Genomic DNA, 55,811 nt, shown 5'->3' on the forward strand with positions numbered 1-55,811 from the left:
ACTGGCTGTGGCACGGGTTGAACGGGCTGATGCTGGGCTGGATGATCCTCGTGATGATGCGCCACGACACCGACAATCCCCGTCTCAAATAGAGACGATTTTATCGCTATTTTGGAATGGCTTGCACCCTTCGGTTGCATGCGTGCGCCTCAATTCCCTTGCTTTATTGACGTGTAAGCGCTTACATTGATTCCAGGGAAGGTAGCCTGCTGTGACGTCAGCGGACCCTTGTTGCATGCGCGAATGGAGGGAAGCGATGACACAGCCAAGACAGCCATTACCCGGACCCCACATCATTGCAGGTGATTGGCAAGTGGATACCAAAGCGTCGGCAACGCGTCGGAACTTCCTGAAGCTGGCCGGCTCTGGTGCGTTCACTGCAGCCGTCATGCTGGGGGCTAGTGGGATGCTGTGGTCGGACGCCGCGGTTGCACAGACCGCTCAGGAGGAAGAAGAGCTCAAGAACGCAGCAGATCACGTCATGGTCGTGGCAACGGCGTATGTTCTTGGCGCGAGCCGCTCCTACCCGATCATGCAGCTCGATTTCAAAGAGAACGTGCAAAACATGACCAACGGCAAGGTCTATGTTCAACTTGCCCCGGCCGGGCAGCTGGGCGCGGGCAGTACGCTGGCCGCAGCGGTGCAGTCGAACACCATTCAGGCGGCACAGCACTCCCTGTCAAATTTCGCGCCGTTCGCTCCGGTGATTGACCTGATCAATCTGCCCTATCTGTGCGGGTCAAATCAGCGCTTTACCAACCTCGTCAGTTCAAACCGTTGGAAGGATATTGTGCATCCCCGCGTTGCACAGCGCGGGTTCAAGCCGCTCTTCTACGTGGTGATTGATCCACGTGTCGTGGCGGTCAGGGCAGGGGGGCTTGGCCCTGTGATCACGCCGGAGGATCTGGAAGGCGTGAAGTTCCGTGTCCCCGGGTCTCAGATGCTTCAGCAGTACTACCGCATGGTTGGCGCGAACCCGACGCCCGTTGCGTGGGGGGAGACACCTTCCGCGATCCAGCAGGGCGTTGCAGATGCGCTCGATCCATCGGTCGGCGCGCTCTACGTCTTTGGCTTCAAGGATATGCTCAGCCACGTGACCTTCACGCGCGCGGTGCCGGATTCTCAGGTCTATTCCTGCAATCTCGACTGGTTTGTCGACCTGCCCTTTGATGTGCGGAACGGTATCGACTTTGCCTCTGAGGTTACGATGCAGCAAAACCTCGCAAAGGTTCCCGGCGCGCGCAACTACGCGATGTCAGAGCTGACCAAGGCGGGGGTGCAGTTCCATACGTTGAGCGATGATCAACTCGCCGTATGGGAGGAGCGTGGCGGATATCAACGCTCTGAATGGAATGACTTTAAGATCGAAATGGCCGGCTCCATGATCGAGTTTGAAATGCTCGTCGAAGCCGCCGATACGCCCGCTCCTTACTACGTCCACGACGCTTGACGGAGGGGGACTGCGCGATCCGGTTGTGGGGCCGGGTCGCGCAACTATTTTAGGTGTCGCCCTGTGCGACCCAGCAGGCGACCCTGCTCTCCCCAACTGTTTTGAGTGCCGGTCGTTCGGCAGAGCATTTCGCGACTGCCATCGGGCAGCGGGGGTGGAACGCACAACCAGATGGGGGATCGATCGGGTCTGGGATCTCCCCTTTAGGTGGCTCAACTTCCCGCCCAAACCCATCCATCCGTGGTGCGGCTTCCAACAGCATTTGCGTGTAGGGGTGTTGGGGTGCATCGAACAACGCGTCAGGCGATGCCTCTTCAACCAGTCGACCCAGATAGAGCACGCCAATCCGGTCGGCCATATGCTGAACGACCGTGAGGTCGTGACTGATGAAAAGGTAGGTCAGACCGAATTCATCCTTCAGATCGCTCATCAGGTTGAGCACCTGCGCCTGCACAGACACATCAAGGGCGGAGGTTGGTTCATCACAGACGATCAGCTTTGGCTCAGAGGCAAGGGCGCGCGCCACGCAGATGCGCTGCCGCTGACCACCAGAAAACTCGTGCGGGAACTTGTCTGCATCTGACGCCGTTAACCCGACCTGCTCCAGCAATCGCTCGGCCAATCCCGTGGCCTTGCCACCACGTGCCACGACAGGCTCCTGAATGATGTCTCTCACACGCCAGCGCGGATTGAGCGAGGCATAGGGATCCTGAAAGATCATCTGAATGTCTGAACGGACGCTTTCGATCTTGTCGTCATCGGTCTCGATCGCAAGATCAATGCCGTTGATCGTCACGCCGCCTTCAGATGGCGGCAGCAGGCCCACGACCATTTTGCCGATGGTCGATTTGCCAGACCCGGACTCGCCGACGAGCGCATAGGTCGTTTTGGCCGGGATGTCGAAGCTGACATCCGATACCGCGGTCAGGTAGCGCTTTGGCAGACGCTCAATCACGCGGTTCAGCCAGGGCTTTGATACGTCGAAGACACGCGTGAGGTTCTGGATGGAAACAAGGCTCATGCGGTTTCTCCCAGCGGGAACCAGCAGGCGGCGCGCGGGTCGGCGGGGCCGATGCGTGGCTCAGGGTTCTGACGGCACTTGTCCTGCGCTTTCGGGCAGCGCGGATTGAACGCGCACCCATCGGGCAGGGCGCCCAGACGCGGCATGGAGCCGGGGATCTGATGCAGGCGCGGCTGACCTTTTGAGGCGAGCGGCGTCGACCCCATCAGCCCAGACGTGTAGGGATGGTGCGGCTCCGTCAGAACCTCGCGCACGGGGCCGAGTTCCGCCAGTCGACCCGCATACATCACGGCCACGCGGTCCGCCGTCTCTGCGATTACGCCCATATCATGGGTTACGAGCATCACAGCGGTCCCACGTTCACGGCAGAGCCGCTTCAACAATGCAATGATCTGCGCCTGCACCGACACATCCAGCGCGGTTGTCGGTTCATCCGCAATCACGAGGCTCGGCTCTGCGCAGAGTGCAAGGGCAATCACGACGCGCTGACGCATGCCGCCGGAAAATTCGAACGGATAGCTGTCGATCCGCTCGGCCGCCGCGGGGATGCCAACTTCCTCAAGACTGCGGATCGCGCGCTGCCGCGCCTCGGCAGCTGTCACGGGCAGATGCTCCCGAATGGTTTCGGTCAGCTGCTGTCCGATGGGGATCAGCGGATTGAGGGAGGTCAGCGGGTCCTGGAAGACCATGCCGATCTGCTTGCCGCGCCGCTTGCGCAACTCACGCATGGATAGCTGGTCGATCCGTTCACCATTCAGCCAGATCTCGCCCGACGTGATGCGCGCCGGACGGTCGAGCAGGCCGATCACGGCATTGCCGGTCATGGATTTGCCAGCGCCGGACTCCCCCACGACCCCCAGGATTTCACCGGCGCCAATGTCATAGCTGACCCGATCCACGGGCCGCAGAAGACCGCCGCGGGTTGGGATTTCCACGACGAGATCGCGGACAGAGAGGACGGGTTCGGCACTCATGTCGAAGCCTTTCCAGATATGGCGAGGCCGGGGGCCAGCCCCCGGTCCCCCGGGATATTTTGACCAAGAAGAACGATCATCAGCGCAGCTTCGGGTTCAGTGCGTCCCGCAACCAGTCGCCCAGCAGGTTGACCGAGAGCGCGAGTGCAAGCAGCGTGATCGACGGGAAGAGCAGGATCCACCACTCGCCCGAGAACAGGAAGCCTTGCCCGATGCGGATCAGCGTGCCCAGGCTCGGCTGCGTGGGCGGTGCGCCGACGCCGAGAAAGCTGAGCGTCGCCTCCGCAATGATCGCAAGGGCCAGTGAGATCGTCGCGATGACAAGGACCGGCGAAAGCACGTTGGGCAGGATATGGCGCAGCATGATTGCGAAGGGCGTACGTCCAATCAGTTTGGCCGCCTGGACATATTCCTTTGATTTCTCGACCAGTGTGGCGCCACGCACAACACGGGCAAACTGCACCCAATCGCTGAGGCCGATGGCGAGGATCAGGACCCAGATCGCCATCTGATCGCGATATTCCGGGGGCGTGAACCCTTTCGCGATGCCGAAGATCAGCATGGCGACGAGGATCGCGGGAAAGGTCAGCTGAACATCTGCTACGCGCATGATGATCGTCTCGGTCCAACCGCCGACATAGCCTGCGATCAGGCCCAGTGTGATGCCGATGACCATGGCAAGCAGGACGGCGGCGAACCCGACAAAGAGAGAGATACGCATGCCGTAGAGGATAGTGGAGAACACATCGCGACCCTGATCGTCAGTGCCCAGAAAAAAAGTGTCCTGGGTGAACATGTTCGCCTCACCGGGCGGCGTGAAACCGTTCATCAGGTTCAGGGTGGCCGGATTGAACGGATCATGCGGGGCGATCAGGGGGGCGAAAACAGCGCTCAACACAAGCAGCATCACGACCGCGAAGGACACCATCGCGACAGGCGAACGTCGGAACTGCCACAGGAAATCCGAGGCCCAGATTTCTTGCAGGCGGCTTGGTTTCTTCACGGCAATGGGCGTGTCAGGGCTTTGGGGAAGATCAGTCATATCAATGCCTTCCGTCGATGCGCAGGCGCGGGTCGATGGCGAAATAGAGCAGGTCCACGATCAGGTTGATGCCGACAAACATCACAGAGATCAGCATCAAATATGCGGCCATAACCGGGATATCGACAAACTGGATCGCGTTGATGAACAAAAGGCCGACGCCGGGCCATTGGAACACGGTTTCGGTGATGATGGCGAAGGCGATGATCGAGCCGAGTTGCAAGCCCGTTACTGTAATCACGGGCACCAGCGTGTTCTTCAGGGCGTGCCGGAAATTCACCGATTTCTCGCGCAGGCCACGTGCGCGGGCGAAGCGGATATAGTCCTGGCGCAAAACCTCCAGCATTTCTGATCGGACGAGCCGCATGATCAGCGTCATCTGATAGAGGCCCAGCGTAATGGCCGGCAGGATCAGCGCCTTCAGCCCGCTTTCGGTCAGGAACGAGGTGGACCAGCCCCCGATCTGTGTGGTTTCCCCGCGCCCGAAACTTGGCAGCCAGCCAAGCTCAACGGAGAAGATGTAGATCAGCAATATGCCAATGAGGAAGGTGGGAAGGCTGACCCCCACCAGCGATAACGTCATGATAAGATTTGCAGAAAATCCGTTTCGTCGGATGGCAGTGAAGATGCCAAGTCCTATTCCGAAGCCGAGTGCCAGGATGCCTGAGACGGCTGCCAGTTCGAGCGTTGCAGGCGCGCGGTCAGCGATGATTTCAGCGACCGGACGGCCCTGTCGGTAGGAGATGCCGAAATTGCCCTGCACGGCTCCTTCAAGGAAATTCCAGTATTGAACGACGAAGGGATCGTCGAGCCCGAGCTGGTCGCGCAGGCGCTCAATATCGGCAACGGTTCGCTCCTGTCCAAGCATGTTGTCGATGGGATCGCCGACAAAGCGGAACATGGAAAACGCGACTAGACCGACGACGAGCAGCACCAGAAGGGACTGCAGGACGCGACGGATGATGTAGGCGAGCAACGCGGACCTCCTGCGGGAACGAGGCCCCGACTGTCTTGAACTTTGACCGGAAGGTCAAGCATTTGCCCCGGACCAACTAGCGCGAAAAACGGTGTGCACAAGGCGTGCACAAAGCGTACACCACGCGTGCACCGTTTTTCTGCACGAAACGGGGGCGATATCAGCTTTCCTGACGTTCGGCCCAGCCCGCAAAGATCTTTTCAAGCGCGACCACCGCGTAGTAGAGCACGATGCCCAACAGGGCCAGCGCGATCAAAACGGCAAACATCAGCGGATAGTTTGAGTTGGTTTGACCCGACAGGAACAACGCGCCGAGGCCGCGGCCATGGGGACTGACGATCTCCACCAGATTTGTGCCGATAAAGGCGAGCGTGACCGAGACTTTCAGGGCTCCGAAAAATTCCGGCAAGGTCTTGGGCAATGCGATCTTCATGAAGATCGTCATCCGGCTGGCGCCGAGCGCGCGCAGGATGTCGCGATATTCCGGCTCAAGCGTCGAGAGGCCGACGCTGATCGACACCGCAATCGGGAAGAAGGAAATCAGGAACGCCATCATAACGGTGTTGAAATCGTGCTGCCCGATGAAGAGCAGGGCGAGGACGGGAACAAGCGTCGCCTTCGGAATGGCATTGAAGCCGACGAGCAATGGGTAGAGCGCGTCGCGCATGGTGCGCGAAAAGCCCATCAACATGCCCAGGGCCAGTCCCGCAAAGACAGCGATCAGCAAGCCCAGAACAGTGCGCCAGAGCGTTTGCCATGCGCCGATCAGAAACAGATCGGCAAAGCGGGAATAGGCCGCCGGAAGGTCGGAGGGGGAGGCCATGACGTAGTTTGGCCAGCCGTTGATCCAGACGAGCGCTTCCCATCCGGCCAGAAAGATAAGAATGGCCAGAATAGGGACGATGATCTGTCTTACGCGCTCGCTCATGCTGCGCCCTCCACCGGACGGCCCTGGGCAATCTTGATCTGATCGCGCAAAACGTGAAGCATTTCGCCCACCTCTTGTGTGTAGAGAATGTCGAGGGGACGATCCGCGGGCAAGGTGACGTCGAGGACGTATTGCGTGCGGGCCGGGCGACCGGACAGGACGACGACCTGATCGCCCAGATAGACGCTTTCGCGCAGATCATGGGTGATCAGCAGTGCGGTGAAAGGTTCTGCCTGTCTGAGCGCGCGCATGGTCTGCCAGAGATCCTCGCGCGTGAAAGCGTCAAGCGCGCCGAACGGTTCATCCATGATCAGCACATCAGGCTTATGAACAATCGCGCGGCACAGGCTTGCCCGCTGGCGCATGCCGCCCGACAACTCGGACGGGCGCTTGTTCTCGAACCCCGAGAGGCCAACCATGTCCAGCAATTCCATGGCCCGTGCAACGCGATCCTTGCGCGGCATCGACGGAGCCACGATTTCGAGGGGCAGGATCACATTGTCGAGGATGGTGCGCCATTCGAGCAGGACGGGGTTTTGAAAGGCCATGCCTACCGTTTTGCGCGGGCCTTTGACCAACTCGCCGTGGAGCCAGACCTCCCCCTCATCCGGTTTCATCAAACCCGCAACCAGGCGGGTCAGCGTGCTTTTCCCGCAGCCTGAGGGACCGACAACGGCGCAGAAATCACCCTCTGGCACCGAGAGTTCCAATCCATCGAGCACGGGCAGTGGCCCGGCCTTTGTGGAGTAGGCGTGACGGACGTCGCGTATTTCAACCTGGGCCATGGGCATTCCGGACATGAAACAAAAAAGGGCGCGCCGTCATCCGGCGCGCCCATCTGATCGGCTTACTCGGCCGAGAGCATCAGAACATCACCTTCGGGCAGGTAGCTGCCGTCGAAGATGACGCTCGCATCCGGCTCAGACGCGAACTCGTAGACCGTTGCGGTCTGCTCAAGCGCTGCGGCGAAGCGGTCGGCATCAATGCCGCCCATGCCGTTTGCGGCGACATAGCCGGTGAGGACGTTGTCGTTGATCGCAAGTTGCAGGCGGCGCTCTTCCAGATCGGGATCGGCTGCCGGGTTCCGCTCCAACAAGCTGACGATGGCTGCTGCCGGATCATCGATGGCCGACTGCCAGCCCCGCGCGACACCGGTGAGGAAGCCAGTGATTTCCTCTGGGTTCTCAGAGGCATAGTCGGTGTTGACGATGATTGCGTTGCCGTAAAGCTCCACCCCGTAATCGGCCATCAGCAGGACGGAGAGGTCTTCTTCTTCCACGCCAAGACGGATCAGGTTGAGCGTCGAGGAGAAGGAGAAGCCGGTCACGGCGTCAACCTCACCCTGTGCGAGCATCGGCTCACGTGTCGGGAAGCCGACCGGCTCCACCGTGATTGCGCTGACGTCGAGATCGTTTTCAGCAGCGAAGATCGGGAACTGAGCCCATGCGCCATCTGGCGGCGGCGCGCCGAGGATGCGCCCTTCGAGGTCGGCAGGCGTGGTGATGCCTTGGCTTGCGCGGCCCACAACGGCGAAGGGTGGCTTGTCATAGACCATCATGATCGCAGCGACCGGCGCGCCGGGGTTCTGATCGAGGAAGCGGATCACCGAGTTGATGTCAGCAAAGCCCACTGGGAAAGCACCGGTGGCCACTTTCGGGATTGCGGCAAGCGAACCTGCGCCTTCCTCGATGGTGACGTCGAGCCCTTCTTCAGAGAAGTAGCCGTTGTCGATGGCCACGAAATAGGGCGCGGACGGGCCTTCGAATTTCCAGTCGAGCGCAAAGGGCATTGCGGTCTGCGCAAAAGCGGGGGCGGCAAGGCCGAGAACCGCCGCGGCGCAAAGGCTGCGAAGCATCATGTCAGTCTCCTCAAGTTCGTTCGGATGAAAGCGTATTCATCACTCGCCCGTCCGCAAATGATTCCATTTGTACATATCGGCGCTGGGTTTGTTTTCCCGGCATCTGCACTGTCTGAGAGCGGAGTGCCCAAGCTTTGGGCACTTCGTGTTTTCAAAGGTTTCCGCCGTATTGCCGGTGGTTGGAGGTTGCCCACAAAAAAGGCGGCCCGGTTTTGCCAGGCCGCCTTTCAATTCGTTGGGTGTCGGACTTACTCCACCGTCACCCAGCGCAGGATGAAGAAGTTATCCGGGCGCTGAACGAGGGAGACGTTGTCGCGCACGCCCCAGACAAGCGGCTGGACGTACATGGGCACATAGGCCACCTCGTCCTGGAGGATCTGTGTCGTCTCATCGAGCATCGCCTGACGGGCGGTGTCGTCGATTTCGGACTGGATCATCGGCAGAAGCTCATCGACGCGGGCGTTGGAGAAGCCGCCGAAGTTCCAGCTGCCCAGACGCGCTTCCTCATTCGGGGTCGCGGCAAGGAAGCGGATCGGGTGCTCGGCATCAAAGGTGCCCGGGGACCAGCCCAGGAGGTACATGTCGAAATTGTCCTCACGCAGCTCCGGCCAGTAGTTGCGAACCGGCATCGCGTCGAGTTCCGCGGTGATGCCGACCTGTGCCAGCATCGAGACAACGGCCTGACAGACAGCCTCATCATTCAGATAGCGGTCATTCGGGCATTTCAGACCGAAGGTGAAACCATCGGCATAGCCAGCCTCGGCAAGTAGGGCGCGGGCCGCCTCGACATCATAGGCAGGGCGGACGGCCAGATCCTCGGAATAACCGCGCATGGCCGGGCTGACGAGCTGGCTCGCCTCTTCGGCATTGCCGCGCATGATGGTCTGCAGGATCGCCGGAACGTTGACTGCCTGGGCGACGGCCTGACGGACACGCACGTCAAGGAACGGGTTCGCGTCGCCCTCGTTCGCGCCGTATTTCAGGGTTTCGGCCTGATGCGGGAAGCCCAGCATGATGACGCGGGCTTCAATGCCCTGCACCACGTCCACGCCATCGGATTGGGACAGGCGCGCGGCATCCTGAATGGGCACCGGGTTGATCATGTCCACATCGCCAGAGAGCAGCGCCGCGACAGCCGTGGCCGGATTCTGGATCGGAGTGAAGGTCGCACGGGTGATGTTGTGCTGGGCGTCGCCCCACCATCCGTCATAAGGCACGAGAACCGTCTCAAGACCGGGCTGGCGGCTTTCGAGCATGAAGGCCGCTGTTCCGTTGGCGTTGAGGGTGGCGTAGTTTTCCCCCTCGCCAATCGGCTCGGTCACGCCGTTTGCCTCGGCCCAGCCCTGATCCATGATCATCCAGTTCGCGATGGAATCCGGGAAGATCGGGTTCGGGGCGCTGGTCATGATATCGACGGTGAAATCATCAACCTTGACGACCTCAGACACGGGCGCGAACCAGCTCGACGTATCTGCTGCTTCGCCCGATGCGCGCTGGTAGGAGAAGATCACGTCATCGGCGTTGAACTCGGCCCCGTCATGGAAGGTCACGCCCTCACGCAGGTTGAAACGCCAGCCTTCGCCGTCGCCGATCGGCTCCCACGACGTGGCGAGTGCGGGCTCGACGCTCATGTCCTGACCACGGCGGACGAGACCTTCATAGACGTTGTTCAGAAAGCCCAGCACGGGCGCGGAGTTGACCGCATGCGGGTCCATCGTCTGCGGGTCGGTGGTGGAGGCCCAGCGGAACTCTTCCGCAAGGGCTGGAGAGGCAAGCGCCACCCCCATGGTCGTTGCAAGTAGGATATGGCGCATTCTCTATCTCCTGTTGGTCTTCTTCGCGCACCTAGTGCGGCAGGGCGTCGCGGCAAATCACGATTGTTAAGGAAGGTTGAAATTCGCGTTCCGATCCATTTGGAGGAAGAGGAGTGTCAGTCCTCGTCACTCCAGCCAGCATCGCGGTGGGAGCCGTCGCAAAAGGGTTTGTTTGATGACCGCCCACAGCGGCAGAGCGAATATTTTGCATGGCTTGCCTCGGCCCCGTTGAATTCGGCATCGAGTGGGATGTTCTTGACATGAAGGGGGCCGTTCTCGGCAATTGTGATGGAGACTTCACCGGTGGTCAGGTGGTGAGGTGTGACCTCTCCTGTCGTCATGCGCAGCGCGCCAGAGGGGCACGCGGCGACTGCGTCCATCATCTTGTCAAAGGTTTCGTTTTCAGGCTGACACCACGGCTTCTTCTCAGGATCGAACGCGCCGCCCGCCCGGGTGACGCATTCGGCGGCATGTGTGCAGAGGACAGGGGTGTAACTAATGGTGACGCTCACGCCTTGTGTCGTGCCGGTATAGGTGAGTGCCTTGTTCCGCTTGGGCGGTCCATCATTCGCGCTGCTGAAGCCCGCTGCTTTGTGGGAGCCATCGCAGAAGGGTTTGTTAGCGGACTTGCCGCATCGGCAGAGAAACGCCTTGGCGCCCGTCTCTATTGATCCTGAAACAGGGGACGTCAGATCCGGTGGGTTAGAGACGATCAGTGGCCCATCTTCAGCCATCGCGATTACGGGTTTGTCAGTCATCAGCCGTCCTCCTCGTTTTCCCAAAGCGTAGGGCATCCGTCCCAAAACGCAAAAGGCCCCGCGCGATGGCGGGGCCTCTCAGGTTGTGTTCGTTCAAGATCACTCAGCGAAGGTGAAATACTTGAAGCGGACGGTGTCTTCAGGATCCACCGTGGTCACCACGCGGTCGGCCATGCCCCAGTTGAGCACCTGGTGGTGAACCGGCAGGTAGATCGTCTCGGACTGAACAGTCTCCCAGATCTCGCCAATGGTGGCGTTGCGCGCCTCCAGATCGGTTTCGGAGGCGAGAGACTGGATCATGCCGTCGAGATCGGGGTTGGAGTAGCCCGTGCCGTTCCAGCTTCCGAAGTTTTCACCGCGGGTGTGGACCAGGAAGTTGAAGATGTACTCGGAGTCGTAGGTCGGGACACCCCAGCCCAGCATGTAGAAATCCGTTTCATCATTGGCGATGAGCGGGAAGTGCTGGGAGCGCGGCTTGGCGTCGAGGTTCACGGTGATGCCGATCTGCGCAAGCATGCCGACGGTCGCCTGACAGATCGCTTCATCATTGATGTAGCGGTCATTCGGGCAGTCCAACTGAACCGTGAAGCCGTCGCCATAGCCTGCCTCATCCATCAGCGCATTCGCTGCGGCAAGGTCGAAGGCCGGGTACTGGTCGAGATCTTCGGTCCAGCCGTTCACGAACGGAGGCATGATGACCCCTGCGGGCTGTGACTGGCCGCGCATAACGACCTGCTGGATGGCTTCGCGGTTGATGGCGATGTTCATTGCCTCGCGCACGCGCATGTCCGCAAACGGGTTCGCGCCGTCGACATTGTCGTTCTCGATATCGTCAGAGGCGACATCCATCCCGAAGAAGATCACGCGGTTCTGCGGCGCGGTGCGCACGTTCAGACCATCGGCGCTGTCGACGCGCTGAAGATCCTGCACGGGCACATCCTGAATGAAGTCGACCTCACCCGAAAGCAGAGCCGCGACACGCGTCGCCGGGTTCTGGATCGGGGTGTAGATGATCTGCGTGGCTTCCAGCGGGAAGGTGCCGATGCCCCAGTAATCCGGGTTTGCTGTCAGAACGGTGCGCACATCCGGCTCGCGGCTTTCGATCATATAAGCGCCAGTGCCGTTCATGTTGCGGGCAGAGAACGTGTCTTCGCCGCCTTCGTAGTCCTGTACTTCGGTGGCGTTGTTCGCCTCGGCCCAGCCCTTATCCATCATGAACATGTTGGTCAGGTTGTTGGGCAGGATCGGGTTCGGGCCGTCCGTCTCGATCTCGACGGTGTAGGGGCCTGTTGCGCGAACTTCGACCACCGAGGACAGCAATTCCTTGTAGTCGGAATTTTCGGACATCGCGCGGTTGAGCGAGAAGACCACATCTTCGGAATCGAAGGTCTCACCACCGTGATAGGTTACGCCCTCACGCAGTTGGAAGACCCAGACATTGGGGTTGTCTTCGGACGGTCCCCACTCTGTCGCGAGGCTGGGGATCATTGCGCCCGTCGGGTCGCGGTCCACGAGGGTTTCCATGACCTGATGCGCGAAGGTCGAGGTCGGGCCTTCGTTCTGGGCATGAGGGTCGAGGGTGAGGGTGTCGGCGGTACGCGCCCAACGGATCGTGGTGTCGCCATGCGCGTCTGCATAGGCGCCAGCGGCGGTGCCCGCCAGCAGAACAGCCGTGAGGGCTGCGGTGCGATATGTCATTTATCGTCTCCCTGTTTTTGACTGGGAGGGATTTGACCATCAAATCAAAAAAAGATGCAACCCATTGAAATCGGGGCAGCCTGAACCAGCCTTATCCAGCCAATGCAGCGACCTCGAACCGTTTCAGGGTTTCGCGGGCGGAGGGACCATAGGAATTTGCCCCGAAAACAGCGAGTTCGGGGAAGATGGAGAAGAGTTCGTGCCGGGCCGCATCGTTGATCGAGCGTAGCCCCATTTCACCGGGGTGGAAGCTCTCAGACGGCACGCCGTTTGCGAAGACAAGCTCATGCTGGTCGCACAGGATGTGATAATACTCGATCATGCCCGTCTCACGCCGTTTGACAGTGGTGCCGTTGACCAGGTGAGCGGCGGCGGCAAGCACTTCATTGGTGCCATGCAAAAGTCGATAATCCGAATTGTGAACCAGCATTCGGTGCTGAGGCGAAACTTCCAGCGCGGTTGTATTGCCCAACACGCCGGGTTCGAAGCGAATCGGTGCGAAGCGTCCGATGGCGGGCATGAGGCGCTTTCCGATCCAGCGGATGGGCTGCAATCCGTGGTCGCGCGTGATGATCAGATCGCCTTTCTCAAGGCTCTCAATCGGGCGTGGCCCGATCGGTGTGGAGATCAGCGTGCCGCGGGCAAAACAGATGACGCTCTCAATCTCGCGGAAGCGGACGACGGTGCCATCTTCGGTCGTGTAGATCCCGTTTTCAGTCGGGGCATTTCCGGGCGACAGGGTGGTGAGCCCGGCATCTGTATAGTAAACAACCCCGCCAATGCCGGCGCCGGAGCCGGTGAAGTCGAGGACGTCGATATCGTTGCCATCGTCATCCTCACCACCGGTGATCGTGACGTTACCTGTGCCGGGGATGGTGTCTTCAAGGAACGAGAACGTGTCGTTGCCGAACCCGCCGTCGATGATCTCATTCGCCGTCCAGCGGATGACGTCATTATCGTTGCCGCCGCCAAGCGTATCTTGGCTGCCGTCCAAACCGCCGGTGATGGTGTCAGCACCTGTCGAGCCTTCGATAGAGTCGGCGCCGTCACCACCTGAAAGCTGGTCATCGCCACCGTCGCCGAAGATGGTATCGGCGTCATTGCCGCCATCAATGGTGTCATTCGCAGCCCCACCGTAGATCTGGTCCGAGCCGTCGCCGCCGTCGATGCTGTCCGCACCGTCGCCGTTGAGGATAACTGTGTCGGTTGGAACCGAGAAGTTCTGCGTGTCGAAGGTGTAACCAGATTCTGTAACACGGGACCGTAGCGTGACAGTGAAATCGTCCTGATTTGTGAACCCAAGGTTAACCTGAGCATCCGGGTCATCTTGCGACGTATTGTTTTGCGAACCCGCGAAAGTGAAAAACGATCCGCCATCAGTAACTTGCAAGCCGGTGCCGACCGGATCAGCGGGATCTGTGACCTCATAAGAATCGAATTCTGTCGTGTTGACCCGGACTTCTTCGAAGTTTGTCCCCGACGTTCTGTCCAGATCCTGGAAGGAGAACGTCCCGTTCAGTGTGACGACGTTGCCCGTGAGAGTGGCGTGATTAAAGGTGCCAGCCTCGTAAAATTCGACGCGGATAACGACTTGAACTGCGTTGTTTTGAAATCTTACCAATCCGCTTGCAGCGTTGCCTGCAGCGTCTTCGTCCGTGTTGATGAGGACGAGGTTAGGATCGAGTTGGCCGTCGAGGGGACCACCCGGGTCGCTAATGGTGTCGTCATTATTGAGATCAACGCCGATCTCGTTCGTACCGCTATCGGTATCCGTATTGCTGACGTAGATAAGGCGGGCATCGACAACGATGCCCTCTGCAGTGCGCGCGACGCTGTTGTAGATGATGTAGTCGCCGACCTGTTCGTTGCCGACGCCGCCTGGTGCGCTCGAGCCGGTCGTATCCACATCAGTCCGGTCGAAGCCGAACAGTTCGACGTCGCCGTCGGGATCAATGATGACCGCGCTGTCACCAAAGATGGTGTCGTCGCCTGTCCCACCATCGATGGTGTCATCATTGCCCTCACCCAGGATCGAGTCGTTGCCGATCCCGCCGGAGATGCTGTCATTGCCATTGCCGCCGAGCAGCGTGTCGTTGCCCGCATCGCCGCTGATCGTATCCCCGTTCAGGCCGCCGGATACGCTGTCATTGTCGTCACCACCGGTGATGACATCCGCTCCGCTTCCGCCGAAGATCGTATCTTCACCGGTGCCGCCATCGATTGTGTCGGCACCGCCACGCCCGTCGATGCTGTCATCCCCTTCATGGGCGTTGATGACATCCGGGTTGCCCAGATCAGGGCCGCCGCTGGCTGGAACGGTTTCATCCCCAGACGGCAAGACGTCATAGGAAACAGCACTGGGTGACGTGTTGAAGTCGGTGTTGGGAACCGAAAAAGTCGCAGGAGAGCCTTCTTCCAGGATCGCGTATAGCGTTCCGTTGATGCTCAGCAAGTAGCCAGTTTTGGTTCCGCCGTCATACGGAAAGGTTGCGAAAAGGAATGTGTTCTGGTTGCTGGACGTATATGCGCCGCCGCTAAAGATAGAAGCGGTCTGATCATCGGTCGCCTGGTCTGGGTCCAGCGAGGTGCTCGTCGCGCCAGTGTCAACGATGTGAATCCCGAACGTTGACGCGCCCGTGGTGTCGACATCCACGTTGCCGCCATTCGCCGTGAAAATGTCGCTCCAAAGATACGCGGTATGTGTCGAAAGATTTGCCATCAGGAGTGCCCCGTCGCGACCGACTCAAGAGCCGGGCGTCCATCGCCCGGATGTATTTAGTCGGCACTATCATGCTAGACAGCCCACGAAATCAAGCATAGTCAGCCTTAACGATATTGCCGTTTTGAGGAACAACCGTAAGTTGCTCAATTGGGCGAAATTGGGTCATTTCGGCTCGATATCAAGGCAGTTAGACTGCTGAGCTGCGATATTGATGCTTTGTCTTATCTGCCGATTTGGGAGCTTGCATGCCGATTGCGATTGAGGATTGGGATGACGCCTATGCGAACGGTGCTCATATCGCCGGTGCAGATGCGTTTCCGCCGCGCTGGGCCGATGCGGCTGCTCAGTTTCGGGATCAGGTTTCCGCCGCGGGACGCGCAAGGTTGGCTGTGTCCTATGGTGAAGGCGACCGTCACGTGTTCGACTTGTTCCAGCCGGAGGATGAGAGTCGTGGCCTCGCCGTCTTCATACATGGCGGGTATTGGCGGGCCTTTGATGGGCAGAGCTGGTCACACCTTGCGGCTGGGGCGCTGGACGCCGGATATCACGTCGCGATCCCGAGCTATGATCTTTGCCCGACTGTCGGCATGGGTGACATCCTGAACCAGATGGCCCGCGCCGTTGCGCGGGCCGCTGCGTTGACGCAAGGGCCGATCTTTCTGTCGGGCCACTCGGCTGGCGGCCATTTGGTGACGCGGTTGGTTTGCAGCGAAACGCCGTTGCCGCGACATGTGGCTGAGCGGGTTCGGGCTGGGCGCGTGTTGAGCATCAGCGGTGTCCACGACCTGCGCCCGTTGCTGCGCACGCAGATGAACCTCGATCTGCGCCTGGACCATGAAACGGCCAAGGCATTGAGCCCAGCTCTGCGTATGCCAGCCGTCGGCACCGAAGTTCTGTGCTGGGTTGGGGCGCAGGAGCGACCGGAATTTCTGCGTCAGTCTGAACTATTGGCCAGCATCTGGCGCGGTTGCGGCGCAGCCACGGCGTCGCATATCGAGCCGGGACGCCACCATTTTGATGTGATAGATGATCTTGCAGAGGTGGACAGTGCCATGGTGCGGACCTGGCTGGGCCTGTCCTGATCCAGTAGCCGAGGTGTGCGCGTGACGACCAAGATCCATATTCTCAATGGCCCAAACCTGAACTTGCTGGGCGAACGCCAGCCAGAGATCTATGGCCACGATACGCTTGCCGATATTGAGGCGCGGGCGCAGGCGCAATGTGACGCATTGGGAATGGAGCTGACCTTTGCTCAGACAAATTCCGAAGGCGGGCTTGTCGATCTGATACAGGCCGCGCGGGCGCAGAAGGCCGCGATTATCATCAATGCCGGAGCTTATACCCACACATCCGTGGCGGTCTTGGACGCGTTGAGCGCCTGTGATGGGTTGTTCATCGTTGAACTGCATCTGAGCAGCCCGCATCGACGCGAGGCGTTTCGCCATAAATCGTATGTTGCGCTTGCGGCGGACGCGGTCATCGCGGGCTTTGGAGCCGATGGTTACCGGCTCGCGGTGGAGGCGGTGGCCGCACGGGTCGCCCGCTAGAGCGGATCGTCCTTCACCGTCTCCATGGCCACGAAAGTCGAGGTCTGGATGACATGGGGGAGGGCGGCGATCGTCTCTCCCAACAGACGTCGATATTCGGCGATATCGCGCGTGCGCACCTTGAGCAGGTAGTCAAAGCTGGACGCGATCATATGGCATTGCTCGATCTCAGCGACCTTGCGCACGGCGGCGTTGAAACGATCGAGCGCGTGGGTGGTCGAGTCGCTGAGCGTCACCTGCACGAATGCGATATGCGCCCGCTCTAACATTTCCATATCAAGGACAGCGCGGTAGCCGCGGATCAGACCCTGTTCCTCCATCCGGCGCATGCGCACCAGACACGGGGTCTTTGACAGGCCAACCTTTTCGGACAGGTCCGTCACGGTGATCCGGCCGTGTTGGGCCAGAACCGTCAGGATGCGCGCATCCACTTGGTCAAATTGACTTCCTTCGGGCAAATCCATCGCCACACCCTCTGCTCAAGACGACTTATTTGGACAAAATAACACACGAGCAACGATATTTCAGCAAAAACGTTTTCTCGACATGACCTAGAAAGGAGATCAGTCAGGGGAGGTGCCTTCATGGATTTGCTGGGTGAAAAGCGACAGATCGTGCGCGCGGGGTTGCGGGCGGATGAGCAAGCGCTTGTTGAGGCGTTGGCCGCGCAAAGTGGCCTTTCGACGGCGGATCAGCAGCGGATCGCGGCCAGCGGTGCGGATCTGGTGCGCCGGGTGCGTGCGCAGGGATCACCATCGCTGATGGACGTTTTTCTTGCTGAATATGGCCTGACAAATGATGAGGGCATTGCGCTGATGTGCCTGGCCGAGGCTTTATTGCGTGTGCCGGATGCCGCGACGATTGATGCACTGATCGATGATAAGATTGGAGGCTCTGACTGGGCGTCCCATGCTGGGCATTCCACCTCCCCGCTCGTCAATGCATCGACCTGGGCGTTGATGTTGACGGGGCGGGTGCTGGCCGAGGATGCCGCCCCGTTGACCGGAACATTGCGCCGGGTCGTGCGGCGGCTGGGGGAGCCGGTGATCCGCGCCGCCGTGGCCCGTGCCATGCGCGAGATGGGGCGGCAATTCGTTTTGGGGGAAAGCATTGAGGCGGGTCTTGTCCGCGCCCGCAAGCGGGAGGATGAGGGCTACACCTATTCCTATGACATGTTGGGCGAAGCTGCGATGACCGCCGCGGATGCCGGACGGTATCGAGCCTCCTACACCAATGCGATGCGTGCGATTGGGGCGGTTGCGCATGCGGGAACGGTGGCGGTGAATCCGGGCATTTCCATAAAACTCTCTGCCTTGCATCCACGATATGAATTCGCGCAACGCGACCGGGTGATGGCCGAACTGGTGCCGATCGTCCGCGATCTGGCGCGGCAGGCGGCGGCGCTGAATATCGGGCTGAACATTGACGCGGAGGAGGCCGCGCGCCTCGACCTCTCGCTTGATGTGATCGAGGCGGTCGCACGCGACCCTGAACTGGGCAAATGGGACGGTCTGGGCGTCGTGGTTCAGGCTTATGGTCTGCGCGCGGGACCCGTGATCGACTGGATCGCAGCCCTTGCCCGTCAGTCTGGCCGTAGAATGATGGTGCGCTTGGTGAAGGGCGCCTATTGGGACACGGAGATCAAGCACGCCCAGGAGCAGGGGCTAACGGGGTATCCTGTGTTCACGCGAAAATCGGCCACGGACATCTCGTATCTGGCCTGCGCGCGCAAATTGCTCGATTTGCGCGAGGTGCTCTATCCGCAATTTGCGACTCACAATGCGCACACGGTCGCCGCGGTGTTCGACATGGCGGGCGACACGGATGGATATGAATTTCAGCGGTTGCATGGCATGGGGCAGGGTCTGCACGAAGCGATGCGTGCGCAGGTTGGCACCCGCTGCCGAATCTATGCACCTGTTGGCGCCCATAAAGACCTGCTCGCCTATCTGGTGCGGCGCCTGCTGGAAAACGGGGCCAACAGCTCGTTCGTCAACCGGATGGCAGATGAAAGTCTGAGGCCGGAGCAAGTGGCCGGGGACCCGTTTGCTGAACTTAAGTTGGAAGAGGTCAGGATCGGTGCGCCCAACACGGTTTTTGCGCCGCGCCGGGATGCCATGGGCTTTGACCTGGATGACCCGGTGACCGTTTCACAGATCGAGGCAGAGCGTGCCCGTTGGCGGACTGCTCAATGGCGTGCCGAGCCGATCATCGCGGGCACGGCTAGGTCGAGTTCGCAGGAGCAGGTCAGCTCCCCCAATGATCCGGGGGATGTCGTTGGCACTGTCAGCGCTGCGAGTGACTTGGACATTGAGGCCGCTTTGTCGGATGCCGGGATCTGGACAGAAACGGTGGGCACCCGCGCTGCTGTCCTGCGCCGTGCGGCAGATTTATATGAAGAGGCATGGCCCGAATTGTTTGCGCTGGCCACACGCGAAGCGGGCAAGACCCTTCCGGATTGCGTAGCGGAGCTGCGTGAAGCTGTGGACTTCCTGAGGTATTATGCTGATGAGGCCGAGCGCCGCGATGGCGTTGCGCGCGGCACGTTTGTCTGCATCTCGCCCTGGAATTTCCCGCTTGCCATTTTCACGGGACAGGTGGCGGCAGCCCTGGCGATGGGCAATGCGGTGATTGCGAAGCCGGCAGATCAGACGCCGTTGATGGCGGCCGCTGCGGTGCGCCTGTTGCACCGTGCCGGCGTCCCGCGCGCTGTACTTCAGCTGCTGCCGGGATCTGGTGCCCATGTCGGCGCTGCCCTCGTGGCGGATGCAAGAGTTGCGGGTGTGTGCTTCACCGGCTCTACGGCCACAGCCATCCGAATTGATCGCGCGATGGCTGAGAGTGGAAATGCTGCGGCTCCATTGATTGCGGAGACTGGCGGGCTGAATGCGATGATCGTCGACTCGACCGCTCTGCCAGAGCAGGCCGTGCGCGATGTTGTTGCCTCAGCCTTCCAGTCGGCGGGCCAGCGCTGCTCTGCCGCGCGGGTCCTCTATGTGCAGGAGGACACGGCAGACACCGTTCTGACAATGCTGAAGGGCGCGATGGATGAGTTGAATGTCGCGGACACCTGGGCGCTGTCATCAGATCTGGGCAGTGTGATTGACGGGGCTGCCCGCGATCGAATTGAAGCCCACATCGCCGGTCACGAGGTGCTGCATCGTGTGGCTGAGCGGGGCGGTGCGCTTTCGGTTGCACCAACCCTGCTGCGGATCGATGGGATCGGTGTGTTGGATGAAGAAGTGTTTGGTCCGGTGCTGCATGTCGCGACGTTCCGCGCCGAAGAGCTCGACCAGGTGATCGATGCAATCAACGCGAGCGGGTATGGCCTGACCTTTGGACTGCACACCCGTATTGATGACCGGGTTCAGCACATCATCGACCGCGTTGCCTGCGGCAATATCTATGTGAATCGCAACCAAATCGGTGCTGTCGTCGGCTCGCAACCCTTCGGTGGCGAAGGGCTCTCGGGAACGGGACCGAAAGCGGGTGGTCCAGATTATCTGGATGCATTCGGTCAGACGTCTGGCTGGGCAGAGGCGCCTTTGTCTGAACCCGGTCACCGGGACGAGGTCGAACCCGCGCTGACACTTAAGGCGGATCTGCCGGGCCCGACGGGAGAGAGCAATCGCCTGATGACAACCGCGCGTGGTCGTGTGCTGTGTGTCGGGCCGGGTGACGAGATGATCGCTCGGCAGTCTGCGGCTGCCCGTGCGATGGGGTGCGAGGCTGTCGCGCTGGCAGCGAGTGAAACGCTCGAACAGGCGCTTGCAACGATGCAGCCCCTCGCGGCGGTTTGTGCCGATCCGTCAATCGCGACGGTTGTGCGAAAGGGGCTGGCCAATCGGGCGGGGGCGCGCATTCCGATCCTGTTTGGTCCGGGCGAGGCGTGGCGTCTGCGGCAGGAGCGCCATGTCTGCGTTGATCTGACCGCATCGGGTGGAAATGCGGGCTTGCTCGCCGCCACCGGGTTGGCGGTCGGTGCGACCGCCTAACGCAACGCTGCAACGTCAGCGAGCGGGACGGATTGACCTGAGGCGAGGATCAGATCCACGCCCTCGGGCTGTAGGCGCGCCTCGACCACGGTGCCCGCGGTGCGGGCCTGTTCGAGCAATTGGTCCCCGCTGGCCTGAGAGGAACGGAGGGACAGCGTGTAGTCCCCGTCCGGGGCGCGCAGACCGCCGCTGATCCGACCATCCCAGCTATGGCTGGTAAAGGGTTGGTCGCTGACCACCTCTCCCATGGCGTTGGTGACGACCAGCCGATCGCCGGCATTGGGCGTATGATCGAGCGAAAACTCCAATGGCGTTCCGTCAAAGCGCGCGGCGCTGCGCGTCTCAACGGTGCGGTCTATCCAGCCGGACAGGGCAGCGGTGTCGCTGGCCCGCAGGGACGCGGCCAGCGTATCGAGTTTCTGGTTTGACAGCACCTGCTGTTCAACGCTTGAGAAGGTCGCCAACTGCGCGACAAACTGCGTCGACTCCATTGGTTTGAGCGGATCCTGATTGCGCAGCTGAGAGGTCAGCAATTGCAGGAATGTCTGAAAATCGGCTGTCACGGCCGATGCGGTACTGGTCGTCTGACCCGGGGTGGAGGACGGCGTCAGTGTTGGCGAAATCTCCATCAACTTCTCCTCATAATCTTAGGTCCAGACCAGTGGTAAGGCCGACCGGACGTCTGGTTTCTGTAGGTTGCTGGGGGTTGGTGTCGGCCTCTTGCGACGCGCCCTCGGGGCTGTCAGATGGCCGATTATCGGAAAAGCTCAACTGTGTTCCGGCAAAGCCCGCATCCGACAGAAGGCGGATCAGGTGATCGCCCCAACGGCGCATCAGATCGACTGTTTCAGCCCGCTCACCCATCAAAACTGCTGTGATTGCGTCACCTTCAACGCTGACATGGATGCTCACGCGACCCAGCTCTGGTGGATCAAGGCGGATCTCGGCAGCGCCGGATTTGCCCTGCACAACCAATTCTCCGACCGTTTGGGCAATCTGTGCTGCCGCCTGTGGGGGTAGCGATGGAGGGGGTGCGGTGCGTGGCGCCGCCTCAACCGCGTGCGGCGTCGCGGGCGACGGGCGTATGTCCGACACCGGATCTAGAGGTGCTTCCGACATCGCTAGTTTCGCTTGAAGGCCTGCGGGCTGGTGCGCCTGTGTGCCGCCGTCCCCAGTACCCAGCGGAACAGAGGGCTGAGGTTGCTGCTGAGGCGGAAGGTGCGATTGCGGTCCCTCCGAAGATAGGGGCACAAAACCAGGTGGCGGCTGCCGCACAGTGGATATGCCTATCTGAGGGTTCACCCCATCGTCCATCTGAAACGGCGCCGGTGCGTGTGATATGTTCATGGCATCTTTCGGATTGGAGGAGGTGTCGGCGTCAGTAGTGTCCGCAACCGCTTGGTGTTCCGGCACGGGCTGTGGGGGAGTTGGAACATCCAAATTTGTCGTGAAAGCGGGTTGCGCTGTGCGTGTTTCGCCCTGTGACCCAGCTTCTTGGCGATTGTCAGCCTGCGCATCATCCGAATTTTGCATCGACCCGATTGTCGACGGAATGACTGCAATTGCTAAGCGTTGCGTGGCTATTGGCGTGTGTTCTGGCGGCGGATTGTCCGCAAGCTCCAACAAAAAAGTGGCCAACTCGGGGACAGTCCCAGACGCCGACGCGTCCCCAGCTTGCATCTGGAGACGCGGCGACTCCGTCGGGGGGGTGGCAGGTAACTGCACGGCATTCTCCACTTCGTTCGCAATTGGCTTAACAGCGATTCCCTTACGATTTCTTTACGGATCACCGGGCAAAAGCGAGGCAGAGAAGGAGAAGAGAGATGCAGGTTTCCCCGACCAGCGTGGTGCAAGATACACCGCAAATTCAAAGACTTCGTGAAACGGCGATACGGATGGAGGGAGCGTTTCTTGCCGAAATGCTGCGTCATGGTGGGGCCGACAGGCCGAGAGCTGAGTTGGGTGGCGGCGCGGGGGAGGATGCGTTTTCTTCGATGCTCGCGCGCGAGCAGGCCGACCACTTCGCCCGTGCGGGCGGAATTGGCCTGGCCGAAGCCATATTTGAAGCGCTCAAGCGGGAGGTTTGATGTCATGACATTCACGGAATTCGAACATCATCAGCAAGAGTTGGTCGAGGCGTTGCTGAATGGCACATCACTGCCGAACCCGGATACCCTTAACGCACTTGAAGTGGGTGACTTTTCGCGTGAACAGATCGTAGCCGCACGTGGCCATTTGAAGCGGAGCGAAACGCTCTTGGCCGCTGCTATCTCCGGCTTGAGGCGCGCGCGCGCCATGGGCGGGTCAGACAAGCTTGCCTACACTGCCGATGGCGGCGTCGTCACGTCGACAGCGCGCGGCAAACTGGCCTTAAAGCGCTGATTGAGGTTAATCGGCCGTTCATGTTGATCGTCTGATTTTTTCACCTTTCCTTAAGTCCAAAACACGCAGTGTAAGGCTACTCAGAACGAGGTGGGTTTTGCCCTAGGCGTCAGAAAGGCGTTCGTCCCTGCGTCCTGCGCAGGATTTGAACTCAGTACCCGGTGTCGAATGCACCGGAACGCCAAAGGAAGTATGTAATGTCGAGTATTCTTACCAACACCAGCGCCATGGTCGCCCTTGATACGTTGCGCGGTATCAACCGTTCGCTGTCGGAGACCCAAAGCCAGATTTCGACCGGGCTTAAGGTTTCCTCCGCCAAGGATAACGCCGCTGTTTGGTCGATCTCCCAAGCGATGCAGACCGATATTGACGGGTTTTCGGCCATTCAGGACAACCTGATGCTGGGCAATTCGACTGTCTCCGTCGCGCGGGAGGCGGCTGAATCCGTCGTCGAACTTATGGGCGAAGTGAAAAAACAGGTCCTTGCGGCGCAGGAAAGCGGGAATGACAAGGCCAAGATCCAGACAGAGATCAATGCGCTGCGCGATCAGGTAGAATCCATTGTGAATGCTGCTCAGTTCAATGGTGTGAACCTTCTGAAGGGCACGGAAGCCATCACGGTTTTGTCTTCGCTTGATCGTGACGCTTCGGGTGATGTGACGCCGTCCCGGATTACCGTGAACCGTGTTGACCTCGCGCCGACAGTCGAAACTGCGGGGACGACCGATATTACAACCTCTGACCTCATGACGGGCACTGGCACTGGTTCGACCTTCGCTGGCAATGCTGGCACGCCAGAGGCTGCGATTGCATTCGTTGATGCGGGTGTTACCGCCGGGGCCACTTATGAGGTGCAAATCACTGGTTCAGGTGCCGCGGGCGCTGATACCGGCGGCCTTCAAACGTTCACTTACATTGCAAGCGATACGGATACGCGTCTGGACGTCTCCAACGCCCTCAAGTCACAAATCGACACCTATATCTCCGACAACTCACTGACGTTGCTGTCCACCTCTCAGGACGCGACAACGGGCGAGTTGACGATTGCACTTGGTGGCGGTCAGGGCACAGACAACCTGCTCGTCGATCTGGACGCATTTTCGGGCGGTGTCCGGGCTGGTGGCCTGACGGAGCTTGGTTCGATGGATGTGACGACGACCGATGGGGCAGTTCAGGCGCTCAGCGATGTTGAAGCGCTTTTGACAACCGCAATCGATGCGGCGGCAAGCTTCGGTTCCGTGCAGGGACGGATCGAGACGCAGTCCGATTTCATCGGATCGCTGAAGGACTCGCTTACAACGGGCCGGGCAGCGCTTGTCGATGCCAATATGGAAGAAACCTCAGCGCGCCTGCAGGCGCTTCAGGTCCAACAGCAGCTTGGCATTCAGTCCCTCTCGATCGCCAACCAGGCCCCGCAGAACATTCTGGCGCTGTTCCGCTAATCATTGTGCAGAGCGCCCTGAGGGGCGCTCTGCAAGCTTTCACATAGAATGATTGAGACGTGACACATGATTACGAGCAGAAGTGCGCGACAGGCCTATCATGCGACCAAGGCGACCACCGCTTCGCCGCGCGATGTCGAGGCCGCGATCCTTTCCTCCATCAATGCCGACTTGCGACAAGCCCTTGACGGTAAAATGAAACATCCTGACCTGTGTGTTCTTCTCGACAAGAACGCAAAGATTTGGCGGCATTTTCACAGTGATCTGAATTCTACTGGCAACGGATTGCCAATTGATCTCAAGCAAAGGCTGCTGGGTCTGGCGGATATGGTCTTCGTTGAGACCGACAGGATATTGCGGGGGGGAGCAGGCGTCGGCGAGTTGATCGCGATTAACGATGCCATCATCGCCGGCTTGCGCCCCGCAATGCAGGAGGTCGCATAATGGCGGGCCTGATCTTGAAATTGAGACCATCAGAGCGGCTATTGATCAACGGTGCTGTGATTGAGAACGGCGATCGTCGTTGCCGCCTGAATATTATTAGCCCTGGTGCCAATGTTCTACGCCTTCGCGACGCAGTTCACCCTGCTGACGCCAACACGCCGGTCAAACGGGCCTGTTATATCGCGCAGCTTTTGCTGGCGGGTGAGGTGGGCGAAGATGCCGCCCGCGGTGATCTCGTGCGAAGCATCTCGCAGCTCCAGTCGGTTCTGACCGATCCAGAGTCTTCACGCACGCTGTCCGAGGCGGCCGAGTATCTGAAGTCGGATCAGATCTATCAGGTGCTTCGGGAGCTTCGAACTCTGCTGCCGCTGGAAGACAGACTGATGCGTGCGTGAGATATGTTCACCCCGATCATACCGTTCGATGGCCTGGCGGGTTATCGCTACCTACAACGAACAATTGTCGATCAAAAAACAGCAACTCTGGAAAATCCGCAGATCAGACGGGATCTTGAGTTGCTCAAGACGCAAATGCCGCAGATTGGTTCAGCGGCGGATCTGATTGGTGACCGGGAGGCCCTTGCCTCGGTGTTGACGGCATTTGGGATGGGCGATCGGCTCGATCAACGTGCACTGTTGCGCCAGGTGCTTGAGCAAGGACCGGGAGAAGATGCCCTTGCCCGGCGCATCGGTGATCCGCGTTTGATCGCTTTTGCGCAATTTTTCGCGGACTCCAATGGTGGGTTTCCTGTTGTGGAACCAGAGAGACTGGCTCGGCTTGCCGACCAATATGCGGAGGCCGCATTCGTGGAGTCTGTCGCGGAAGTCTCTCCGCAACAAAGCCTGGCATTGCAATTTGACGCGGATGTTGCGGCATTGTTGGAGACGGACAGCTCCGAACGCACCCTCTGGTTTCGTATTCTCGGCTCCGTCTCGTTGCGGGACGTTTTTGCGACGGCTTTGAACGTCCCGGTAGCTGTTGGTGCGCTCGAGATTGACAGGCAGGCAGATATTTTTGCGGCCCAGTTTCAGAAATTCGCTGGCGACGCGTCACTTAGATCCTTGGCTGATCCAGCTGTGAGTGAGCGAATGCTCTCGCGCTTCTTTCTGCTGAGCCCTCAGGGGCAGAGCAGTTCCGGCGTGACGTCGCCCGCACTGCAAATTCTGCAGGCTGGTCAAGCCAGTCAGAGTGTCGCGCAGAGCCTGTTGCTCTCGCGGCTTGGGTGATGCCACTAGGGTCAGTCGCCCAGACAGGAGGTGAGCTCGCGCATGAGCGCTTCTGCACTGCGGTTGTCGGTAGAGTGCAGAATGCGCTCTACTCTTTCGACGACAGCTATGATTGCGTCCTCCGTTGGGTTAGCGCCAACCTCCGATAGACCCGCCGAGATAAGGTCTGAATGCGCCCGAGCCCGCAGCTGCATATTGCGAATTTTTGTGATCGTATCCATCCATGCCGGATCGACCGCGTCAGGCAGCGCGCGGCTGACAGAGTGTTGCAGGTCGATTGCGGGGAACTTGCCCTGTTGTGCGAGTGCCGGGTCCAAGATGATATGGCCATCCAAAGTTGCGCGAGCGGCATCTGGAACCATCCCCTGTAAGTCGCCATTGGTTGCGAGGACCGTGAAAATTGCGGTGATGGAGCCTTCGTTTGCGGGCCTGCATCGCTCCACAATACGGGCGATGTCGCTCGACAAAGTTGCAGTGTAGCCCCCGGCGCCCATCGGTGCGCCGGCTGCGAGATCCGTATCTCGGCAGGCATCCGCGTAGCGGGAGAGCGAGTCTGCCAGTAGAAGAACGCTTCTGCCCGTGTTTCGAAGCGTTTCCGCAGCTCTCAGCGCCACATGCAGCGCCCGGCGCCGCAACGCAGGCGCATCCTGGGACGTGCTCACCACACAAATGGAACGGGCGCGGATATCGTCGGGGAGTTGGGCCAACATCTGATCGGCCTCGTGCGCACGCTCTCCAATCAGAGCGATCACGACCGCATCGGCCTCTGAGCGCTGTGCGATATGTTGGAGCAGAGTGGTCTTGCCGACGCCGGGGCCGGCAAAAAGGCCGATTCGTTGCCCTACGGTCAGCGGCAACATCGTGTCGATCATCGGTATTCCCGTTGTAAATCGAGCGACATTAGCAGCCGGTGTGTCGGCTTTGACCTTGCATTTCGATGGACGCGTTGGCGCGGCCCAATCTGGTGACGAAGCCGCCGTTTCTCGCCCAATCCCATCGAACCGTTTGCCCAGCCAGGATGCGTCAGGCCTTACATTATCCAGGGCTGACAAGCGCACATCCCCGGCCAGCATCTCTTCTGTAACATCCTGATAGGGAACGCATTTCAGTTCCTCGTCAGTGATTGAAATGACCTCGGCAAACCCCCCACCGGCAAGTTTGAGCAGCGCGCCGGGGGGCACGGCAAGGCCAAGGCCGGTGACCGAAATCTCGTTAGAGGTTGCCCCGCTGATGCGACCGATCGGGGTGAGAAGTGACAGCTGCCTGACGGCCGCAAGACGGCTTTCGATGGACGACATTTGAATCGGCTCCCATGGCGGACGATTACGTTTTGTTCACATGTGCCGGGTTAAGCCTCCGTTGAGATCAGGAGGGAGAAGCCCCCAATGAGCCATGAGACTTCAATGCTCGGTGTGTCGAGCGCGCTGGTGCGGCATTCCGCACTGCGCCAGTCAATCCTTGCGCAAAATATCGCGAATGCAGACACGCCCGGATTCCGCGCTCGGGATGTGAGTGCCTTCACGCTGGAGAGTGTCGCACAGCGGCCGACGCTAGGCCCACGGGCTGCAGCAGAAACGCTGTTCATCAGCGGGATCGCAAGCCCGGATGGCAATTCCGTAACTCTCGAAGATCAGATGATCCGGTCAGCTGATACGCGACGCGCTCATGATCTGGGAACGACACTCTTTCGCAAATCAATTGACCTGCTGCGCCTCGGTCTTGGCCGCACTCGGTAAGGAGCACGATCATGAGTGATTTCAACGCATCTATGGCAAGCTCTGCCAGTGGCATGGTGGCCCAAACCTCTCGGCTCAGGCTGAGTGCTGAGAATATCGCAAATGCCGACACACCGGGATATCGCGCCAAACAGATGCAATTCCAGCTTCAAACGGGTGCGGATGGTGCGCTGAGGGTTCTGCCCGGCCGGGTCGAGTTGAGTTCGCTCGACGGGGAACGGACCTACCAACCTGGGCATCCGATGGCCGATGCGGAGGGCTATTTCGTTGGTTCCAACGTCAATCTGGCCACCGAAATCGCCAACGCACGGGAAGCGCAACGCTCATATGAAGCCAATCTGCGGATGTTTGATCAAGCGCGCCAGATGGCATCGTCCCTGATCGGCCTGCTGCGCCGCTAACCATCCTTAGAAGGAGGATCACATGGAACTTCAATCCACACTTGCCAGTCGTGCCTATGCCGCGACGCCGGATGCGACGCCTTCCGTCGCACAGGCAGAGGGCGGCTTTGGCGCCCTCGCACGGGAAACCGTCGCCACAATCCAGGCCGGTGAACAGGCGGCCATCGGCGCGATGACCGGCGGCGTCGATGCCCATGCCATGGTCGAGGCGCTTGCAGCGACAGAGCTTGCAGTCGAGACCGCCGTGACCTTGCGAGATCGCGTGGTCGAGGCCTATCAGGAAATCCTGCGGATGCCGGTATGAGTGAGGGGACGGTCCTTGACGTCGTGCGCGCCGGACTTTGGGCCGCTCTCGTTCTTTCGCTGCCCATTCTGGCTGCTGCATTGATCTCTGGCTTGGTGATCGGCCTGTTCCAGGCACTGACCTCGATCCAAGAGATGACGCTGACATTCGTACCGAAGCTGGCGGCGATCCTCGTCGTGTTCTGGGCGACGATGGGCTTCTCGGCGCGCACGCTGATCGAGTTGTGGGACGGCACGATCCTGCCCCTGATCCGATCGCATTGAGGAGATTGTCATGGACGTCACATCCCACGTAACGCTGTCACGTCAGCAGGGTCTTTCGCGTGAGCTGGATACGATTGCCAACAACATCGCGAATATGGCGACCTCTGGTTACCGGCGTGAAGGCATTGTTTTTTCAGAACATGTCCGAGGGTCAGAGGATGGACCATCGGTGTCTTTCGGTCATGCGCGTGCCCGGTTTCAGGACGATTTGCCCGGTCAACTCACACCGACCGGCGGCGCGCTGGATCTTGCGGTGCGGGGTGAGGGCTATTTTCAGCTTGAGACGGGCAATGGGCGGTATCTGACCCGTGCGGGCGCTTTCATGCTTGATGCGACGGGGCAGGTTGTCAGCCCCTCGGGTGGCCGTCTTCTCGACGAGGCCGGGATCGCAGTTGTTGTCCCGCCCGGTGCGGGTGACATCCACATCGCCAATGACGGCACCCTGACGGCAGGAGGGGAGCCTTTTGCCCGCATTGGGCTCTATGCGCCCGCTCCGGGGGCTGAATTCATCCGCACCGATGGCGTTGCGTTCCAGTCGGACCAACCCTTCATCGCCGTGCCAGACGGTGAGGTGGCGCAGGGATTTGTTGAGGGTTCGAACGTGTCTCCAGTGTGGGAGATGACGCGCATGATTGAGGTGCAGCGAGCCTATGAATTCAACCAGTCCCTGCTCGACCGGGAGGATGACCGCATTCGCAACGTCATCCGGACACTTGGCCAGGCCACATCTTGAGGAGTTTTTGATATGAGAGCACTTTCCATCGCGGCCACCGGTATGGACGCCCAGCAGATGCGGGTTGAGGTCATTTCAAACAACCTCGCGAATATGAGCACGACTGCCTACAACGCGCGCCGGGCAGAATTTGCGGATTTGCACTACCAGCAGATACAGCGCGCAGGCACGATCAGTGCAGCTGATGGCAGCCTGCTTCCGACCGGCGTTCAGCTGGGGCTTGGCGTCAGGGCGTCGTCCATCACGATGGAGATCGAGCAGGGTTCTCTGGCACAGACCGGTGGCGATCTTGACCTGGCGATCGAGGGGCAGGGCTTTATCGAAGTTGAGCTGCCGGGGGGGGCTGCGGGCTATACCCGCGATGGCGCGCTCAAGCGATCAGGTGAAGGGCAAATCGTCACGTCCGACGGCTATCCGGTGGTGCCTGACATCACAATCCCAGAGGAGGCGCGGGCGATTTCGATCAACGCACAAGGCGAGGTCTGGGTCTATTTTGCGGATCAGGTCGAACCGCAGTTAATGGGGCAAATCACACTTGCCGATTTCCCCAACGAGATGGGACTTGAGGCGCTGGGCGGAAACCTGTTTGCAGAGACCGAGGCGTCTGGCGCACCGAATGTCGGCGAGCCGGGTGAGGATGGGCGCGGCACGTTCCGGCAGGGGTATCTGGAGGAAAGCTCCGTCGATCCTGTGCGGCAGATGACGCAGTTGATCGAGGCGCAGCGCGGGTATGAGTTGAATGCCAAGGTGATTACGGCAGCCGACCAAATGCTTGGCGCAACGACACAAATCCGATGATCCGTACGTTTTTGATCCTTTGCCTCTTTGCGGAGGGTGTCTTGGCACAGACAGTTGTTCCATTGCGGGCGATCCGGGCCGAGAGCTCGATTGGCCCGGGCGATGTCGGATTGGACGATGTGCGTGTGCCCGGTGCGGTCGCGCGGTTGGAGGACGTCATTGGGCGCGAGGCCAGGACGACTCTTTACCCCGGTCGCCCCATCGCGCCCGGCGATCTGGCGGAGCCGGCAGTTGTTGAGCGCAATCAAGTCGTCGCGATGCGGTATCTGGCAGGCGGGCTGAGCATCGCGGCAGAGGGCCGTGTCCTCTCACGGGCCCGTCCTGGCGAGCGCATTCAGGTCATGAACCTGCAATCGCGCAACACCGTTTGGGGTGTCGTGACGGAGCATGGCGTCGTTGAGGTCGGTCGATGAGGGCGCTCTGTCTTTTGCCCATGATTGCCGCAGGTTGCGCCAGCAGTCCGATCGGTCAGCCGCCGCCGGTCACCCCGGTCGACGCGCCCGTCCTTGAGGTGGTGACCGATATCTCGCCCGAGAGGTTGGCCATCGCGGAGGCTGAGACCCGTCCCGATCCGGTTGCTCTATTGCGTGAACCATCTCTCTGGCGGTCTGGTCCTGACTCTCTGTTCGGTGACAGGCGGGCGCAGGCGCTGGGTGACATCCTGACCGTTGTGATCGAAATCGATGAAGAGGCGGAAATCCGCAACGCGACGGATCGGAGCCGGACCGGGGATCAGGGCGTCAGCCTGCCCAGTCTGTTCGGCTTTGAGCGGGATTTGGAGGACGGCAACATCCCGACAGCCCCCTTGCTGTCGACAAGTTCAAATTCCGGCTCAGCGGGCAGCGGAACGACCCGGCGCAACGAGCGCATCACCTTGCGGATTGCCGCCACCATCGTTGATGTTTTGCCAAATGGGCACCTCGTTGTGATGGGATCCCAAGAGGTGCGGGTGAATTTCGAACTGCGCGATTTGCAGGTGGCAGGGATTGTGCGGCCTGAGGATATCTCCCGCCGCAACGAGATCACATATGACAAGATCGCTGGTGCGCGCATTGTATATGGCGGTCGCGGTCAGATTACCGATCTGCAACAGCCCCGCTATGGCCAACAGATCCTAGATCAGATCCTGCCATTTTGATGATGGAGTGTGCTGATGCGCTTTCTGCTTTTTCTTGTTTGCCTTGTGATCGGTCTGGGGGCGGGGGGGGCTGGTGCCTATTTTCTAACGCGGACGTCCCCTGTCGTCGCGGCCGGACCGCAGGATGAGTCAGATGCCGCCTTCGCAGATCTCGGCTCACAATTCGTGGTGCCGTTGACACGAGGCGGCACGTTGACCGGTGTAGTTGCTGTCAGCTTGGCCGTGCAGCTGAAACCCGGCAAAGAGGAAGAGTTTGAAGTGATGGAGCCCCGCTTGCGCGATGTCTATCTTGAGGTTCTGTTCCGCCACGGGGCCTCTGGTGGCTTTGATGGCGACTTTGCGACGAGCCAGGCTATGGCCGACCTGCGCACCGCGCTCGACCGGGTGACACAGGACCGCCTGTCCGATATCGCCGAACGCGTTCTCATCACCAGCCTGGCGCGGCAGGACTACTGAAACCCAACAAAGCTAGGGGATTTGCCGCAGTAGCGTGCGGCGCTGTTCGTCCGCCGCAATGGCAGCCTGCCGCGCAGCCCGCCGTTCGGCCGCGACGGATTTTCTGTGCAAGGCAACAAGTCTGTCCTGCCCATCTGCCAGATCGGCCTTTGCATCGGCAAGCTCTCGCAGCAAATGGGCCTTCCGAGCGAGGCGCCAACGATCCCATTGCGCACGCGCGACAACATCGCCGTCCGCGACGCTGACCTCGCACTGTGCAATCTTGTCGTTGAGTGCATCAATCATTGCGCGCTTCGGCGCCAATGCCGCAGCGGCAGCTTCGTACCGGTTTCGGTGAAGGTCGGCGACCATCTTGTGATCCGTCATGAGGAGCGGCTCACGGCGCGGATGGTATCAGCGAAACGGATGGCGGCTGCCACCGCGCGGTAGAGGTCTTCGGGGACTTCCTCCCCCAACTTGGTGCTGGCAAAGAGCGCGCGCGTCGCAGGAACATCCCGATGCAGGGGAATACCATGCTCGGCCGCGATGTCTCTGATCCGGGCTGCCATTTCACCCTGGCCTTTGGCCACGCAGACCGGTGCGCCGCCACCGTCCCGATCCCATTTCAGGGCAACGGCGAAATCTGTGGGATTGACCATCACGACATCCGCATCCTGCATGTCGGTCAACATCTGGTTTCCGGCGATATCCTGTGCGCGCTGGCGGCGCTGCCCTTTTATGTGCGGGTCGCCCTCGCCCTCTTTGGTTTCGTCGCGCAATTCCTGATGGGTCATCCGCAGTTTGCGCCGGTGGTCAAAGCGCTGCCAAAGGTAGTCGAGTACCGCGATGGCGAAGGATATGGCGGTCACAATAATGAGAATATCGACAATGATTTGCCCCAGCACGACGACAACCGCCGACCGCTCGGCCCGGGCGAGACCCGCGATCAGATCAATTTGCCCAATCAGGTAAACGCTGACCGCGACAGAGACGACGATCAGCTTCACCGTGCTTTTTGCAAAATTGAACAGTCCTGTTGCTCCGAATTTCTGACCGGCACCCTGAACCGGATCAATGCGAGACAGTTTCGGCAGGATCGCTTTCGCGGAGATTGCGATGCCCCTTCGGGCCACGAGACCGGCCAGCACAATAAGCGCGGGTACAGCGAAAAACGGCGTCAGCGCACTCAATCCGACGCCGAGCGCGGATCCAGCATGCGCAAGCTCCATCATTTGGTCGGGAGAAGATATAAAGGCCCGCAGAGCGATGCCGAAACCGTCAACGAGACTGTCCCCGAACAGGGCAAGTGTCAGGGTCAGGCCAAGATAGGCGAGGAACGCATCCACATCCGGGCTGCGTTCGATATTGCCTTCGTCCCGCGCCGTTTGCAGGCGACGATCCGTTGGGTCATGGGATTTTTCACCCGAACTTTCCTGCTCCCCACCGCTCATGGCGCAAGGCCCAGCGGCGCGGTAAGCTGGTCCTGCAGCACCTCGTGCCACGCGGTCAGCAGCGCCGGTGCGCTGAGCATCAGTAGGGCGATGCCACCGCCGGTAATGGCAGGCGCGCCGACGAAGGCAACCATCAGCTGTGGCATAGCGCGATTGATCGCCCCCAAGGCCAGGTTATAGGCGAGGCCAGCTACAAGAAATGGCGCGGAAAGTGTGAAGCCCAGCTGAAAGGCGCGTGCGACATGCGACAGGCCCCATTCCGCAACCGCGTCGCCGCCGGGCATGATACCCGCAGGTACAAACCGATAGCTGAGGACGATCGCTTCCACCACGCGCAGGTGCAGACCCGCCGCCAGCGCCAGGGTTATGCCTGCCAGTACCAGGATGTTGCCCATCGCAGGCAGTGGATCCGGTGTCGCGCCCGCGCCGAGGATCTGGGCGATAGATGTGCTTTGCGCCGCGATTGAGCCAGCGAATTGCAAGGCCATAACCAGCAGACGCAGGCCGAGGCCGATGAGAACACCAACGGCGATCTCGGCCCCCAACACAGCAAGCGAAATACTCAGCTGCGGCATTGGGATCAGTGGCGCAGTGATCATGGTGAATGAAAGGGCTACGGCGATGCGCACGCGGGCCGGGATGCCCTGACCGCCAAATCCGGGCAATAGCGCTGCGATCGCTGCGACGCGCGCAAAGACCAGGATGCCAAGCGCCAGCCCATCTTGCAGCGCGGCGAAGGTGATGACCGCGGTTTCCACAGGTCACGCCGTGCCGAGCAGGGCGGGCTGGCGGGCGCTTCCGATCTCATCATAGGACAGGACCGGGTTGGGTATGCCTTTCGCGCGCATGACGGTCTGGATGAATCGCCGTCGCCGTGTTGGTGTGACGATGGCTGGAGAGCGGCCAGCCTCAGCCGCCTTGTTGATCTGGGTTCGGATGCTGGCCGCAAGGCGATTGAACTCCTCCGGCGGTAGGGCAACATCGCCAATGCCACCGTCACCTGCAATCTGGTGTTCGGCAAACAACGCCTCCCACGCTGCACCTAGTTGGATGAAGGGTAATGTGCCATCCTCTTCCTTGACTTCGGCGACGAGTTGAAAGCCCAGCCGGTGGCGCACGTGTTCGGCGAGAATGTCCGGCGGTGTAGTGGCGGGGCCAGCCTCGGTCAGCGCTTCGAGGATCAGCGGCAGGTTGCGGATCGACACCCGTTCTTCCAGCAACAGGCGCAGGACCGTCTGCAACACCTCCATCGAAACCCGATCCGGCACATAATCATCGAGCATACGGCGATTTGCGGCAGCCCGGACCGGATCAGACGGCTCCACGAACGCGTCGAGCACCTTGCGTAGGGCGCGGCGGGTGAACAGGCGACCGAAAGACTCTTTGATGGTCTCCATTAGATGGGTGGCAATGACCTCTGCCGGGGCCACAACAGTGTGCGATCCCAGCATGGCCTCCGCTTCATGTGCGCGGTCGATCCAGCGGGCAGGGGCCCCGTAGACAGGCTCCTCCACATCTTCGCCGGGTGGCAGGGCCGCGTCTGACGCTCCTTTCAGGACCAGGACGTGATGATGTTTCAGGGTCCAACTGCCTGTCTGGACACCTTGAATGCGGATTGCATATTGCCCCGAGGGCAAGGCCGCGCTGTCTGTCAGTCGGATCTCTGGCAGGATCAGGCCAAACGTCTCTGCGATATGGTTGCGCATGTTGGAAATGCGGGCGTCCAGACCAGAGGTCGCATCGAGAACAACGCTGACAAGGTCTGGCGCCACCTCGACATGAATTTCATCAAGGTCGAGAATGTCGCCAAGGTTCGGTGTTGTCGGTTCAGGGTCAACTGGCGACGCATCCTTTGCCGGTGTATTCAACGCATCCCTGTGGGCGAACCAGGCCGCAGTGCCCAGCAGAGCGGCCCCCAGAACAAAGGGGATGAAGGGCAACCCCGGCACCAGTGCGAAGAGCGCCATAAGTGCGGCCACCGTGCCAAGCGCAACTGGAAAGCCACCCAGTTGCGACAGAAGTGCCTTGTCCGCCGATCCGGCCTGTCCGCCCTTGGACAGGAGCAGCGCGGTCGCGATCGAGATGATGACAGCCGGGATCTGGCTGACCAGACCATCGCCGACAGTGAGAATAGCATAGGTCTCAAACGCTTCGCCCGCAGGCATGCCGTGAACAAACAGGCCGATGCAAAGCCCCATCACAAGGTTGAGCAGGGTGATCAGAAGCCCAGCAATCGCATCGCCCTTCACGAACTTTGATACGCCATCAAGCGATCCGAAGAACGTCGTTTCTTCCAGTTCCAGCTTGCGCCGGGCTGTCGCCTCCTGATGACTGAGGGCGCCTGCGGCCATGTCGGCGTCGATGGCGAGCTGCCTGCCCGGCATGCCGTCGAGTGCGAAGCGGGCGCCAACTTCCGCCATGCGTCCTGCGCCCTTGGTGATGACGATGAAATTCACGATCAACAGCACGCCGAACACGACGAGACCCAGAAAGACCGATCCGCCCATCACGAACATGGCGAAGCCTTCAATGACGCCGCCGGCTGCATCGGTGCCTGTGTGCCCCTCACCGATGATGAGCTTGGTTGACGAGACGTTCAGCGACAAGCGCAGCATCAGACTGGCCAGTAGGATCGTTGGAAAGGCAGAGAAATCGAGCGGCCGATTGATGAACAGCGTGTTGGTAAAGATCAGGATGGCGAGTGCGAAACTGGCCGCAAGGCCGAGGTCGAGGATGATTGCGGGCATCGGCAGGATCATCATTACGATGATCGCCATCAGTGCCAGCGTGAGCAGGGCCGTTGGGTGATAGAGCCGCTTGAGGTCGAAACCAGCCATCACGTCCCTCCACCAAACAGAGGGCCACGTGCGCGCGTCAAAAGTGGGCCGCGGGCCTGTCGCAGGCCGAAAACGCGGGGGGGCTCCATCATTTCAACTTCGGCCAACGGGCCCAGAGAGGCGCGTATTTCGGCAAACCGCGCGGCATATCGGGTGGCGTATTCGGGAGTGCCGGAGTGATATCGACCTGCTGCGCGGGTCCAGTCCCCAAAGGCCTCGTAATGCCCACGTAGATAGCGTGCGGCATAGTCGGCATTGCGATCCGGGTCGAACATCGTTTCGAGATCGGGGAAGTTTTCCCCGTGCCAGCGCCAGTTCAGCTGGAAACAGCCAACGTCGTAGCTGCGCGCGCCGCGAGCATGGTGCGGTGCGATGAAGGCCAGTGCTGCGCCAAGGTCATCAAACCAATGGCCCGCGCCCTCCATATTCACGGTCCAGGGCCAAGGTGAAAATTGACCGTCTGCTCGCCGTCCTGTTTCGGTCAGGGTGATGGCGCGCATCACGTCACGCGGAATATCGTGACGCTGCGCGGCCAGATCTGCTGCACGCAGGCAAATATCGGATGCCAGTGCTGGCAGCGCCGACATCACAAGGGCCATTAGGACGCGTGGGACCATGAGCGGATTCTCCTGCTCGGGAACGGAACCCGAACAGGACTAGCCGCGAAGGCTTAACGGAACGTTGCGCCTATCCGCGCAAATGTTTGGCGACTGTTTCCGCCGTGAGGGCCGAGACGCGGACGTTGCTCTGTTCTGTTACCCCGGCAATATGCGCGGTGAGGATCAGCTTCGGCACATCGGAGAAGGGATTTTGCGCGCCCAGCGGTTCCTTGTCGAACACGTCCAGCGCAGCTCCGCCCAAGCGGCCGTGGCGCAGTGCGTCGGCCACAGCCGCCTCGTCGAGAACCCCACCGCGCGCAGCATTGATCAGCACCGCGTCCGGCTTCATCAGGGTGAGATTTGCGGTGTTCAGCAGATTTCGGGTGCCGTCCGTCAATGGTACGTGAAGAGAGACGACATCCGCACGGCTCAGCACATCTTCGAGCGGCAGTATTTCGGCATCGGTCGCAGTTTCGACAAAGGGATCATATGCGATGATATGCATACCGAGCGCGCGGGCGCGGCTCGCGGTTTCCTTTGCGATTGCGCCATAACCGATGAGGCCAAGGGTCAGACCGCCAATCTCTCGCCCGATCATTGCCTGACGCGGCCAGCTTCCGGCGGCCACCTGATCAGACCCGTAATAGGCCCCGCGCAATAGGACCATTGCAGTGCCGATCACGTATTCTGCGACACTTGCATCATTTGCGCCCGTTGCCGGGAACACGGCAATGTCCCGTGCAGAGCATGCGTCCACATCAATATTGTCGAGGCCGACGCCCAGCCGTCCGATGCAGTTGAGCGCGGTGCCAGCCTCAAGAAGGGCGCCGCGTACTTGTGTTCGGTTGCGCACGATCAGGGCGCGGGCGCCGGTGAGAAGCGCGGGAATCTCTTCCTGCCGATCCGCAAGTGTTGGATCATAGTGGACATCAAACTCCGCGCGCAGGCTGTCCACCGCAGCATCGTCCATGAATTCGGAAATGACGATATCGGCCATCACGCGGCTCCCTGCAGGTGGGTGAGATTGAGTTCAACAGGCATGCCGGTGCGCACGGACTCCTCGGCTGCTGCACCAACCGCCACGGCAATCAGTCCATCGCGAACCGACACTTCAGGTTGGCCCCCATTGCGGATCATGTCAGCGAATTTCTGGTGCTGGAAGAAAGTCGAACCGTGGTGGTCGCCCGCGGCCAGAATGCTCTCATCCACATGGATTTCGTGGATCTCCTCCTGCTTCGTTCCGCGGTTGGCGATCACGAACTGAGAGGCACGCTCCTTACCGCCCGGTGCAAAACGGGCGGGGCCTGGGATTTTTGCGTCCAGCCTGGCAAGATTGCCGGTGGCTGAGATCACTTCCTGCCAATAGGACCCTTCGGCGAACATGCACAGGTCCAGCATTGCACGCGCACCCCCGGCGAATTCGACCAAAACATAGGCGAAATCGAGAATGTCCGGCGTCTTTCCATCAACAACCTCATCGGCATGGTTCACGCCACCCGCGCCCGACGCGTAGACGCGGACCGGTTCGTCCTTCAGGATCAGGCGCATCAGGTCGAAGAAGTGACAGCATTTCTCGACCAGGGTTCCGCCGGTTTGCGCATTGAAACGGTTCCAGTGTTTGACCTTGTCAAGGAACGGGAAGCGGTGTTCGCGGATGGAGAGCATGCGCAATTGACCCGCCCGGCCATCGCTGACCTCTTCAATCAGCCGGGCGACGGGGGGCATGTAGCGATATTCCATCGCGACCCAAACCGGGGCCTTGCGGGGCAGGGCGGCGGCTGCGATCTCCTCACACTCGGCCTGCGTGACGCCCAGCGGTTTTTCACACAAGATCGGCAGGTCAGTCTTAAGGCAGTCCATCATGATCGGATGATGGAGGTGATTGGGCGCCACGATGACAAGCGCGTCGAGCTCCCCGTCCGCCAACATCTCCTGATGGGTAAAGTAGGTGCGGATGTTGCCGCCCGCCTGGCGCGCTGCACTCATCAGCATGTCGCGATCTGGGTCGGCAAGGGCCACGACCTTCGCATCATCAAGCAATTGAATGTTGCGGATATGCTCATGGCCCATCATGCCAGAGCCGATAATGCCGTAACGGAGTATCATCTTCAGATTTCCAGAAGGGGCAGGTCGAGTGTCGCTGCCAGTTGTCGAAGGGCGGGCCGGTGATCGCCATAGGCCAGCGCCATATGATGTTCGAGGCCTGAGGCGATCACGCGGTCGAGTACAGCGCCCGCATCGTCATCAAAACGCACCACACCAGAGGTTCCGGTATAGGCCATCGGACGCTTGAGCATTTCGCCATGGCTCAGGATCATCTTGGTTTGACCATGAGCCTGGCTCAGACGCACAAAGGTGACTTCACCGGGCTTCAGCGCAAACTCGTAGAGCAGCGGCATCTTGCGGTTCGTGTGGATCGTCGCGTCGGCCTGACCCTCTGCCATGGAGATTGGGGCCTGCCCGCAATGCCAGACGACCCCGGTATTGTCGGACAAATCCATGTCAACGAGATCGACGAGGAAAACCGCCTCGCCCGACACTTCCTGCAACATCATCTGCGTGACCGCGCCATAGACATCGGCCTCGCAGGCGCAGGGCACGCGAGCCTCGCCCAGCATGGAGACGGGACCACAGACCGCGCCGCCATATTCGGTGAAGGTCTCGGGCCAGCAGCGAATAGCGAAGGCGTCGAACTTGCGATCCGCGCGGATCTTATCGAGGGCGAGCTTTAGGCGAAGGGATTTATCCAATTCGTCCTGATTGACGTCATCGAGCCCGGTCAGAGTGTCCTCAGCCTCAACTTTCAAGGCCGCAGCCGCATCAGCGTCAGCGTCTCGGGCCGCGTCGAACAAGGTGTCGAGTTCCAGCGCTTCGACCTGCACACCGGTCAGGCTTTCCAATGTGTCGGCGTCATATCTGCAGGTGTCAAATCCATCCGGGCGCGCACCGATCCGGCCGATGCGTTTGCCGCGCAGGGCGGCGGCGACGTCGGACGGGGCGGTCTGTGGTGCCGGGGTTGCGTCAAGCTTGCCCGACATGCGCCGCCCGGCCAGCAGGTCATCCAATTCGGTCGTGACGGTGGCCGCGTCGGCATAGAGCCAGCCGAAGGAGCGTGTGTTCAGGCCGAGCGCATGGCTCGCCAGGTTGAGACCGCAAAACGCGTTGAGACGCAGTCGCCCGCCAAGGCGCGGCTCCGGTACAGCCCATATCGAAAGTGGCGTATCGGGAAAGGCATTTGCTGCGGCAACAGTCATCGATGCGTCGGTGAAGGTCACCTGCAACAGCAGGAGATGGTCGATGTCTGCGGATGCAAGCTCGGACATCGCGTCCCTGGTCGCGTTTGCATCGAACAACAGACCGCGAGGCCCAACAACCTCGTTCGGACCGGCATCGAGGCTGGCCAGCATTGCCTCCAACTTTTCTTCCGCAAAGGGGACATCAAAGGTTGGTCGCCCCAGCGGCAATATTCCGACGCGCATCAGATATCCCCGTAATCATGGCGGAAGGATGCATCTGCGGGGGCAAAGCTGTTGCCGCCGGTCGCAAAGCAAGGATGTGCATGCCAGGGCGTCGCCTGTGCTTCTGTCAGGGCGTTCAGATCGCGCATATAGGCCACAGCTTCGCCATTCAGATCAGCACGCATCTTGTCCCAGTCCGGGTAGTGCCCGAACGCATCCAGCCAGATGGCGCGGCCTGCCAGAAAACCCGATGCTCCGGCACGATAGGCGTGGGCGAGCACATTACGGAATTCTGGCTTTCCGGCACCTGCGCTCAGCATAACCCAAGGACGGCCTGCGAGGCGGCCCATCTCGTTGAAGATCGCCTGCACCTCGGCGTCCTCACCTTCGGGCACATCGCCTGCATTGACCGGGCTTTCCAGCTTGAAGACGTCGACGCCGTAGTCAGGCTTTGCGAATTCCTCGACCGACTTCAGAACATCGTCGGCCTTCTTGCCCTGCATCTCGATATAGTCCGTCGTCTGATGCGCATCGGCGGCGAGGGGATAAACCAGAAGTTCGAACAGGAACGGAATGTCGTATTTCGCGCAGGCCTCACCGATACGCTTGGTGAAGTCCTGCTGGGCGCGGTTCACGTTATCGCTTGCATCGGGGCGATACCAGGCAAGCACCTTGACCGCGTCGCCACCCATGCGGCGGATCTTGCCGACGCTCCAATCGTCGATCTGCGATGAGAGACGGCCGCCCGGAGTTTCCTCGAACAAGCTATTCTCAAGCGTCACGATCAGCCCCTTTGCCGGATCATAGTGATCCAGACCCATCGGAATGGCATAGTGTGGATCGAGCAGCATGGCAGAGCTCTCGCCCTGCAACGTCTCGATCAGCAACGTTTTGAAGCGGGCCACATCCTCCCACGGGGCCTCGGCGGTGCCATGGTGTTTGGCAATCGGGCCCTTGATCGGCGGGCGCTGATCCACGGCTGTCATCTTGAACAGACCGGATGCATCCGCCATGCGGCGCATCCCCCACAGCTTGCCGGGGGTAAGGTTCATTGGTTTCTCTCCTTGAGAAAATCTTCGGTTTCGTCGCGATCGGGGGCGCCTAAGCGCCCGCCGGGTCGCGTGCATTTCAAGGCTGCTGCGGCATTGGCAAATCGGATGGCGCCATCCACAGACATCATTTCGGCAAGGCCCAGCGTGAACGCGCCGTGCCAGACATCGCCTGCGCCCAGTGTGTCGACCACGTCGACCTCAAAGGCCGGGACATGTCCGATCTCTCCTTCATGGCACCAGGTCACACCGTGCGCGCCATCGGTTACACAGACCCACCCCCCGTGGCGGCGGGCGACCTCGGCCAAAGCGGCCTCAGTCTCCAGCCCGGGCATGTAGTCGTCGAGACCCTGTCGGGAAAACGCGATATGGGATGCGTAGGTGAGCGCTTCGGGCACAATCGGGGCCTCTGCGTCCATCACCCCCGGCACGCCGAGCGCGCGCGCGCGGATCATCGCCTCAACAGCGGCTTCGGGCCACCTTGTATCGGCAAGGGCCGCGTCAAACGGCGCTTCCGGCCAATCGGGCAATTGGGCCAGATTTTCGCCGCGGAAACTGACGATCTGACGCTCCCCATTTGGCAGAACATAGATGGACGAATAGGCCGAGCGGCCCTGGGTCGTCATATTGATCAACCCGGTCGCGACTTTTTCCAGTTGCAGTCCCGCCACGATCATTTGCCCAACCGGATCATCGGCAAGCCTGGCCGCGATCCGCGCCCGCGCGCCCAGACGGGAGATGGCGACCGCAGCGTTTGCTGCGCAGCCGCCGCCAACGATTTGCGCGTTGCGCGCGCGGTATTTGTCCATGCGTGAGGGCAATTCATCGACCTCGAACAGGAAATCGACCGTAGCCGATCCAGCGATCAGGATATCAGTCATTGCGCACCTCGACGGGCAAGCCCGACGGCACCGTCTCGGGGCGCCCCAGACGGCCCGTCAATGCGGTGTCGCCCGTCAGGCCTTGCAGAAACGCGACCACATCGGCCACTTGTGCATCGGTGAGGCTGCGTTCCTCGATGTCGATCGCGCGTGAAAGCCGCGCCCGTTCGCGCCGGTCCTGGAAACTGACAAAATCAATCTCTGCAAGCCATTCGACCTCCGGCAAGGCCACATCCGCTGGCTGCCAAGCCTCAAAGCTTTCAACCGGAGACAGGTGGTGGCGTACGATCCCCTCAATTGTGTCGTAGGCGCCATTGTGCCCATAAGGGCCGGTGAGGGCGACGTTGCGCAGCTGTGGCGTTCGGAAGCGGTAGGCGTCCTCCAGTACGTCCGTTTCCGCCATGCGGCCCAGATCGCGGGAATATGGATCGAAGCGCCGCGTGCGACCCGGTCCGAAATGGGGCAGGGCGAGCGCGTGGAATTCTTGGTCGGACAGCAGCGGACCCTTGTGGCAGTCAGAACAACCCGCTTCGCCAAAGAACAGCTCCATGCCTGATTGTTGCTGGGCGGTCAGCGCGGTCGTGTCCCCGGCAAGGAAGCGGTCATAAGCGCTGTCATGGCTGCGCCATTCAGACGTGATGAATGCAGCAATGGCGTTTGCAACCTCCACGATGGTCACATCATCGGCCGTGTCGACCTCTTCAAATGCGGCCACAAACATCTCTCCATATTCCGGGATCGTGCGCACGTTGAAGGCGATGATGGGCCAGGGGTAGTCAATGCGCTCATAGGCGCGGCCTGCGATCTCGTTCTCTTCAGGACTGCCCGCCATCTCCACTTCGGAGACGATGGGAAACAGCGCCTGTGCGGCGACAATGTTGTCGAGGCCGAGTGGCAGCCATTCCTCAGCCGGAGAGTTGAAGCCGTTCTGATAGAGGTCGGACACCGACAGCCGGCCATCGTGGAACAGCAGCTCGATTGAGGTGTGGCCGAGGTTGAAGAGCGCAGGTGCGTTCCGCGGCACCCGCTTCTCGATGGGTGTGTCGAGGCTGGCAACGCGATCAGCCCCCAGCCCCTCGCCGCCCTCGCCAATCCCCAATGGCAGGCCATCGCCCCCGGCAAGATCGTGATGGTGGCATGTTCCGCAGGAGATATTGCGGTTGCCCGACAGGATCGGATCATAAAATAAGAGCCGCCCAATTTCCGCCTGCGCCTCATCAAAGGGGACATAGTCGGTTGGATCAATCGCCTCCTGCGCAAAAGCAGCTCCGGTGCTCAAGATCAGTGTTGAGACCACGCGACGCACACGGCAGGCTGCAGGCAACAGATATTGGAGACCACGATGAGAATTTTGAGCCTTACGCTGGCGGGCGCCATGCTCTTCACCCCGGCGGCCCAAGCGGATGTCGAGCACGCGCGCGACCTGATGGAGGAAGGTCGGTTCGAGGAGGCGATGGCGGAATTTCTGCCGGCGGCCCGATCCGGCAACGCCGATGCCGAAGAGTGGATCGGCATCATGTATGCGATGGGTCTGGGTGTGGAGCGTGACGATGTGCGCGCCTTCGATTGGTATCTGCGCAGCGCCATGAAGGGGCACCCCGGTGCCCAATCCGGCGTCGGCTGGTACTACGAGATCGGTCGCGGCATGCCCGAACCCGATCTTGTGCGCGCCTATATGTGGTACGTTCTCAGCGCCATTGGCGGTGATCCGGACGCGGCGATCTCTCTGGAAGAAGTTGTGAAGAAAATGACGCGGGAACAAATCGATCAGGCCTTGGTAATGGTCGAAGACTATCGGGCGTGGCTCTACCCGTTTCGGTAAACGGGGCGACCCGAAGGCCGCCCCGCAGATGGATCATCCGGGCCGCCGAACGGCCCGGTTTCATCCCTCGGATCAGTTGAGGTCAGCCTCGTAAGACGCGTCGATATCCGCCTCTGCTTCGGCTACGGCCTCACGCAGCGCGCCGAGGATTTCCGGGCCGCCTTCCACGTTCTCTTCGAACCAGGTGTAGACGGGCTGTGCTGCTTCAGCGAAGGCCGCTGCTTCTTCCGGTGTCGGGACGTAGAGATCGCCGCCACCTTCAACAAACTCAGCATAGGCGTCGATGGATTTACGCTTCGGTGAGGCGAAGGTTGCCTGCTGCAGCGCATAGAAGCCGTCGACGACAACGCGGCGCATGTCTTCGGGCATGGACATGAAGGTCTCGTTCGACATGAACCACAGCGCACCCATATAGGCGTGGCGATCCAGCGTCACATATTGCAGACCCGCATCGGGGAAGCGCATGCCCATGATGTCGGTGATGCCGTTCTTGGACCCTTCGACAACGCCAGTCTGGAAGGAGGTGAACAGCTCAGGCCACGGAATCGGGGTCGGGGACGCGCCAAGGGCCGTCACCAGCTCCTGCGGCAGTTCCGCCACAACGGTGCGGATCTTCAGGCCTTCCATGTCCTCGGGGTTCTGAATGCGGCGCTGGGTGTTGGCGAAGTTGCGCCAGCCACCGGTGTTGCCGATGGTCATCAGACGGATGGTGTTGTCGCTGTCCGCCAGCGCCATATCGCGCATGGTGCGTACGAAGTCGCCCTGCATCACATGCTCCGCCACGCGGTCATCGCGCATCAGGTAGGGCAGATCGAGCACCTGCACGTAGGGGAACAGCGACGCCGCGCCGCCCGACGTGGAGATATAGACGTCGATGGAGCCGTCTGCGACGCCCTGAAGACACTCGTCCCCGGTGGAGCAGAGCTGCGTGCCGATGAACAGTTCAACTTCGATGGCACCGTTGGAGGCCGCTTCAACGTAATCCTTGAAGACGATCAGACCGTCATAGTCTTCGTCATTCTCGTTGGAGTTGGCCGTCGCGCGGATCGTGAATTCCTGCGCTGTGGCCGAAATCGCGGTGCCTGCCAGCATCGTCGCCAGCATTGCCGCCTTCATCATGGTTTTCATTGAGGGGTTCCTCCTTGTTGAGACCCGGATTTTTGTTGTGGGCCGGTTTTATGAATGTCTTGCGTCAGTTGGCAAAGCCGGTGAGACGCGGAATGGTCATTGAAATCGCAGGGACATAGGTGATCAGGAAGATCACAGCGATCTCCACCGCCAGGAAGGGCAGGATCGCCTTCGAGATTGTCTCGACCCTCTCGCCTGAGACCGAACTCGCAACGAAGAGCACCAGTCCCATGGGCGGTGTCGCGAGGCCCACGGTCAGGTTCACCGACATGATGATTGCGAAGTGGATGCTGTCGACGCCCAGATCAGTGAAGATCGGGCCCAGGATCGGGCCGAGAATGATGATCGCGGGCCCTGCATCCAGGAACATGCCGACGATGAACAAAAGCAGGTTGATCAGGAACAACAGCGTCAGCGGGTTGTCGGACAGGCCCAGCATGAAGGCGGCCAGAGTCTCTGGCGTGTGGGAAAGGCTCACCACCGTCTTGAAGGCCATTGCCGCGCCAACCAGCAACAGCACGACAGCCGAGGTCATGGCCGCGCGGCGCAGAACATCGGGCAGGTCCCGAATGGTCATGGATTTCAGCAGCATCAGCGAAATCACCGCTGCGTAAGCGACCGCAATCGCGCCTGCTTCTGTCGGCGTAAACACTCCGCCCAGAATGCCGCCAAGGATGATGATCGGCGTCTGCAATGGCACAACTGCGCGCTTGTAGACCGTGCGGGCTTCCTCGCTCATCGATTTGCGGGCGCGGAAGAAGATACCCTCGCTCAACAGCAGGAAGACAACAAACAGGACCCAACCGTTGATCGCGGGCAGGGTCACTGCAAATCCGATCAGCGCCCAAATAATGTAGAGTACGCCAGCCATGTTGATACGGGCCAGCACACGGGCGATCAGGTTTTCCACAGGGCCGATCGTGCGGTCGGCCTTCACAATGCGCTCTGCCTTGGGCAAGTCATATTTGTCCGCCATCAGGCGCACGACCAACATCAGACCCGCACCGATCAAAATACCGGGCACAATGCCTGCCAGGAACAAGGCGGCGACGCTCTCACCCATGACGTAGGCATAGATGATCATGATCCCTGACGGCGGAATGATTGGCCCGATGACGGAGGATGCGGCGGTTACGGCCGCTGCGAATTTGCGGCTATAGCCGTTCTTTTCCATCGCCGGGATCAGCATCGAGCCAAGGGCTGAGGTGTCCGCGACGGCAGAGCCGGACAGGCCCGCAAACAGGATCGAAGATAGAATGTTCACATGTGCCAGCCCGCCGCGCAGGTGGCCCATCAGGGCCTGACTGAACTCGACCAGGCGCAGCGTAATGCCACCGCGGTTCATCATCTCGCCCGCCAACATGAAGAACGGGATCGCCATCAGCGGGAAGGAGTTCATGCCTTGGTAAACGTTGCGGTAGAGCAGCGCGATGTCCCGCTCCTGCCCGTTGAGCCAGAGCAGAAAGCCCGGTGCGAACAGCAGCGCGAAAAAGACCGGCAAGCCAACCAGCAGAAGGATCAGAAAGAGTGGGAGAAACCAGACCAGCATTATTCAGCTCCCACTGGCATTTCGGCCCCGTCATGAGGCAGTTTCGCGTCGGGCATCGTCATCGCGACGAGTGTGCGCAGGACCAGCTCGACATTGATCACGAACAGCATGATCACGCAGACAAAGAGGCTGGAAAACATCCAGTTGTTCTGAAAGCGGATCCGCTCCCCGCCAAACAGATCGAGCGGGATACGAAGAGAGGCAGAATTGCCGCGCCCAACAAAACTGAACACGTGGTCGTAGCCAAGTGTGACAGCTGTCCACAACACGATGGTGCTGATTACCAGCAGGATCAGCAATCCAATCGAGGCCAGCACCTTTGGCAGCATGCGCAGTAGCATATCAATGCTGACAAACCCGCCCCAGCGATAAGCCGATGGGGCAATGAACGCGGTCATCCATAGCATCAGGAAACGCGCGGCTTCTTCCGACCAATTCGGCGCAGAGTTGAACACGTAGCGCATGATAACCTGATAGAGGATGATCAGAACCATCAGCCCCAACGCCATCCAGGCGAGGGCACGGCCGACGCTTAAGATCGCACTGTTGACGGTCATCAGTATGCGCAACGGCGCCAGCAGAGTGTTCAAGATGTTTCTCCCCGGCCCGAGGGCCAAACGGTCTCCGCACTCTTTTGGCGCGGTTTGGTTTCAAATCGTTGGCGAAGCGAAACCACCTGTCAAGGAAAACTGTCCGTTCAGGCCAGTTTGATCGCGACGTCGCTGTCCTCGCAAATCGCGCGGATCGCATCAGGTGGAGTCCCGTCCGAGACGAGAGTGTGTACCTGTGAGACGCGTCCGACGAAGACTGGCGCGCTCTGCCCGAACTTCGTCTGATCGACCCCCAGAATAACATGGCGCGCCGTCTCCATGATCGCTGCCGCAACTTGTGCTTCGCGCAAATCATGGTCGAGAAGGTCGCCATTCGGGGCAATTGCAGCGGCGCCGATCAGGGCATAATCCACGCGAAACTGCCGGATGAAGCTCACGGCCTGTTCACCCACAATGGCGCCGTCACTGTCGCGAACGCCGCCGCCCGCAATCAAAACCTGAACGCCTGCCATGGCCCGTAAGTTGTTGGCAACATTTACGTTATCACAAATGACGCGTAGTCCCGAATGTTGGCCAAGCGCCATAGCAGCTTCTTCGGTGGTGGTGCCGACATTGATGAACACTGTTGCATTGTCCGGGATCAGCTGCGCGATTGTTGCGCCGATCCGGGCCTTCTGCCGGGCGGCGACCAGCTTGCGATGTTCATAGCGGATATAGTCTTGCCCCGGTGCACGCACGGCGCCACCATGAAACCGGACGGCACGCCCCATTTGCTCAAGCTGGCGCAGGTCTTTGCGGATCGTCTGCGGCGTTGTCTCGAACCGCTGCACCATATCCGCGACGAGGACGCGCCCCTGTGAATTCAGGAGTGAGAGCAGATCACGCTGTCGCTGTGTGAGGGTCATGAGAGCCTTGAAACGATTCGCGGTCAGTTTAGCCGCGCTGACTTTCGTTTTGTAGAAAAAACGAAAGCAATTCTCTCAAAGCATCGTGCAGGTCAGCTTCGTTGCTGACGACTCAAGCTGGCATACCACTTCATCCGGTGGCGTACTGTCTGTCACGAAGTGATCAAGCTGGTTGAGCGAGCAAATCCGAACTGGCGCCGTGCGGGTGAACTTTTCCGCATCGGCGACGGCAATGGTCGTTCGGGCGCGGCTCAACATCGTGCGGCTTATGCCTATTTCGGAGGAGTCGAAATCCAGCAACTCCCCATCGCGGTCGATGGCCGAGGCGCCGATTATAGCAAAATCAGCTTTGTATTGAAGAACCGCTTCTTGCGTCAGGGGGCCCACAAGACCGTTATCTGTGCTGCGCAGATCACCGCCCAGCACTGTCACCGCGCAATCAGCGTGCGAGGCGAGGATCGAGGCGACGTTCAGATTGTTGGTCATGACCCGCAGCCGCCTGTGCTGGGCCAGGGCGCGGGCAACGGCCTCCGTTGTCGTTCCGATATTGATAAACAGCGTGCTTCCGTCAGGAATGAGGGAAGCACATTCTCGCCCGATGGCGGCCTTGGCGTCCGACGCCATCGCGCGCCGGGTTTCATAGGCCAGATTGGCCACACCAGACGGTAAGACCGCCCCGCCATGGACACGCATCAGCGCACCCTGTTCGCACAGCATGTTCAGATCGCGCCGCACTGTCTGTGTCGCAACGGCCATCTCACGCGCCAAATCCTCAACGGTGACATGACCCTGATCGCGCGCTCGGGCAAGGATCGTCGCCTGTCTCAGGGTCTGGTTCATCTTGGAACGATACTCCGCTCGAATCGTTGACGTATGAGCGCAAATGAACATAACCGAACCAAAGTGAACAGGCCCAAACCGGCGGGAGTTGAGCATGAGTGAGCAGTCAGATCAGATTTTCGACATCTACGTCATCGGTGGCGGTATCAACGGCGTCGGCATTGCCAGGGATGCGGCAGGGCGTGGTCTGAAGGTCGGTCTGTGCGAGATGGATGATCTGGCGAATGCAACCTCTTCGGCGTCAACGAAACTGTTTCATGGCGGGCTGCGCTACCTCGAATATCTCGAAGTCAATCTCGTGCGCAAAGCATTGATCGAGCGGGAAACCCTGCTCAAAGCGATGCCGCATATCTCCTGGCCGATGCGCTTCGTTCTGCCCTTTCATCAGGATATGCGTTTCGAGGGCGAGACGCCTGTTTCGAAAATGCTCAACACGGTGATGCCTTGGATGAAGGGCCGCCGTCCATCCTGGCTCGTCCGTTTGGGGCTCTTTGCTTATGATAATCTGGGTGGGCGTGAGATCCTTCCGGGCACGAAGACCCTGGACTTGCGCCGCGATCCAGCCGGTCAGGTTTTGGACGATAAATTTGTGAAGGCGTTCGAATATTCGGACTGCTGGGTAGAGGATGCCCGGCTCGTTGTTCTAAACGCCCGTGATGCGGCCGAACGCGGCGCGGAAGTTCTGGTACGGACCAAATGCATCGGGGCGCAACGGCATGCCGATCACTGGGATATTGAGCTTGAAGACGTCCGCACTGGGGAGCGAATGACCCGAAAAGCCCGCTCCATCGTCAATGCGGGTGGTCCTTGGGTAGAGGATCTGATCCGCAACACGATCCGCATCAATTCCAGCGAAGGGGTCCGGCTCGTGCGGGGATCGCACATCGTCGTCAAGAAATTGTTTGACCATGACAAGGCTTACTTCCTGCAAGGCACGGACGGACGGATCATGTTTGCTATCCCCTATCAGGAGGACTTCACCCTGATCGGGACGACCGACCATGATCATGACGGCGCGCCCGGCACCGCTGTCTGCACGCCGGAAGAGGCTGATTATATGCGCAATTTCGTGGCCGACTACTTCAAGGTCGATATTGCGCCGGAAGACATCGTGTGGACCTATTCCGGCGTCCGGCCGCTTTATGACGATGGCGCGAAATCTGCCACCGCAGCTACACGGGATTACGTCTTGACGCTCGATGCGGTCGGCGGGCAGGCACCGTTGCTGAACGTCTTTGGCGGGAAGATCACGACCTATCGCAAACTGGCCGAGGCCGCGATGACCAAGCTGAGCGCACCGCTGGACGTCGAGGATCGTCAATGGACGGCTGGCGCGGCTTTGCCCGGCGGCAACTTTGCAGTCGAGGACGTGCAGCGCCTGATCGACGGATTGCAAACGACCTATTCGTTCCTTTCGGCCAAATGGGCGCGTCGTCTGATCCGGGCTTACGGCACGGATGCCAGCGTCATGCTCGATGGCGCCCGCGCCAAGGAAGAGTTGGGCCGTGACTTCGGCGCCGATCTGACCGAGCGAGAGGTTATCTTCTTGATGGAGAAGGAATACGCCCGGCGTGCCGAGGATGTCGTTTGGCGCCGCTCCAAACAGGGTCTGCGCATGAGCGCTGATCAGATTGCCGCGCTCGACGAGTGGATGGTCGCGCGCGCGTCAGTCCAGGCAGCAGCCTGACCGTCAATCGCGCAGCGCCATCAGATGGGCCTTTAGCTCTGGTGTCAGATCTTCGTTCAGCCGAAGAACCTTTTGCCCCGCGCGTTGACCCAGCGTTCCAAGCGCCGCGAAGGTCCCGCTTGCTCCGTTGCCGATGACAAGTTCGACCGTGTCGATGGAGGCGCGGGGCAGGTCGATGATGGTTCCAACCTCCAGATCGGCAAGATCGCCGAGCGCCAGTTGCTTTCGGGCGATCACCGTGTCGAGATCGACCTGCATGCGCTGTGCTGCCCGTTGCAACTGGTCGTTCCAAAGATCGCGGGACTTATCCGTTTCGGCCACTTCGCGGGGGGAGGCCGCCTTTATTCCATCGAGCATGGAAAGCGGAATCACGACCTGAACATCGGCATTCCTGGCGGCTTCCCCGATGTCGAGATTGACCTCGATGACGAGGACATCCGCCGCACGATTGGCGAGGTTGAGCTGGGTGACATTGTCCTCCATCCGGTCGAAGGACATACGCTCACTCAAGGCAAGGCCCAGCACACGCTCTACGGAGATTGCGAATTCCTGAACCACGATTTCCACAAATCCGGTCGCCAGAGCCGCATCAATCGGGGTGAAGCTGCGTGCAATGATGGCCGGAGAGGCGTTTGGATCGCCCCCCAATCGCAAATCGACGATGTGATAGACAAGGTCTGAGGTCAGATTGACGAGGGCCTGATCCTGAATGCCCTCCAGATGGGCAAGCCCCAGCATCGCGGGCAGATGGATCGTCTCCAGCGTCGCGTCCAGCTTTTGCACGACGCATCTCGTCAGCATCGCACCCACGTCACAGCGGAAAAACGCCCTTCCGCTCTTCTCCAACTGGGCACAGAACCCTTGCGCGACTTCGTCAATCTTTGGCAGGGGCGCGCGTCCGACCTGGGGATTGGTCAGCTTTCGCTTGAGTACCGCACGATGCATCTCCCCAGTCGCCATAGAGCCGTATCCTCATCCTTGCTGCGATCTCACCCCTAGGCGCCGAAGGTTAACAAAACCCTTCGATCCGCAGCTTGGTCGAATACGCCGAAAATCGTCCGTATTTCATTTGGGACCAATTGGTCGCCGGCGGTGTTGAGCCAACAGTCGCACTGTGGGAGGGCGGGAACATGGGTCAGAAATCAGCACAAGCGCCAATCATCATCAAACGAGTCAAGAAAACTGCCGGTGGCGGTCATCACGGTGGGGCATGGAAAGTTGCCTATGCCGACTTTGTTACGGCGATGATGGCCTTTTTCCTTTTGATGTGGCTGCTGAATGCCACGACTGAAGATCAGCGTATGGCCCTTGCGACCTATTTCACGCCGACAATCAGCGTCAGCCAGACATCCGGCGGTGGTGATGATGTGCTGATGGGCAGCTCGATCTTCACGCAGGACATCATGCCTCAAGAGGGCACGGGCGGCGGTGTCGATGATCCAGCCATCACCGATGGCACACTGGAAGCAAGAGCGGTGCTTGAAGCGCTGATCGCAGAAAACGTTTCCGATGCAGCGACCGCCGCTGAAATGATCGAGCATATGGGCGTTCGGCTCAGCGATGAGGGCCTGATCATCGAACTGTTTTCGCAGGACGGTCGGCCCCTGTTCGTCGCCGGAGAATCTGAGTTGACCCGACTTGCAGGAGAAATCCTCGCGATCGTCGCAAGTATGGGGGATGTCGTGACAAACAATATTGCCGTGCAGGTTCTGCCCACGGATGAGGCTGTGGACAGCGCCCGCTGGCTGACCGTGGAGCGTGCGCAAATCGTGGCCGAAGAGCTGGGGCGGACGGGTCTGCCACTGGAACGGATCGAGCGTGTGACAGGCGGTTCAACACCGGTTTCCGACCCATCGGAACAGAAGATCCGGATCACCTTTATCAGTTCGCCTCGCGAATAAGTCGGGCGGGATTAGGGAATGCTTAAGTGATGATGTGAGAGAGATCCGGAAAGCGGGCCAGTAGGGCAGCGCAAGATGAAGGATCACATCATGAGTATTTCCTCCGCGATGAACGCAGGCGTTTCGGGATTGAACGCCAACACCAGTCGGCTTGCGACGATCTCTGACAACATCGCCAACAGTTCGACCAACGGCTACAAGCGCGCGATCACCGATTTTGCCTCTATCGCGTTGGGTGAGACCGGGGGGAAATACACCGCGGGTGGTGTCACAACGACCAGCTTTCGAAATATTCAGGAGCAGGGGACTGTCGTCACCACCTCCAATGCGACGGACATTGCCGTGCGCGGGCGCGGCCTGCTGCCTGTAACTCCAATCGCTGGGGTCGAGGCGGCCGGAACCCCCGAATTGATGCTGGTCACAACCGGATCCTTCCAGCCTGATGCGGGTGGATATCTGCGCACACCCGGCGGCTTGGCCCTGTTGGGCTGGCCTGCGGATGCGCAAGGCTCCGTTGCCGCGCAACCGCGCGACAGCGCGGCAGGGCTTGAACCGGTCCGAATTTCGGGCGGGGCGATTGCAAGCGAGGCGACAGAGAATATCGGCTTTGGTGCAAACCTGCCCGCCGCTGCGACCCGGGCTGGCGAGCCTGCAACACCGCTCGACATCGGCGTCGAATATTTCGGAAATCTGGGCACGTCAGAGACTCTGACGGCACGGTTCACCCCGCAGATTCCAGGAGCGGGTCAATCAAACACTTGGCTGCTCGAACTGTCTGACAGCGCCAGCGGCGGCGGCACGATCGCAAATTTCGAGATTGAGTTTGATGACAGCCGTTCAGGAGGCGGTGTTCTGCAAGATGTCCGCCTTCCGGGCGGAGGTGCAATCGGTACTGAAACCTATGATGGAACAACCGGCACATTGGAGATTGCGGTTGGTGGTGGGCCGCTCTCGATTCAAATTGGCCGTCTCGGCCAGGACTCGCAGCTGACGCAGCTCGCATCTGATTTTGCGCCCATCGCAATCACCAAGGATGGCGCACCTGCGGGTAACCTGGCCGGTCTGGATATCAATGAGCGCGGCATGCTGTCCGCAGTCTATGACACAGGCTTCATTCGCACTCTCTATCAGGTGCCGCTTGCCGATGTGCCAAACATGAACGGTCTGACCTCTCTCGACAATCAGGCCTTCGCGCTGAGCGACACGAGCGGTTCGTTCTATTTGTGGGATGCGGGTGATGGCCCGACCGGCACCACACTCGGCTTTGCTCAGGAAGAATCGACAACAGACATCGCGGCAGAGCTCACGTCGCTTATCCAGACACAGCGCGCCTATTCATCGAATGCAAAGGTCATCCAGACAGTCGATGAGATGTTGCAGGAAACCACCAATATCAAACGTTGAGCGAGGTAGGTCATGAGCCTCAGTAGCGCCCTTTCCAACTCTGCCAGCGGCCTCAACGCGGCGGCGCGTGGCATGCAAACCGTTTCGGACAATGTCGCCAATGCGTTGACGCCCGGCTATGTGCGCCGCAGTCCCGATGTCGCAAGCCGGGCCGGTGGGGGTGTGGCGATCGGAGCTGACCTGCGTCAGGATGCGCAGCGCCTAAGCGCCGAACGTCGGCAGGCGGATGCCTCAATCGGCAGTGCCCAAGCCAAGGCGACGGCACTTGATCGTGTCGCGACCGCCTTCGGCATCCCCGGAACAGAGCACACACTCTCTGCGATGCTCGCCAAACTCGGTGGTGCGCTGGATGCAGCCGCCCTTACCCCGGAAAATCGACAGACATTGATTGATGTGACAGATGCGGCGTCGCGTCTCTCGGGGCGTATCAATGATATCGCGGCAACGCTGATGGGGGAGCGTCAACGTGCCGACACCGCTGTGGCCAAGGCCGTTGATCGCCTGAATACCGGCCTAGCCGAAGTCGAGGGCCTCAATCAGTCCATCGTCATCGCCCGCGCACAAGGCAGCCCGACGGCCAGTCTTCAGGATCAACGTGACGGCGTCATCGACCGGTTATCAGACATCCTTCCGCTGCGTCGCGTGGAGCGCGAAACCGGCGAGATCGCATTGTTTTCCACACGCGGCGCGGCCCTACTGGACGGCGACCGCGCTATACTGGCCTTTGATCAGACCCGTGGAATCGGATTTGCGCAAAACCTGACCACAGCTGTCTCAATCGATGGCCGCACGGATACCGCGCGACTGCTTTCTGGCGGTGCCCTTGGCGCCAATCTTGACCTGCGAGATGTCTTCTTGCCGCAAATGACGCAGGACTTGAACGGCTTTACGTCCGCCCTCGTGATCCGCTTCCAAGACGCGGATCCAGATCGCGGCACCAACCCCGGCCTGTTTGCGGTCAACGATGCCGTTTTGGCCGCACCGGGTGGTGATCAGCTTCCTTTGGAATTGTCGCTTGCGCCGCAATACGACCCCGCGAAGGGTGGCGACGCGACCAATCTGCGCGGCACCTTAGCGCCAGCGACGGATGGGGCGCGCCATCTGGCGATGGCGGCCGCGCTGGACCCGGGCGTTGATGGTCTTCAGTCTCGTGCGGTGGATGTGTCGGTTGCGGCAATCAGCACGGCAGACCGCTCCAATCAGTCGCTCGCCGCCGCGCAAGCTGTCGGTCTGGCTGCTCTCGAAGCGGAACAGACCGCAACCTCGGTGAACACCGATGCTGAGCTTCAAACCTTGCTGGCCTATGAAACAGCCTATGCAGCCAATGCAAGAGTAATCGCCGCCGTGGATGAGATGTTGCGCCGGCTCTTGGAGATCTGAAATGCAAATTAATAAACTACCTGACGGCCTGCGCCTCGCCTCCTTCCAGCGAAAGCAGGCGGAACTTACGACTCAATTGCAGGACGCACGCTCACAGCTCGTCACTGGTGAACGCACCGCGCGCGATATCTCCGCCGCATCATCTCTCGCTGAGCTAGAGCATCTGACCGCCCAACGTTTGCGCAACGACGCGGATCAGGCCGTTTTGACGCGGCACGCTGCCCGGCTGGGCCAGCAGGCGTTGCAGCTGTCAGGTATCTCGGATCAGGTTTCTCGCATGTCCC

Annotated in this window: 58 protein-coding genes (2 of these 58 running past the window's edge); 26 read left to right on the top strand and 32 right to left on the bottom strand. The window is 60.2% G+C overall.

Annotated features, from left to right (window positions below; translation table 11 throughout):
• Positions 1-92, top strand: partial view of a ceramidase domain-containing protein gene (locus POI8812_RS05565; protein WP_108781586.1) — the end only. It extends 577 nt beyond the left edge of the window; 92 of the gene's 669 nt are visible here — the last part of the coding sequence; its start codon lies off the left edge, out of view; the stop codon is at positions 90-92.
• A gap of 164 nt (positions 93-256) precedes the next feature.
• On the top strand, positions 257-1,450 hold the full coding sequence (locus POI8812_RS05570; RefSeq protein ID WP_108781587.1) for a TRAP transporter substrate-binding protein: 1,194 nt from the start codon (positions 257-259) through the stop codon (positions 1,448-1,450).
• A gap of 49 nt (positions 1,451-1,499) precedes the next feature.
• On the opposite strand, the gene POI8812_RS05575 is transcribed toward POI8812_RS05570, so the two are convergent.
• From POI8812_RS05575 to POI8812_RS05625, 11 genes are all read right to left on the bottom strand, one after another.
• Positions 1,500-2,471 carry an ABC transporter ATP-binding protein gene (locus tag POI8812_RS05575; RefSeq protein WP_108781588.1) on the bottom strand — a complete coding sequence of 324 codons (972 nt, stop codon included), beginning with the start codon at positions 2,469-2,471 and terminating at the stop codon, positions 1,500-1,502.
• On the bottom strand, positions 2,468-3,445 hold the full coding sequence (locus tag POI8812_RS05580) for an ABC transporter ATP-binding protein (RefSeq protein ID WP_108781589.1): 978 nt from the start codon (positions 3,443-3,445) through the stop codon (positions 2,468-2,470). The genes POI8812_RS05575 and POI8812_RS05580 overlap by 4 nt, the downstream gene beginning before the upstream one ends.
• A gap of 79 nt (positions 3,446-3,524) precedes the next feature.
• Positions 3,525-4,487 carry an ABC transporter permease gene (locus POI8812_RS05585; protein ID WP_108781590.1) on the bottom strand — a complete coding sequence of 321 codons (963 nt, stop codon included), beginning with the start codon at positions 4,485-4,487 and terminating at the stop codon, positions 3,525-3,527.
• Position 4,488: 1 nt separating this feature from the next.
• A complete protein-coding gene (locus POI8812_RS05590; protein ID WP_108781591.1) occupies positions 4,489-5,463 on the bottom strand; it encodes an ABC transporter permease in 975 nt (324 codons plus the stop codon).
• Positions 5,464-5,623: 160 nt separating this feature from the next.
• Positions 5,624-6,391, bottom strand: coding sequence for an ABC transporter permease (locus POI8812_RS05595; RefSeq protein WP_108781592.1), 768 nt, complete (start codon positions 6,389-6,391; stop codon positions 5,624-5,626).
• Positions 6,388-7,176 (bottom strand): ABC transporter ATP-binding protein, encoded by a 789-nt coding sequence (locus POI8812_RS05600; protein WP_108781593.1) that lies wholly within the window; start codon positions 7,174-7,176, stop codon positions 6,388-6,390. The genes POI8812_RS05595 and POI8812_RS05600 overlap by 4 nt, the downstream gene beginning before the upstream one ends.
• A gap of 62 nt (positions 7,177-7,238) precedes the next feature.
• A complete protein-coding gene (locus tag POI8812_RS05605) occupies positions 7,239-8,246 on the bottom strand; it encodes an ABC transporter substrate-binding protein (protein ID WP_370739583.1) in 1,008 nt (335 codons plus the stop codon).
• Positions 8,247-8,497: 251 nt separating this feature from the next.
• Positions 8,498-10,063 (bottom strand): ABC transporter substrate-binding protein, encoded by a 1,566-nt coding sequence (locus tag POI8812_RS05610; protein WP_211310396.1) that lies wholly within the window; start codon positions 10,061-10,063, stop codon positions 8,498-8,500.
• A gap of 116 nt (positions 10,064-10,179) precedes the next feature.
• A complete protein-coding gene (locus POI8812_RS05615) occupies positions 10,180-10,821 on the bottom strand; it encodes a CDGSH iron-sulfur domain-containing protein (protein WP_116203147.1) in 642 nt (213 codons plus the stop codon).
• 99 nt (positions 10,822-10,920) lie between these two features.
• Positions 10,921-12,519 (bottom strand): ABC transporter substrate-binding protein, encoded by a 1,599-nt coding sequence (locus tag POI8812_RS05620; protein ID WP_108781596.1) that lies wholly within the window; start codon positions 12,517-12,519, stop codon positions 10,921-10,923.
• Between the two features lie 91 nt (positions 12,520-12,610).
• The gene (locus tag POI8812_RS05625) at positions 12,611-15,238 is read right to left on the bottom strand and encodes a Hint domain-containing protein (protein WP_108781597.1); all 2,628 of its coding nucleotides are present in this window, start codon (positions 15,236-15,238) and stop codon (positions 12,611-12,613) included.
• Positions 15,239-15,486: 248 nt separating this feature from the next.
• Here POI8812_RS05625 and POI8812_RS05630 point away from each other — a divergent pair, with 248 nt between their 5' ends.
• Positions 15,487-16,323, top strand: coding sequence for a hormone-sensitive lipase (locus tag POI8812_RS05630; protein ID WP_108781598.1), 837 nt, complete (start codon positions 15,487-15,489; stop codon positions 16,321-16,323).
• A 21-nt stretch (positions 16,324-16,344) separates the two neighbouring features.
• A complete protein-coding gene (locus tag POI8812_RS05635; RefSeq protein WP_108781599.1) occupies positions 16,345-16,788 on the top strand; it encodes a type II 3-dehydroquinate dehydratase in 444 nt (147 codons plus the stop codon).
• Here POI8812_RS05635 and POI8812_RS05640 read toward each other — a convergent pair.
• Positions 16,785-17,252, bottom strand: a complete 468-nt coding sequence (locus tag POI8812_RS05640; RefSeq protein ID WP_108781600.1) for an Lrp/AsnC ligand binding domain-containing protein — start codon at positions 17,250-17,252, stop codon at positions 16,785-16,787. The two genes, POI8812_RS05635 and POI8812_RS05640, sit on opposite strands and share 4 nt — an antisense overlap.
• Before the next feature lie 120 nt (positions 17,253-17,372).
• On the opposite strand from POI8812_RS05640, the gene putA reads away from it, so the two are divergent.
• Positions 17,373-20,783, top strand: coding sequence for a bifunctional proline dehydrogenase/L-glutamate gamma-semialdehyde dehydrogenase PutA (putA, locus tag POI8812_RS05645; RefSeq protein ID WP_108781601.1), 3,411 nt, complete (start codon positions 17,373-17,375; stop codon positions 20,781-20,783).
• On the opposite strand, the gene POI8812_RS05650 is transcribed toward putA, so the two are convergent.
• Together POI8812_RS05650 and POI8812_RS17620 are read right to left on the bottom strand one after the other, a co-directional pair.
• Positions 20,780-21,412: a flagellar hook capping FlgD N-terminal domain-containing protein gene (locus POI8812_RS05650; protein WP_108781602.1), complete on the bottom strand. Its 633-nt coding sequence runs from the start codon at positions 21,410-21,412 to the stop codon at positions 20,780-20,782. The two genes, putA and POI8812_RS05650, sit on opposite strands and share 4 nt — an antisense overlap.
• Positions 21,413-21,422: 10 nt before the next feature.
• Entirely contained in the window at positions 21,423-21,902 is a 480-nt protein-coding gene (locus POI8812_RS17620; RefSeq protein ID WP_162844923.1) for a flagellar hook-length control protein FliK, read from the bottom strand.
• Between the two features lie 704 nt (positions 21,903-22,606).
• Between POI8812_RS17620 and POI8812_RS05660 the strand changes: the two genes are divergently transcribed.
• The 6 genes from POI8812_RS05660 (at position 22,607) to POI8812_RS05685 (ending at position 26,277) form a co-directional block, all read left to right on the top strand.
• Positions 22,607-22,870: a rod-binding protein gene (locus POI8812_RS05660; protein ID WP_108781604.1), complete on the top strand. Its 264-nt coding sequence runs from the start codon at positions 22,607-22,609 to the stop codon at positions 22,868-22,870.
• Positions 22,871-22,874: 4 nt separating this feature from the next.
• Positions 22,875-23,165 carry a hypothetical protein gene (locus POI8812_RS05665; protein ID WP_108781605.1) on the top strand — a complete coding sequence of 97 codons (291 nt, stop codon included), beginning with the start codon at positions 22,875-22,877 and terminating at the stop codon, positions 23,163-23,165.
• Between the two features lie 197 nt (positions 23,166-23,362).
• Positions 23,363-24,607 carry a flagellin N-terminal helical domain-containing protein gene (locus POI8812_RS05670; RefSeq protein ID WP_108781606.1) on the top strand — a complete coding sequence of 415 codons (1,245 nt, stop codon included), beginning with the start codon at positions 23,363-23,365 and terminating at the stop codon, positions 24,605-24,607.
• A gap of 66 nt (positions 24,608-24,673) precedes the next feature.
• Complete coding sequence (locus POI8812_RS05675) at positions 24,674-25,051, top strand: flagellar biosynthesis regulator FlaF (RefSeq protein ID WP_108781607.1); 378 nt, start codon at positions 24,674-24,676, stop codon at positions 25,049-25,051.
• Positions 25,051-25,446 (top strand): flagellar biosynthesis repressor FlbT, encoded by a 396-nt coding sequence (flbT, locus tag POI8812_RS05680; RefSeq protein ID WP_108781608.1) that lies wholly within the window; start codon positions 25,051-25,053, stop codon positions 25,444-25,446. Before POI8812_RS05675 ends, flbT begins: the two co-directional genes overlap by 1 nt.
• Positions 25,447-25,566: 120 nt before the next feature.
• Positions 25,567-26,277: a DUF1217 domain-containing protein gene (locus POI8812_RS05685; protein ID WP_162844924.1), complete on the top strand. Its 711-nt coding sequence runs from the start codon at positions 25,567-25,569 to the stop codon at positions 26,275-26,277.
• An 11-nt stretch (positions 26,278-26,288) separates the two neighbouring features.
• Here POI8812_RS05685 and POI8812_RS05690 read toward each other — a convergent pair whose 3' ends face one another.
• Positions 26,289-27,575 (bottom strand): hypothetical protein, encoded by a 1,287-nt coding sequence (locus tag POI8812_RS05690; RefSeq protein ID WP_108781610.1) that lies wholly within the window; start codon positions 27,573-27,575, stop codon positions 26,289-26,291.
• 87 nt (positions 27,576-27,662) lie between these two features.
• Here POI8812_RS05690 and POI8812_RS05695 point away from each other — a divergent pair, with 87 nt between their 5' ends.
• Genes POI8812_RS05695 through POI8812_RS05735 form a run of 9 tightly spaced genes read left to right on the top strand, consistent with a single transcriptional unit; the run spans position 27,663 to position 32,106 of the window.
• Complete coding sequence (locus POI8812_RS05695) at positions 27,663-28,013, top strand: flagellar basal body protein (RefSeq protein WP_108781611.1); 351 nt, start codon at positions 27,663-27,665, stop codon at positions 28,011-28,013.
• An 11-nt stretch (positions 28,014-28,024) separates the two neighbouring features.
• On the top strand, positions 28,025-28,414 hold the full coding sequence (flgC, locus tag POI8812_RS05700; protein ID WP_108781612.1) for a flagellar basal body rod protein FlgC: 390 nt from the start codon (positions 28,025-28,027) through the stop codon (positions 28,412-28,414).
• 22 nt (positions 28,415-28,436) lie between these two features.
• Positions 28,437-28,718, top strand: a complete 282-nt coding sequence (gene fliE, locus POI8812_RS05705) for a flagellar hook-basal body complex protein FliE (protein WP_108781613.1) — start codon at positions 28,437-28,439, stop codon at positions 28,716-28,718.
• Positions 28,715-28,981 carry a flagellar biosynthetic protein FliQ gene (locus tag POI8812_RS05710; protein WP_108781614.1) on the top strand — a complete coding sequence of 89 codons (267 nt, stop codon included), beginning with the start codon at positions 28,715-28,717 and terminating at the stop codon, positions 28,979-28,981. Before fliE ends, POI8812_RS05710 begins: the two co-directional genes overlap by 4 nt.
• Positions 28,982-28,991: 10 nt before the next feature.
• A complete protein-coding gene (locus POI8812_RS05715; RefSeq protein WP_108781615.1) occupies positions 28,992-29,714 on the top strand; it encodes a flagellar hook-basal body complex protein in 723 nt (240 codons plus the stop codon).
• Between the two features lie 12 nt (positions 29,715-29,726).
• On the top strand, positions 29,727-30,512 hold the full coding sequence (gene flgG / locus POI8812_RS05720) for a flagellar basal-body rod protein FlgG (RefSeq protein WP_108781616.1): 786 nt from the start codon (positions 29,727-29,729) through the stop codon (positions 30,510-30,512).
• Positions 30,513-30,553: 41 nt separating this feature from the next.
• The gene (flgA, locus tag POI8812_RS05725; RefSeq protein ID WP_306438841.1) at positions 30,554-30,925 is read left to right on the top strand and encodes a flagellar basal body P-ring formation chaperone FlgA; all 372 of its coding nucleotides are present in this window, start codon (positions 30,554-30,556) and stop codon (positions 30,923-30,925) included.
• Positions 30,922-31,650 carry a flagellar basal body L-ring protein FlgH gene (gene flgH / locus POI8812_RS05730; RefSeq protein ID WP_108781618.1) on the top strand — a complete coding sequence of 243 codons (729 nt, stop codon included), beginning with the start codon at positions 30,922-30,924 and terminating at the stop codon, positions 31,648-31,650. The genes flgA and flgH overlap by 4 nt, the downstream gene beginning before the upstream one ends.
• 15 nt (positions 31,651-31,665) lie before the next feature.
• Positions 31,666-32,106: a flagellar basal body-associated FliL family protein gene (locus tag POI8812_RS05735; protein WP_108781619.1), complete on the top strand. Its 441-nt coding sequence runs from the start codon at positions 31,666-31,668 to the stop codon at positions 32,104-32,106.
• Between the two features lie 12 nt (positions 32,107-32,118).
• On the opposite strand, the gene POI8812_RS05740 is transcribed toward POI8812_RS05735, so the two are convergent.
• The 11 genes from POI8812_RS05740 to POI8812_RS05790 form a co-directional block, all read right to left on the bottom strand.
• Entirely contained in the window at positions 32,119-32,472 is a 354-nt protein-coding gene (locus POI8812_RS05740) for a hypothetical protein (RefSeq protein ID WP_108781620.1), read from the bottom strand.
• Complete coding sequence (locus POI8812_RS05745) at positions 32,469-33,536, bottom strand: EscU/YscU/HrcU family type III secretion system export apparatus switch protein (protein WP_108781621.1); 1,068 nt, start codon at positions 33,534-33,536, stop codon at positions 32,469-32,471. The genes POI8812_RS05740 and POI8812_RS05745 overlap by 4 nt, the downstream gene beginning before the upstream one ends.
• Entirely contained in the window at positions 33,533-34,294 is a 762-nt protein-coding gene (locus POI8812_RS05750; RefSeq protein WP_108781622.1) for a flagellar biosynthetic protein FliR, read from the bottom strand. The genes POI8812_RS05745 and POI8812_RS05750 overlap by 4 nt, the downstream gene beginning before the upstream one ends.
• A 3-nt stretch (positions 34,295-34,297) precedes the next feature.
• Positions 34,298-36,373 carry a flagellar biosynthesis protein FlhA gene (locus tag POI8812_RS05755; RefSeq protein WP_108781623.1) on the bottom strand — a complete coding sequence of 692 codons (2,076 nt, stop codon included), beginning with the start codon at positions 36,371-36,373 and terminating at the stop codon, positions 34,298-34,300.
• Positions 36,373-36,990 (bottom strand): transglycosylase SLT domain-containing protein, encoded by a 618-nt coding sequence (locus POI8812_RS05760; protein WP_108781624.1) that lies wholly within the window; start codon positions 36,988-36,990, stop codon positions 36,373-36,375. The genes POI8812_RS05755 and POI8812_RS05760 overlap by 1 nt, the downstream gene beginning before the upstream one ends.
• A 70-nt stretch (positions 36,991-37,060) precedes the next feature.
• Positions 37,061-37,969 carry a hydroxyacid dehydrogenase gene (locus POI8812_RS05765; RefSeq protein ID WP_108781625.1) on the bottom strand — a complete coding sequence of 303 codons (909 nt, stop codon included), beginning with the start codon at positions 37,967-37,969 and terminating at the stop codon, positions 37,061-37,063.
• On the bottom strand, positions 37,969-39,078 hold the full coding sequence (locus tag POI8812_RS05770) for a Gfo/Idh/MocA family protein (protein WP_108781626.1): 1,110 nt from the start codon (positions 39,076-39,078) through the stop codon (positions 37,969-37,971). The genes POI8812_RS05765 and POI8812_RS05770 overlap by 1 nt, the downstream gene beginning before the upstream one ends.
• A 2-nt stretch (positions 39,079-39,080) precedes the next feature.
• Positions 39,081-40,451 carry an L-fucose/L-arabinose isomerase family protein gene (locus tag POI8812_RS05775; RefSeq protein ID WP_108781627.1) on the bottom strand — a complete coding sequence of 457 codons (1,371 nt, stop codon included), beginning with the start codon at positions 40,449-40,451 and terminating at the stop codon, positions 39,081-39,083.
• A complete protein-coding gene (locus POI8812_RS05780) occupies positions 40,451-41,482 on the bottom strand; it encodes a tagatose 1,6-diphosphate aldolase (RefSeq protein ID WP_108781628.1) in 1,032 nt (343 codons plus the stop codon). The genes POI8812_RS05775 and POI8812_RS05780 overlap by 1 nt, the downstream gene beginning before the upstream one ends.
• The gene (locus tag POI8812_RS05785; protein ID WP_108781629.1) at positions 41,479-42,360 is read right to left on the bottom strand and encodes a PfkB family carbohydrate kinase; all 882 of its coding nucleotides are present in this window, start codon (positions 42,358-42,360) and stop codon (positions 41,479-41,481) included. The genes POI8812_RS05780 and POI8812_RS05785 overlap by 4 nt, the downstream gene beginning before the upstream one ends.
• On the bottom strand, positions 42,353-43,639 hold the full coding sequence (locus POI8812_RS05790) for a cytochrome-c peroxidase (RefSeq protein WP_245895288.1): 1,287 nt from the start codon (positions 43,637-43,639) through the stop codon (positions 42,353-42,355). The genes POI8812_RS05785 and POI8812_RS05790 overlap by 8 nt, the downstream gene beginning before the upstream one ends.
• Before the next feature lie 96 nt (positions 43,640-43,735).
• Here POI8812_RS05790 and POI8812_RS05795 point away from each other — a divergent pair, with 96 nt between their 5' ends.
• A complete protein-coding gene (locus POI8812_RS05795; protein WP_108782479.1) occupies positions 43,736-44,182 on the top strand; it encodes a tetratricopeptide repeat protein in 447 nt (148 codons plus the stop codon).
• Positions 44,183-44,254: 72 nt separating this feature from the next.
• Here the strand turns inward: POI8812_RS05795 and POI8812_RS05800 are convergent, their stop codons facing one another.
• The 5 genes from POI8812_RS05800 to POI8812_RS05820 form a co-directional block, all read right to left on the bottom strand.
• The gene (locus tag POI8812_RS05800; protein ID WP_108781630.1) at positions 44,255-45,310 is read right to left on the bottom strand and encodes a TRAP transporter substrate-binding protein; all 1,056 of its coding nucleotides are present in this window, start codon (positions 45,308-45,310) and stop codon (positions 44,255-44,257) included.
• Positions 45,311-45,374: 64 nt separating this feature from the next.
• On the bottom strand, positions 45,375-46,859 hold the full coding sequence (locus tag POI8812_RS05805) for a TRAP transporter large permease (protein ID WP_108781631.1): 1,485 nt from the start codon (positions 46,857-46,859) through the stop codon (positions 45,375-45,377).
• Complete coding sequence (locus tag POI8812_RS05810) at positions 46,859-47,449, bottom strand: TRAP transporter small permease (protein WP_245895289.1); 591 nt, start codon at positions 47,447-47,449, stop codon at positions 46,859-46,861. The genes POI8812_RS05805 and POI8812_RS05810 overlap by 1 nt, the downstream gene beginning before the upstream one ends.
• 107 nt (positions 47,450-47,556) lie before the next feature.
• Positions 47,557-48,315, bottom strand: a complete 759-nt coding sequence (locus POI8812_RS05815) for a DeoR/GlpR family DNA-binding transcription regulator (protein WP_108781632.1) — start codon at positions 48,313-48,315, stop codon at positions 47,557-47,559.
• Positions 48,316-48,390: 75 nt separating this feature from the next.
• A complete protein-coding gene (locus POI8812_RS05820) occupies positions 48,391-49,155 on the bottom strand; it encodes a DeoR/GlpR family DNA-binding transcription regulator (RefSeq protein ID WP_108781633.1) in 765 nt (254 codons plus the stop codon).
• A gap of 94 nt (positions 49,156-49,249) precedes the next feature.
• Between POI8812_RS05820 and glpD the strand changes: the two genes are divergently transcribed.
• A complete protein-coding gene (gene glpD, locus POI8812_RS05825; protein ID WP_108781634.1) occupies positions 49,250-50,842 on the top strand; it encodes a glycerol-3-phosphate dehydrogenase in 1,593 nt (530 codons plus the stop codon).
• A gap of 3 nt (positions 50,843-50,845) precedes the next feature.
• Here the strand turns inward: glpD and POI8812_RS05830 are convergent, their stop codons facing one another.
• Positions 50,846-51,802, bottom strand: coding sequence for a FliM/FliN family flagellar motor switch protein (locus POI8812_RS05830; protein WP_108781635.1), 957 nt, complete (start codon positions 51,800-51,802; stop codon positions 50,846-50,848).
• Between the two features lie 170 nt (positions 51,803-51,972).
• Here POI8812_RS05830 and POI8812_RS05835 point away from each other — a divergent pair, with 170 nt between their 5' ends.
• The 4 genes from POI8812_RS05835 to POI8812_RS05850 form a co-directional block, all read left to right on the top strand.
• A complete protein-coding gene (locus POI8812_RS05835; protein ID WP_108781636.1) occupies positions 51,973-52,743 on the top strand; it encodes a flagellar motor protein MotB in 771 nt (256 codons plus the stop codon).
• A 90-nt stretch (positions 52,744-52,833) separates the two neighbouring features.
• Positions 52,834-54,147, top strand: coding sequence for a flagellar hook protein FlgE (locus POI8812_RS05840; RefSeq protein ID WP_108782482.1), 1,314 nt, complete (start codon positions 52,834-52,836; stop codon positions 54,145-54,147).
• A gap of 12 nt (positions 54,148-54,159) precedes the next feature.
• Positions 54,160-55,527, top strand: coding sequence for a flagellar hook-associated protein FlgK (flgK, locus tag POI8812_RS05845; RefSeq protein ID WP_108781637.1), 1,368 nt, complete (start codon positions 54,160-54,162; stop codon positions 55,525-55,527).
• A gap of 1 nt (position 55,528) precedes the next feature.
• A protein-coding gene (locus POI8812_RS05850) for a flagellin (RefSeq protein WP_162844926.1) crosses the window boundary here: on the top strand, positions 55,529-55,811 show its 5' end (the start). Its footprint extends 683 nt past the window's final position; the window shows 283 of its 966 coding nt (coding positions 1-283); the start codon lies at positions 55,529-55,531; its stop codon lies beyond the right edge, outside the window.

Origin of the sequence: Pontivivens insulae (assembly GCF_900302495.1) — a bacterium.
Lineage (GTDB): Bacteria > Pseudomonadota > Alphaproteobacteria > Rhodobacterales > Rhodobacteraceae > Pontivivens > Pontivivens insulae.

Bases quoted from the DNA above. Each gene is read 5' to 3' on its own strand.
- POI8812_RS05820 (WP_108781633.1), bottom strand. From the start codon at position 49,155: ATGAACCAGACCCTGAGACAGGCGACGATCCTTGCCCGAGCGCGCGAT.
- POI8812_RS05760 (WP_108781624.1), bottom strand. From the start codon at position 36,990: ATGGTCCCACGCGTCCTAATGGCCCTTGTGATGTCGGCGCTGCCAGCA.
- POI8812_RS05755 (WP_108781623.1), bottom strand. From the start codon at position 36,373: ATGGCTGGTTTCGACCTCAAGCGGCTCTATCACCCAACGGCCCTGCTC.
- POI8812_RS05715 (WP_108781615.1), top strand. From the start codon at position 28,992: ATGGACGTCACATCCCACGTAACGCTGTCACGTCAGCAGGGTCTTTCG.
- POI8812_RS05800 (WP_108781630.1), bottom strand. From the start codon at position 45,310: ATGAAAACCATGATGAAGGCGGCAATGCTGGCGACGATGCTGGCAGGC.
- POI8812_RS05585 (WP_108781590.1), bottom strand. From the start codon at position 4,487: ATGACTGATCTTCCCCAAAGCCCTGACACGCCCATTGCCGTGAAGAAA.
- POI8812_RS05690 (WP_108781610.1), bottom strand. From the start codon at position 27,575: ATGTCGTCCATCGAAAGCCGTCTTGCGGCCGTCAGGCAGCTGTCACTT.
- POI8812_RS05780 (WP_108781628.1), bottom strand. From the start codon at position 41,482: ATGAACCTTACCCCCGGCAAGCTGTGGGGGATGCGCCGCATGGCGGAT.
- POI8812_RS05765 (WP_108781625.1), bottom strand. From the start codon at position 37,969: ATGGCCGATATCGTCATTTCCGAATTCATGGACGATGCTGCGGTGGAC.
- POI8812_RS05595 (WP_108781592.1), bottom strand. From the start codon at position 6,391: ATGAGCGAGCGCGTAAGACAGATCATCGTCCCTATTCTGGCCATTCTT.
- POI8812_RS05620 (WP_108781596.1), bottom strand. From the start codon at position 12,519: ATGACATATCGCACCGCAGCCCTCACGGCTGTTCTGCTGGCGGGCACC.
- POI8812_RS05580 (WP_108781589.1), bottom strand. From the start codon at position 3,445: ATGAGTGCCGAACCCGTCCTCTCTGTCCGCGATCTCGTCGTGGAAATC.
- POI8812_RS05735 (WP_108781619.1), top strand. From the start codon at position 31,666: ATGCGCTTTCTGCTTTTTCTTGTTTGCCTTGTGATCGGTCTGGGGGCG.
- POI8812_RS05670 (WP_108781606.1), top strand. From the start codon at position 23,363: ATGTCGAGTATTCTTACCAACACCAGCGCCATGGTCGCCCTTGATACG.
- glpD (WP_108781634.1), top strand. From the start codon at position 49,250: ATGAGTGAGCAGTCAGATCAGATTTTCGACATCTACGTCATCGGTGGC.
- POI8812_RS05785 (WP_108781629.1), bottom strand. From the start codon at position 42,360: ATGACTGATATCCTGATCGCTGGATCGGCTACGGTCGATTTCCTGTTC.
- POI8812_RS05740 (WP_108781620.1), bottom strand. From the start codon at position 32,472: ATGACGGATCACAAGATGGTCGCCGACCTTCACCGAAACCGGTACGAA.
- flgG (WP_108781616.1), top strand. From the start codon at position 29,727: ATGAGAGCACTTTCCATCGCGGCCACCGGTATGGACGCCCAGCAGATG.
- POI8812_RS05575 (WP_108781588.1), bottom strand. From the start codon at position 2,471: ATGAGCCTTGTTTCCATCCAGAACCTCACGCGTGTCTTCGACGTATCA.
- POI8812_RS05605 (WP_370739583.1), bottom strand. From the start codon at position 8,246: ATGCTTCGCAGCCTTTGCGCCGCGGCGGTTCTCGGCCTTGCCGCCCCC.
- flgH (WP_108781618.1), top strand. From the start codon at position 30,922: ATGAGGGCGCTCTGTCTTTTGCCCATGATTGCCGCAGGTTGCGCCAGC.
- POI8812_RS05625 (WP_108781597.1), bottom strand. From the start codon at position 15,238: ATGGCAAATCTTTCGACACATACCGCGTATCTTTGGAGCGACATTTTC.
- POI8812_RS05610 (WP_211310396.1), bottom strand. From the start codon at position 10,063: ATGCGCCATATCCTACTTGCAACGACCATGGGGGTGGCGCTTGCCTCT.
- POI8812_RS05770 (WP_108781626.1), bottom strand. From the start codon at position 39,078: ATGATACTCCGTTACGGCATTATCGGCTCTGGCATGATGGGCCATGAG.
- flgK (WP_108781637.1), top strand. From the start codon at position 54,160: ATGAGCCTCAGTAGCGCCCTTTCCAACTCTGCCAGCGGCCTCAACGCG.
- POI8812_RS05830 (WP_108781635.1), bottom strand. From the start codon at position 51,802: ATGGCGACTGGGGAGATGCATCGTGCGGTACTCAAGCGAAAGCTGACC.
- flbT (WP_108781608.1), top strand. From the start codon at position 25,051: ATGGCGGGCCTGATCTTGAAATTGAGACCATCAGAGCGGCTATTGATC.
- flgC (WP_108781612.1), top strand. From the start codon at position 28,025: ATGAGTGATTTCAACGCATCTATGGCAAGCTCTGCCAGTGGCATGGTG.
- POI8812_RS05630 (WP_108781598.1), top strand. From the start codon at position 15,487: ATGCCGATTGCGATTGAGGATTGGGATGACGCCTATGCGAACGGTGCT.
- POI8812_RS05805 (WP_108781631.1), bottom strand. From the start codon at position 46,859: ATGCTGGTCTGGTTTCTCCCACTCTTTCTGATCCTTCTGCTGGTTGGC.
- fliE (WP_108781613.1), top strand. From the start codon at position 28,437: ATGGAACTTCAATCCACACTTGCCAGTCGTGCCTATGCCGCGACGCCG.
- POI8812_RS05695 (WP_108781611.1), top strand. From the start codon at position 27,663: ATGAGCCATGAGACTTCAATGCTCGGTGTGTCGAGCGCGCTGGTGCGG.
- POI8812_RS05675 (WP_108781607.1), top strand. From the start codon at position 24,674: ATGATTACGAGCAGAAGTGCGCGACAGGCCTATCATGCGACCAAGGCG.
- POI8812_RS05570 (WP_108781587.1), top strand. From the start codon at position 257: ATGACACAGCCAAGACAGCCATTACCCGGACCCCACATCATTGCAGGT.
- POI8812_RS05600 (WP_108781593.1), bottom strand. From the start codon at position 7,176: ATGGCCCAGGTTGAAATACGCGACGTCCGTCACGCCTACTCCACAAAG.
- POI8812_RS05745 (WP_108781621.1), bottom strand. From the start codon at position 33,536: ATGAGCGGTGGGGAGCAGGAAAGTTCGGGTGAAAAATCCCATGACCCA.
- POI8812_RS17620 (WP_162844923.1), bottom strand. From the start codon at position 21,902: ATGTCGGAAGCACCTCTAGATCCGGTGTCGGACATACGCCCGTCGCCC.
- POI8812_RS05615 (WP_116203147.1), bottom strand. From the start codon at position 10,821: ATGACTGACAAACCCGTAATCGCGATGGCTGAAGATGGGCCACTGATC.
- POI8812_RS05815 (WP_108781632.1), bottom strand. From the start codon at position 48,315: ATGACCCTCACACAGCGACAGCGTGATCTGCTCTCACTCCTGAATTCA.
- POI8812_RS05650 (WP_108781602.1), bottom strand. From the start codon at position 21,412: ATGGAGATTTCGCCAACACTGACGCCGTCCTCCACCCCGGGTCAGACG.
- POI8812_RS05835 (WP_108781636.1), top strand. From the start codon at position 51,973: ATGGGTCAGAAATCAGCACAAGCGCCAATCATCATCAAACGAGTCAAG.
- putA (WP_108781601.1), top strand. From the start codon at position 17,373: ATGGATTTGCTGGGTGAAAAGCGACAGATCGTGCGCGCGGGGTTGCGG.
- POI8812_RS05665 (WP_108781605.1), top strand. From the start codon at position 22,875: ATGACATTCACGGAATTCGAACATCATCAGCAAGAGTTGGTCGAGGCG.
- POI8812_RS05660 (WP_108781604.1), top strand. From the start codon at position 22,607: ATGCAGGTTTCCCCGACCAGCGTGGTGCAAGATACACCGCAAATTCAA.
- POI8812_RS05640 (WP_108781600.1), bottom strand. From the start codon at position 17,252: ATGGATTTGCCCGAAGGAAGTCAATTTGACCAAGTGGATGCGCGCATC.
- POI8812_RS05795 (WP_108782479.1), top strand. From the start codon at position 43,736: ATGCTCTTCACCCCGGCGGCCCAAGCGGATGTCGAGCACGCGCGCGAC.
- POI8812_RS05775 (WP_108781627.1), bottom strand. From the start codon at position 40,451: ATGCGCGTCGGAATATTGCCGCTGGGGCGACCAACCTTTGATGTCCCC.
- POI8812_RS05710 (WP_108781614.1), top strand. From the start codon at position 28,715: ATGAGTGAGGGGACGGTCCTTGACGTCGTGCGCGCCGGACTTTGGGCC.
- POI8812_RS05840 (WP_108782482.1), top strand. From the start codon at position 52,834: ATGAGTATTTCCTCCGCGATGAACGCAGGCGTTTCGGGATTGAACGCC.